At 45.4% G+C, this 57,671-nt stretch carries 48 protein-coding genes and 1 tRNA gene; 24 read left to right on the top strand and 25 right to left on the bottom strand.

Annotation, left to right across the window (positions count from 1 at the left end; translation table 11 throughout):
* Positions 1 to 52: 52 nt before the first annotated feature.
* The gene (locus tag VL525_RS07005; RefSeq protein ID WP_325384787.1) at positions 53 to 385 is read left to right on the top strand and encodes a hypothetical protein; all 333 of its coding nucleotides are present in this window, start codon (positions 53 to 55) and stop codon (positions 383 to 385) included.
* A gap of 66 nt (positions 386 to 451) precedes the next feature.
* Complete coding sequence (locus VL525_RS07000; protein ID WP_325384785.1) at positions 452 to 2,263, top strand: hypothetical protein; 1,812 nt, start codon at positions 452 to 454, stop codon at positions 2,261 to 2,263.
* A gap of 103 nt (positions 2,264 to 2,366) precedes the next feature.
* On the opposite strand, the gene hemN is transcribed toward VL525_RS07000, so the two are convergent.
* From hemN to VL525_RS06980, 4 genes are all read right to left on the bottom strand, one after another.
* Positions 2,367 to 3,737, bottom strand: a complete 1,371-nt coding sequence (gene hemN, locus VL525_RS06995) for an oxygen-independent coproporphyrinogen III oxidase (protein WP_325384783.1) — start codon at positions 3,735 to 3,737, stop codon at positions 2,367 to 2,369.
* Positions 3,734 to 4,783: a 2-hydroxyacid dehydrogenase gene (locus VL525_RS06990; protein WP_325384781.1), complete on the bottom strand. Its 1,050-nt coding sequence runs from the start codon at positions 4,781 to 4,783 to the stop codon at positions 3,734 to 3,736. The genes hemN and VL525_RS06990 overlap by 4 nt, the downstream gene beginning before the upstream one ends.
* A gap of 83 nt (positions 4,784 to 4,866) precedes the next feature.
* Entirely contained in the window at positions 4,867 to 5,916 is a 1,050-nt protein-coding gene (locus VL525_RS06985; protein ID WP_325384779.1) for a response regulator, read from the bottom strand.
* Positions 5,917 to 5,918: 2 nt separating this feature from the next.
* On the bottom strand, positions 5,919 to 7,103 hold the full coding sequence (locus VL525_RS06980; RefSeq protein WP_325384777.1) for a PAS domain-containing sensor histidine kinase: 1,185 nt from the start codon (positions 7,101 to 7,103) through the stop codon (positions 5,919 to 5,921).
* Positions 7,104 to 7,281: 178 nt separating this feature from the next.
* Between VL525_RS06980 and VL525_RS06975 the strand changes: the two genes are divergently transcribed.
* The 6 genes from VL525_RS06975 to VL525_RS06950 all read left to right on the top strand — a co-directional run bounded on the left by VL525_RS06975 (position 7,282) and on the right by VL525_RS06950 (position 10,860).
* On the top strand, positions 7,282 to 8,001 hold the full coding sequence (locus VL525_RS06975) for a TIGR00730 family Rossman fold protein (RefSeq protein WP_325384775.1): 720 nt from the start codon (positions 7,282 to 7,284) through the stop codon (positions 7,999 to 8,001).
* Between the two features lie 112 nt (positions 8,002 to 8,113).
* Positions 8,114 to 8,551: an Hsp20/alpha crystallin family protein gene (locus VL525_RS06970; RefSeq protein ID WP_325384773.1), complete on the top strand. Its 438-nt coding sequence runs from the start codon at positions 8,114 to 8,116 to the stop codon at positions 8,549 to 8,551.
* A 150-nt stretch (positions 8,552 to 8,701) separates the two neighbouring features.
* Positions 8,702 to 9,697 (top strand): zinc-dependent alcohol dehydrogenase family protein, encoded by a 996-nt coding sequence (locus tag VL525_RS06965; RefSeq protein WP_325384771.1) that lies wholly within the window; start codon positions 8,702 to 8,704, stop codon positions 9,695 to 9,697.
* 81 nt (positions 9,698 to 9,778) lie between these two features.
* The gene (locus VL525_RS06960) at positions 9,779 to 9,940 is read left to right on the top strand and encodes a hypothetical protein (protein ID WP_325384769.1); all 162 of its coding nucleotides are present in this window, start codon (positions 9,779 to 9,781) and stop codon (positions 9,938 to 9,940) included.
* Between the two features lie 10 nt (positions 9,941 to 9,950).
* Positions 9,951 to 10,355, top strand: coding sequence for a hypothetical protein (locus tag VL525_RS06955; protein WP_325384767.1), 405 nt, complete (start codon positions 9,951 to 9,953; stop codon positions 10,353 to 10,355).
* A complete protein-coding gene (locus VL525_RS06950; RefSeq protein ID WP_325384765.1) occupies positions 10,348 to 10,860 on the top strand; it encodes a hypothetical protein in 513 nt (170 codons plus the stop codon). Before VL525_RS06955 ends, VL525_RS06950 begins: the two co-directional genes overlap by 8 nt.
* Before the next feature lie 9 nt (positions 10,861 to 10,869).
* Here VL525_RS06950 and VL525_RS06945 read toward each other — a convergent pair whose 3' ends face one another.
* From VL525_RS06945 to VL525_RS06930, 4 genes are all read right to left on the bottom strand, one after another.
* Entirely contained in the window at positions 10,870 to 11,736 is an 867-nt protein-coding gene (locus VL525_RS06945; protein ID WP_325384763.1) for a universal stress protein, read from the bottom strand.
* Positions 11,737 to 11,775: 39 nt separating this feature from the next.
* Positions 11,776 to 12,636 (bottom strand): universal stress protein, encoded by an 861-nt coding sequence (locus VL525_RS06940; protein WP_325384761.1) that lies wholly within the window; start codon positions 12,634 to 12,636, stop codon positions 11,776 to 11,778.
* Between the two features lie 131 nt (positions 12,637 to 12,767).
* Positions 12,768 to 14,177 (bottom strand): MBL fold metallo-hydrolase, encoded by a 1,410-nt coding sequence (locus tag VL525_RS06935; protein WP_325384759.1) that lies wholly within the window; start codon positions 14,175 to 14,177, stop codon positions 12,768 to 12,770.
* Between the two features lie 27 nt (positions 14,178 to 14,204).
* The gene (locus VL525_RS06930) at positions 14,205 to 14,585 is read right to left on the bottom strand and encodes a hypothetical protein (protein WP_325384757.1); all 381 of its coding nucleotides are present in this window, start codon (positions 14,583 to 14,585) and stop codon (positions 14,205 to 14,207) included.
* Positions 14,586 to 14,730: 145 nt separating this feature from the next.
* Between VL525_RS06930 and ppsA the strand changes: the two genes are divergently transcribed.
* Positions 14,731 to 17,160 carry a phosphoenolpyruvate synthase gene (ppsA, locus tag VL525_RS06925; RefSeq protein WP_325384755.1) on the top strand — a complete coding sequence of 810 codons (2,430 nt, stop codon included), beginning with the start codon at positions 14,731 to 14,733 and terminating at the stop codon, positions 17,158 to 17,160.
* A gap of 11 nt (positions 17,161 to 17,171) precedes the next feature.
* The gene (locus VL525_RS06920) at positions 17,172 to 17,696 is read left to right on the top strand and encodes a flavodoxin domain-containing protein (RefSeq protein WP_325384753.1); all 525 of its coding nucleotides are present in this window, start codon (positions 17,172 to 17,174) and stop codon (positions 17,694 to 17,696) included.
* Here VL525_RS06920 and VL525_RS06915 read toward each other — a convergent pair.
* The 8 genes from VL525_RS06915 to VL525_RS06880 form a co-directional block, all read right to left on the bottom strand.
* Positions 17,666 to 18,139 (bottom strand): DUF983 domain-containing protein, encoded by a 474-nt coding sequence (locus VL525_RS06915; RefSeq protein WP_325384751.1) that lies wholly within the window; start codon positions 18,137 to 18,139, stop codon positions 17,666 to 17,668. The genes VL525_RS06920 and VL525_RS06915 overlap by 31 nt on opposite strands.
* 2 nt (positions 18,140 to 18,141) lie before the next feature.
* Positions 18,142 to 18,324, bottom strand: a complete 183-nt coding sequence (locus VL525_RS06910; RefSeq protein ID WP_325384749.1) for a DUF2892 domain-containing protein — start codon at positions 18,322 to 18,324, stop codon at positions 18,142 to 18,144.
* A 20-nt stretch (positions 18,325 to 18,344) separates the two neighbouring features.
* Positions 18,345 to 18,644: a hypothetical protein gene (locus tag VL525_RS06905; protein WP_325384747.1), complete on the bottom strand. Its 300-nt coding sequence runs from the start codon at positions 18,642 to 18,644 to the stop codon at positions 18,345 to 18,347.
* 11 nt (positions 18,645 to 18,655) lie between these two features.
* The gene (locus VL525_RS06900; RefSeq protein WP_325384745.1) at positions 18,656 to 21,868 is read right to left on the bottom strand and encodes an efflux RND transporter permease subunit; all 3,213 of its coding nucleotides are present in this window, start codon (positions 21,866 to 21,868) and stop codon (positions 18,656 to 18,658) included.
* A gap of 4 nt (positions 21,869 to 21,872) precedes the next feature.
* Positions 21,873 to 22,979, bottom strand: coding sequence for an efflux RND transporter periplasmic adaptor subunit (locus tag VL525_RS06895; RefSeq protein WP_325384743.1), 1,107 nt, complete (start codon positions 22,977 to 22,979; stop codon positions 21,873 to 21,875).
* An 11-nt stretch (positions 22,980 to 22,990) separates the two neighbouring features.
* Positions 22,991 to 24,337: a TolC family protein gene (locus VL525_RS06890; RefSeq protein ID WP_325384741.1), complete on the bottom strand. Its 1,347-nt coding sequence runs from the start codon at positions 24,335 to 24,337 to the stop codon at positions 22,991 to 22,993.
* Between the two features lie 339 nt (positions 24,338 to 24,676).
* On the bottom strand, positions 24,677 to 25,072 hold the full coding sequence (locus VL525_RS06885; RefSeq protein ID WP_325384739.1) for a (R)-mandelonitrile lyase: 396 nt from the start codon (positions 25,070 to 25,072) through the stop codon (positions 24,677 to 24,679).
* A 44-nt stretch (positions 25,073 to 25,116) separates the two neighbouring features.
* Positions 25,117 to 26,100, bottom strand: coding sequence for an aldo/keto reductase (locus VL525_RS06880; protein ID WP_325384737.1), 984 nt, complete (start codon positions 26,098 to 26,100; stop codon positions 25,117 to 25,119).
* Between the two features lie 58 nt (positions 26,101 to 26,158).
* Here VL525_RS06880 and VL525_RS06875 point away from each other — a divergent pair, with 58 nt between their 5' ends.
* From VL525_RS06875 to VL525_RS06850, 6 genes are all read left to right on the top strand, one after another.
* A complete protein-coding gene (locus VL525_RS06875; RefSeq protein WP_325384735.1) occupies positions 26,159 to 27,151 on the top strand; it encodes a helix-turn-helix transcriptional regulator in 993 nt (330 codons plus the stop codon).
* Between the two features lie 91 nt (positions 27,152 to 27,242).
* On the top strand, positions 27,243 to 27,713 hold the full coding sequence (locus VL525_RS06870; RefSeq protein ID WP_325384733.1) for a (2Fe-2S)-binding protein: 471 nt from the start codon (positions 27,243 to 27,245) through the stop codon (positions 27,711 to 27,713).
* The gene (locus tag VL525_RS06865) at positions 27,710 to 28,318 is read left to right on the top strand and encodes a hypothetical protein (protein ID WP_325384731.1); all 609 of its coding nucleotides are present in this window, start codon (positions 27,710 to 27,712) and stop codon (positions 28,316 to 28,318) included. The genes VL525_RS06870 and VL525_RS06865 overlap by 4 nt, the downstream gene beginning before the upstream one ends.
* Before the next feature lie 14 nt (positions 28,319 to 28,332).
* Positions 28,333 to 30,486: a xanthine dehydrogenase family protein molybdopterin-binding subunit gene (locus tag VL525_RS06860; RefSeq protein WP_325384729.1), complete on the top strand. Its 2,154-nt coding sequence runs from the start codon at positions 28,333 to 28,335 to the stop codon at positions 30,484 to 30,486.
* 22 nt (positions 30,487 to 30,508) lie between these two features.
* Entirely contained in the window at positions 30,509 to 32,665 is a 2,157-nt protein-coding gene (locus VL525_RS06855) for a xanthine dehydrogenase family protein molybdopterin-binding subunit (RefSeq protein ID WP_325384728.1), read from the top strand.
* A 112-nt stretch (positions 32,666 to 32,777) separates the two neighbouring features.
* Positions 32,778 to 33,665 (top strand): dienelactone hydrolase family protein, encoded by an 888-nt coding sequence (locus VL525_RS06850; protein WP_325384726.1) that lies wholly within the window; start codon positions 32,778 to 32,780, stop codon positions 33,663 to 33,665.
* A gap of 308 nt (positions 33,666 to 33,973) precedes the next feature.
* Here VL525_RS06850 and VL525_RS06845 read toward each other — a convergent pair whose 3' ends face one another.
* Positions 33,974 to 37,558: an ABC transporter permease gene (locus tag VL525_RS06845; RefSeq protein WP_325384724.1), complete on the bottom strand. Its 3,585-nt coding sequence runs from the start codon at positions 37,556 to 37,558 to the stop codon at positions 33,974 to 33,976.
* A gap of 683 nt (positions 37,559 to 38,241) precedes the next feature.
* Between VL525_RS06845 and VL525_RS06840 the strand changes: the two genes are divergently transcribed.
* From VL525_RS06840 to VL525_RS06830, 3 genes are all read left to right on the top strand, one after another.
* Positions 38,242 to 39,828, top strand: coding sequence for a vitamin K epoxide reductase family protein (locus tag VL525_RS06840; protein ID WP_325384722.1), 1,587 nt, complete (start codon positions 38,242 to 38,244; stop codon positions 39,826 to 39,828).
* A gap of 479 nt (positions 39,829 to 40,307) precedes the next feature.
* Positions 40,308 to 42,482 carry a peptidase domain-containing ABC transporter gene (locus VL525_RS06835; protein ID WP_325384720.1) on the top strand — a complete coding sequence of 725 codons (2,175 nt, stop codon included), beginning with the start codon at positions 40,308 to 40,310 and terminating at the stop codon, positions 42,480 to 42,482.
* 1 nt (position 42,483) lies between these two features.
* Positions 42,484 to 43,785, top strand: a complete 1,302-nt coding sequence (locus VL525_RS06830; RefSeq protein WP_325384718.1) for an HlyD family secretion protein — start codon at positions 42,484 to 42,486, stop codon at positions 43,783 to 43,785.
* Positions 43,786 to 44,640: 855 nt separating this feature from the next.
* Here VL525_RS06830 and VL525_RS06825 read toward each other — a convergent pair.
* From VL525_RS06825 to VL525_RS06810, 4 genes are all read right to left on the bottom strand, one after another.
* Entirely contained in the window at positions 44,641 to 46,359 is a 1,719-nt protein-coding gene (locus VL525_RS06825; RefSeq protein WP_325384716.1) for a carboxylesterase/lipase family protein, read from the bottom strand.
* On the bottom strand, positions 46,325 to 46,903 hold the full coding sequence (locus VL525_RS06820; protein WP_325384714.1) for a YceI family protein: 579 nt from the start codon (positions 46,901 to 46,903) through the stop codon (positions 46,325 to 46,327). The genes VL525_RS06825 and VL525_RS06820 overlap by 35 nt, the downstream gene beginning before the upstream one ends.
* Positions 46,904 to 47,073: 170 nt before the next feature.
* The gene (locus VL525_RS06815) at positions 47,074 to 47,721 is read right to left on the bottom strand and encodes a Crp/Fnr family transcriptional regulator (protein ID WP_325384712.1); all 648 of its coding nucleotides are present in this window, start codon (positions 47,719 to 47,721) and stop codon (positions 47,074 to 47,076) included.
* A gap of 122 nt (positions 47,722 to 47,843) precedes the next feature.
* Positions 47,844 to 47,916: transfer RNA gene (locus tag VL525_RS06810), tRNA-Met, on the bottom strand.
* A 102-nt stretch (positions 47,917 to 48,018) separates the two neighbouring features.
* On the opposite strand from VL525_RS06810, the gene era reads away from it, so the two are divergent.
* Positions 48,019 to 48,897: a GTPase Era gene (gene era, locus VL525_RS06805; RefSeq protein ID WP_325384710.1), complete on the top strand. Its 879-nt coding sequence runs from the start codon at positions 48,019 to 48,021 to the stop codon at positions 48,895 to 48,897.
* Positions 48,898 to 49,012: 115 nt separating this feature from the next.
* Positions 49,013 to 50,314, top strand: a complete 1,302-nt coding sequence (der, locus tag VL525_RS06800) for a ribosome biogenesis GTPase Der (RefSeq protein WP_325384708.1) — start codon at positions 49,013 to 49,015, stop codon at positions 50,312 to 50,314.
* A 132-nt stretch (positions 50,315 to 50,446) separates the two neighbouring features.
* Here the strand turns inward: der and VL525_RS06795 are convergent, their stop codons facing one another.
* Positions 50,447 to 52,030, bottom strand: a complete 1,584-nt coding sequence (locus tag VL525_RS06795) for a S41 family peptidase (RefSeq protein WP_325384706.1) — start codon at positions 52,028 to 52,030, stop codon at positions 50,447 to 50,449.
* Between the two features lie 111 nt (positions 52,031 to 52,141).
* On the opposite strand from VL525_RS06795, the gene murQ reads away from it, so the two are divergent.
* The 3 genes from murQ to VL525_RS06780 all read left to right on the top strand — a co-directional run bounded on the left by murQ (position 52,142) and on the right by VL525_RS06780 (position 54,446).
* Positions 52,142 to 52,954, top strand: coding sequence for an N-acetylmuramic acid 6-phosphate etherase (murQ, locus tag VL525_RS06790; protein WP_325384704.1), 813 nt, complete (start codon positions 52,142 to 52,144; stop codon positions 52,952 to 52,954).
* A gap of 63 nt (positions 52,955 to 53,017) precedes the next feature.
* Positions 53,018 to 53,584, top strand: a complete 567-nt coding sequence (locus VL525_RS06785; RefSeq protein ID WP_325384702.1) for a hypothetical protein — start codon at positions 53,018 to 53,020, stop codon at positions 53,582 to 53,584.
* A 133-nt stretch (positions 53,585 to 53,717) separates the two neighbouring features.
* The gene (locus VL525_RS06780) at positions 53,718 to 54,446 is read left to right on the top strand and encodes a Bax inhibitor-1/YccA family protein (RefSeq protein WP_325384700.1); all 729 of its coding nucleotides are present in this window, start codon (positions 53,718 to 53,720) and stop codon (positions 54,444 to 54,446) included.
* Positions 54,447 to 55,089: 643 nt separating this feature from the next.
* Here the strand turns inward: VL525_RS06780 and VL525_RS06775 are convergent.
* The 3 genes from VL525_RS06775 to VL525_RS06765 form a co-directional block, all read right to left on the bottom strand.
* Positions 55,090 to 55,923 carry a hypothetical protein gene (locus tag VL525_RS06775; protein ID WP_325384698.1) on the bottom strand — a complete coding sequence of 278 codons (834 nt, stop codon included), beginning with the start codon at positions 55,921 to 55,923 and terminating at the stop codon, positions 55,090 to 55,092.
* A gap of 101 nt (positions 55,924 to 56,024) precedes the next feature.
* Positions 56,025 to 57,008, bottom strand: coding sequence for a pyruvate dehydrogenase complex E1 component subunit beta (locus VL525_RS06770; RefSeq protein WP_325384696.1), 984 nt, complete (start codon positions 57,006 to 57,008; stop codon positions 56,025 to 56,027).
* Between the two features lie 2 nt (positions 57,009 to 57,010).
* Positions 57,011 to 57,671: thiamine pyrophosphate-dependent enzyme (locus VL525_RS06765; RefSeq protein ID WP_325384694.1), on the bottom strand; the 661-nt coding region annotated here is incomplete at its 5' end.

Genomic DNA, 57,671 nt, shown 5'->3' with positions numbered 1-57,671 from the left:
TTTGCGATCTTTGAATTAAAGATTAACAGTTATGGCTACGTTAAAAACAAGCATGCCCGCAAATTGGGCTCATTCACAGTCAACCGATACGAACACCTCTTTATGGCAGAAATTTACGGCCTTTGCGGACAGTCAGCAGGAAAGAAAGACCATGTGGTTCTTCTTAGCGTTGGTGGTGCAGGGTATCTTCTTTTTACCGTTACCGGTGGCCCTGGTGTATTATTATGATGCCCCGGCGCTGCCTGTGCTGTTAGTTACCATGACTTGTTTTTTTTCAACCATAATCGCCTATATGGGCGGTGCCGGAATTCGCGCAGTTTTGTTGATGTCTGCGATAAGCATTTTAATCCAGGTTATTATGTCTGTTGTTGTGATCATATTATAATTACCCCTGGTTAAAATCGGAAAGCCCCGTGCAGGGGCTTTTTTTTATGTACAAAACAATTAAATAATGATGATCCATTCTTTTCATATACCTGTTTTAGGGCTCGCTTTTTCCATAGATACACCATTGAAAGTTGCCCGGTATGGCATCTCATCTGTAGTTTCTGTTGTAGATGACGAACTGCTGGAACGTATGCGCAAATATCACAGCGGGCTAAACAATCTACCGTACGCACCTATCCATAAAACATCTGCAGATTGCCGCGCGCGCAGGATAACGGCTTATTTAAACTTATTGAATTTCGTTGTGAACGAACAGTTTACCAGGTTAAAACAGGAACCTTTTGTGGAAGGGAGCGACATTGAACGTTATTTTGACCTGCTGCCCGAGCACTCGCCGCTTAGGCAGGGCTATGACCTGATGAAAGACTATGGTGATGAAAAGAATAAAGTTTTTCAGGAGGTACTGCGAGCGAAAATGCAAAAAGGATCCATCGATGTAAATATCATGGCCAAAGTGGACAAGCTGAATTACGATGCCCTGGGCGATTATAGCGGCGACGAGAATACCGACGCGTTAGCTGCATTAAGAGGATTTGCGGAAAGCGATCTCGAATCGTCCGTTGTATTGTCTGCCGGCATGAATCCTAAACTATACAGTTACCTGGAAACGTTCAGCGATTTTTATCCGGATGGCCGTGGTAATCTCCGAAAAAAGGTAATACTCAAAGTCAGCAATTATCGTTCGGCATTTATACAGGCAAAGTTCCTGGCAAAAAAAGGCATCTGGGTGTCGGAGTTCCGTATCGAATCAGGTCTTAATTGCGGGGGGCATGCCTTCGCAACCGATGGCCTGCTACTGGGCCCTATTTTAGAAGAATTTAAGTCGGAGAGAATGACTATGCAGCAGGAGCTTTTTGCAATGTACCAGTCTGCACTCCAAACGAAAGGGTTCCCGATTACAGCTGCGCCGGCGCAGCGGGTAACCGCCCAGGGGGGTATCGGAACCGGTGATGAACATGCATTTTTGCTTCAGCATTATCAATTAGACAGCGCTGGATGGGGCAGCCCGTTCCTGCTGGTGCCGGAGGTAACTAATGTCGACGATGATACGCTGAGAAATTTAGCAGGGTCAAAAAAGAGTGACTATTACCTAAGCAATGCTTCGCCCCTGGGTGTGTTATTCAATAATTTCAAAAACAGCAGCATTGAGCAGGAAAAGCAGCACCGCATAGCCAGAAACAGGCCGGGGAGCCCATGTACAAAGAAGTATCTGTGCAGCAACACTGAATTTACAGAGCAGCCGATATGTACAGCCTCAAGGCAATATCAGCACTTGAAAATAAAAGAATTGAACGCCCTGAAATTAAAAGACGAAGAGTATAACCGGCAATATGAGCGCATTACAGAAAAGGTGTGCCTGTGCGAAGGATTGTCGGCATCGGTTTATATAAAAAATGATATGCTGAAAGCTGGGGAACGATCTGCGGTTGCCATTTGCCCGGGGCCGAATCTCGCGTACTTTTCACGTATCTATTCTCTCGACGAAATGGGTGGCCATATTTATGGGAAGATAAATTTGCTCGCTGGATCTGAAAGGGCCGATATCTTCATCAATGAATTGAACTTGTATATTGACTATTTGAAACGCGAAATCTTGTCATGCATGGAAAACATGAATGATAAAAAACACAAGTATCTACAGAACTTTAAAGGTCAGTTGCAGCAAGGCATACAATATTATAAGCAGCTGATCCCGCAAATGACAAATTACGCCGGCGCTTATATCGAAAAAATGTTCAGCGACCTTGCGTTATCCGAGCAGCAGCTTTGCTTGGTTAACATCGATGTGGCTGGTAATCAATTGTCAATAAATTAAGGGGGGAAAATGGCTGCACCCTGCAGTAACAATAATATAACCAAAAGGGCCTGTCAATAATTATTGACAGGCCCTTTTGTCTTGATTTATAACGGTGTTTTTCCTATCCGGCCATGCTGAATAATTGCGTCGACGGCTGATCGGCCCAAAGCCTGGCGTCTAACGCCATACAGATATTTCGCAGAAATCTTTTGCCGGTAGGTGTTACCGTAAGTTTATAAGAACTTAATTCGATCAGGTCGTCGTCCGCAAGCTGCTGCATGCGTTCCAGGCCCTCAAACAACGCATAGCAAGGCTCCTCATGAAAATCCCAAAAGGTTTCGCCTTTGCACATAATGTCGAGAATATGTTTGCGAATGACCATGTCCTCGTCTGTCAGAAAATGACCTTTTACAACCGGTAATTCGCCGTTGCCCACTACGGCAATATATTCTTCAACCTTCTTGACATTTTGGGCATAAGCATCCCAGGTGTCACTGATAGAAGATACACCGAGCCCGACCATCAGCCGGGTATATTGGTGTGTATATCCCATAAAATTGCGGTGCAGGTGTTTTGACCGCTCAGCCTTATAAAGACTGTCAGTTGAAAGGGCAAAATGGTCCATGCCAATGTCATGATAGCCGAGCCCGGTAAGCAAACGGTGGCCAAGGCCGTATAATGCTCTTTTTTCCTCCGGCGAGGGGAGATGCTCTTCGGTAAAGCGCCGTTGTCCGGGTTTTACCCATGGCACATGCGCATAGCTATAAAACGCAATGCGATCCGGCATCAGTAAACTTACTTTTTCAATGGTATCCACCAGGCTTTCCTTTGTTTGCAAGGGCAGGCCGTATATCAGATCATAGTTTACCGAGGTATACCCTATCTGCCTGGCCTGTTCGGTTACATCCTTAACCTGTTCAAAGGTTTGAATGCGGTTGATAATAAATTGCACCCTGGGGTCGAAATCCTGTATCCCAAAGCTAACCCTGCGAAAGCCAAGTTCATATAATGTTTCCAGATGTTCGAAAGTAGTATTGGCCGGATGCCCCTCGAAGCCAAAATCGGCTTGTGGATGAACGATGGAATCCTTTAGTATCCCATTGATCAATAAATTAAGATTCCCGGGACTGAAAAATGTAGGCGTTCCGCCCCCCAGGTGAATTTCGCGCAGCACAGGCTTACCATCGAATATTTTGCGGTACATATCCCATTCTTTCAGTAACGCATTGATATAGGGCTCTTCTACGCCATGGTTTTTGGTTATCCTGGTATTACAGCCGCAATAGGTGCAAAGGCTTTCGCAAAACGGCAGGTGAAGGTACAAGCTTATGCCGTCTTCATTATTCGTGGCATCAAAAGCCCCCTTTACAGCCTCCCCCCATTGCACTTTATTGAAAGGTTCCTTGCTCCAGTAAGGTACTGTGGGATAGCTGGTATACCGCGGAGCGGCTACATTGTATTTCTCGATCAGGCGTTTGGGCAGCGGGTTCATGGCAAAAGATTAATATGGTCTATATTTATTGGCACATCGTCGGTTTTTTGTTTGCATTTCTTGTTACCTGCACAGGCATCACCAACGCATTTTTCCTGCTGCCACAAATCCAGGTTAATGATGGTCTGATTAGCGATCTCCTGCAGGGCCTCCCTGGTCAGAAACCCCTGGTGCGGCGTAATTAGCACATTGGAATGAGCCATTAACTTTTTGAGTAAGGCATCTTTCTGTTTGTCATCTTCATGGTCTGCAAAAAAAAGTCCCTTTTCAAACTCATATACATCCAATCCAAGGTATCCTATTTTCCCATTATCAAGCGCGGTTAGTACATCTGTTGTCTGGACCAGGCCTCCCCTTGAAGTATTGATGATCATTACACCATCCTTCATCAATGCTATTGAGTCCTTGTTGATCAGGTGCCTGGTCTGGTCAGTAAGCGGTACATGGATCGAAATAATATCCGACTCCGAAAACAGTTTATTAAGATCGGTTAATTTAATATTCTCAACATTTTCCGGGGGCAATATATCATGTCCAAGCACCTGGCAGCCAAATCCGTTGAAAATTGCGGCGGCGGCCAGGCCGGTCTTTCCAAGTCCAATAATACCTACTGTTTTTCCGTGAAAATTAAAGCCTATAAGGTTATCCAGCCTGAAGTCGAAATTATGGCTTTGTTCATTAGCTTTGACCAGTCTGCGGTTAAGTGCAAGTGCGAGTGCAACCGCCTGTTCGGCAATGGCCTCGGGTGAGTATGCCGGGACATTAGCCAGTTTTATGCTTCTTTTTTCAGCGGCGTTTTTGTCAATATGATCAGTACCCGAAGACCTTGTTGTAATATATTTGATGCCAAAATCAGCCAGTTTATCTATCACACCCGCTGATACATCGTCATTTGTAAAAACTATGACGGCATCTTTACCTGCAGCAAATGAAGCCGTTTCAGGACCCAAAGGGTTCGATATAAGCGTTATATCGTGTTTCTTTTGATTGGCTCTCGCAAGAAACTCCTTTTCAAATGGCTTTATACTATAGGCAACTACCTTCATTTTCGACAGAATTTATTTGAACAAAATTAGCTCTGCCGGTACAGCTGCACTATGAGAATAGTCAGTAAGAAAAGTGATATTCGTCAGTTTTTCATTTTAGCAAGCTTTTCCAGGTTTAGTATTTGTATGTGGCTGCCCTTTTTCTCTATCAATTTTTCATCTTTAAAATCGCTCAGCGTACGGCTCACTGTTTCGGTAGCCATACCTGCCATTGATGCCAGTTCGTCCCTTGATATTTTGAACTGAGAAGGGTCGGCGAACTGTTTGCTTAGCCTCACCAACACCTGCGCCAGCCTTTTCCTAACTGAATTATACGCCAGTTCAAGCAATTGGTCCTCCTTTTCGCGAATGTTATTCGCCAGTATTTTGATGAATTGCAGTGTAATATCAGGATACCGGTTTACCAGGTTTATTATAGCATCCTTAGGTAAAAGGCAAACGGCTGCGTCATCCACGGCTTCGGCTGTCTCTGTAAATGGCTCTTCCAGTAACAAAGCATGCACGCCAAGGTAGTCATCTGGTTTGTACAAACCCATCATCAGCTCCCTGCCATCCTCGGCCAGTTTAAATGTCCTCACCGTGCCTTCAATTACAAGGTAAATACCCTGCGGCTGGTCCCCTTCGTAATATAAAATCTGCTTTTTCTTTATCTGGCGTATCTTCCTCCCCGCTATCATCGCTTTTAGTTCAGCCATCCCATGCCCGTTTCCCGCCGATAGTTTCTCCAGGCTTTGTAATGATTTGCTGTAAAACTCCTCCTGTTTCCGCTTCTTCTCCAACCTGCTTTCAATCGCATTCAAAAGTTCTATATCATCAAAAGGCTTGGTCAGGTAATCATCGGCGCCCATTTCCATCCCCTTTCTGAAATCTATCCGTTCGGCTTTAGCTGTCAGGAATATGAATGGTATCGAGGCCACCTCGGCATTTTTACTCAGCATATACAAAACGCCGTAACCATCCAGTTCAGGCATCATGATATCGCATAAGATCACGTCTGGCTTGTGCTGGTAGGCGAGGTCGACACCGTCCTTGCCGTTGACGCTCTGTAACACTTTATAACCGGCAAGTTCCAGTATTTCAGCGGTGTTCTCGCGAATGTCTGTGTTGTCTTCGATGATCAGGATCGTTTTCATAATTATTGAGGAAAAGAGATAGTGAATGATGTGCCTTTATTTACTTTACTCTGAAATTTAATTTTTCCGTTCATTAGGTTGGCATATCGTGTCACGATATTCAAACCGAGGCCTGTACCGGGTATATTGCCCGTATTATGCGCCCTGAAGAAAGCTTCGAAAAGGTGTTTTTGATCGTTTTCCGGTATACCTATGCCGTTATCTTTTACGGTTATTACCAGTTGCTTTTCGGTTATTTCGGTATTGAATTCGATAAAAGTATTCTCGCCCGAATACTTGATCGCGTTGCCGATCAGGTTGATGATACAATTTTTCAGTAGGGCCTGGTCCAGTTTTGTAATGCTTTCAGTTCCGGTATGTTCATAAACGATCAACTGGTTCTGCTTGGCTACAAGCTGCATTTCTTCGATAATCTCTTCGGAAAATTTCACTATATCAAATGTAACAAAAACCGGTTCTACCTTTCCCGCTTCCAGCTTTTCCAATGAAAGAAAATCATTTAATATCGAGGTAAGGTTACGGACTGAATTTTTGATTTTTTCGATATGCTTGGCAATATTGCCATTATCATGTTGTGCAGAATATTTTTCGATAAGCACTGATGAAAGCTGGATAGCACTTAAAGGTGTCCTGAACTCGTGTGACGCCATGGAAACGAAGCGGCTTTTTAACTGGCTAAGCTCCTTCTCCTTTTCCAGCGATAAGCTTACCTCTTCTTTCGCTGCCTGGAGCGCCAGCACTGTCTCCTTCAGCGACTCGGTACGTTCATCAACAAGTTCTTCCAATTTGGCCGCATATTCCCTGAGCCTTTCCTCCGCATCCTTTTCGCGGGTAAGGTCGTGAATAAATCCATTATATATTTTCCGGCCCAGGAATTGCACTTCGCTTACACCCAGCCGAAACGGGAAAACTGAACCGTCTTTTTTAAGCCCTTTTACTTCACGTCCGATGCCTATAATATGCGGATCATGAGTACGCTGGTACCTGGCTAAATACCCGTCATGCCTTTCCCGGTCGGGAGAAGGCATGAGTACAGAAATGTTCTTGCCGATAACCTCTCCGGGCGTGTACTGAAAAAGGTTACATGCAGCCGGATTTATTGATTCAATATGACCACGCTCGTCAATGGTAATGATCCCGTCAATAGCATTTTCAATAATAGCTTTTAGCAACGCGGTACTTTCCATAAAATGATATTTATCACAAATATCTAAAATGCATTAGGTTATCAAGAATGCTTTATGTTATTTTAAAAAATGACAAGTGTCATTTTTTTCGATTAGTTCAGTCATAAAGTTACGTGATACGGGTCATTGAGGATAACCCGCATAACACTGAAGTTTGTAATAGATTTAATATTGCTTTATGGACAAATCGGAGATCGTATTTCTTGATGGGCCGCATTCCCGGTTAAAAGAGCTTAAATTCACCCTGGAAACTATGGTTGAATTTATACGCGGGTTTCGGGCCCTGCATTTTATAGGGCCCTGCATTACCATATTTGGTTCGGCGCGTTTCAAAGAAGGACATCCATACTATGAACTCACGAGGGAGGCAGCAGCAGCTTTTGCCAAACTGGGCTTTACGATAATGACAGGCGGCGGCCCGGGCCTTATGGAAGCTGCAAACAGGGGCGCCAAGGAAGTTGGGGGCCGCTCGGTTGCGTGTAATATTCAATTACCGGTGGAACAAAAACCGAATCCGTACCTGGATAAATGGGTCGACGTTAAACATTTTTTCCTTCGCAAAATACTGCTGGTAAAATATTCGTTCGCATTTGTGGTAATGCCTGGCGGATTTGGAACGATGGACGAGTATTTTGAAGCGCTTACGTTAATTCAAACGCGTAAGATCAAAAATTTCCCCATCATTATTTTTGGCAAAGAATATCACAAAGAATTGCTGGCACACATCGACCAGATGAAAACCAATGCAACTATTGGCGAACACGATGACCATTTGTTCCTGGTTACTGATGACATCGAAGAGGCTAAAGCATTGATCATCGAGAAAAGCATTAACCAATATAACCTCAAGCCCAAACAAAAAGTAAGGCCGATGAAATGGCTGTTTGAACGCGAATAATGTAATGCCAATCCATATTATGATAACAATCATCCTAATCGTTGATGACCGTCATGGTAAAAAAATTCAGATGTTCCGACCTTTATAACATAAACTTTAAATATTAGTCGTTATGTCAACTTTAGTAAAAACCAAACCAAACGGATTTTCATCATTGAGGTCGATGATGGAAGATTTCTGGAACACCGACAAGTTCTTCGACAAAACATTATTTAACGGGGAAACACTCCCGGCGGTAAACATTAAAGACGCGAAAGGCCATTACGAGGTGGAAGTAGCCGCCCCGGGCTTTAACAAAAATGATTTTAAGATAACAACCGAGAACGGGCTGTTAACCATCAGCGCCGAGACAAGCACAGAGCGTAATGAAGAAAAGGACAATTACACCCGTCGTGAATTTTCGTGTTCTTCTTTTACCCGTACATTCACCTTACCGGATAACGTAGAGGAAGACGCTATTAACGCCAGGTACCGCGATGGGCTGCTTACTATCGATCTGAAGAAATCAGGCAAAGCGGCTGTCTCAAAAAAAGAGGTAAAGATAAATTGATCTTTCAGCCTGCCATTTTCAAATCAATCAATTAAGTGAAGAAGCGCCCGATGACGGGCGCTTCTTATTTACGCCCTACCCCCGGGCGAATTGTTATGGTTAGATAAAATACAGGTATATTCATTACTTAATTCAATAAACACATTTACAATGAAAGCTATGGTGTTGGAAAAGCCCGGGCAGGCTTTGACATTGAAAGAATTGCCGGTTCCTGTGCCTGCCGCTGGTCAGGTGCTTATCAGGGTGCTGGCATGTGGCATTTGCCGTACCGATCTTCATGTAATGGACGGGGAGCTGACAGAACCGAAATTACCTCTGATTCCCGGTCATGAGATCATAGGGACAGTAGCTGCGGTTGGTGCGGGAGTGGATGCTATTAGTGTTAACGATCTGGTGGGCGTCCCATGGCTGGGTTATACCTGCGGAAAATGCAGGTATTGCAAAAAAGGAAAGGAAAACTTGTGTGAGAATGCAAAATTTACCGGGTACACCATAGACGGTGGTTATGCTGAATATACGGTGGCTTACGAACAATATTGTTTCAAGCTATCCGATCAGTATCACAATGCAGCTTCCGCCCCGTTGCTTTGTGCCGGGTTGATAGGTTTCCGGTCGTATCACATGATAGATGCTGGTGCGAAAAATATAGGCATGTACGGCTTTGGCGCTGCCGCTCATATCTTGATACAGATAGCAAAAGCACAGGACAAAAAGGTGTTTGCATTTACAAGGGACGGCGATGTAAAATCGCAATCGTTCGCACGAGACCTGGGCGCTTTTTGGGTTGGCGGCAGCAGTGATACCCCACCCGGGAAGCTCGACGCGGCCATTATTTTTGCATCTGCAGGCGAGCTGATACCCAAAGCTTTGCAAGATGTGGACAGGGGCGGAACCGTTATTTGCGGTGGTATCCACATGAGCGAAATACCCGCTTTTTCGTACGATCTGCTTTGGGAAGAACGGGTAGTACGGTCGGTGGCCAACCTGACCCGGCAAGACGGACTCGACTTTTTTGATCTACTAAAATCTATTACCGTGAATACCCAAACAGAACTGTATCCTCTGTCACAGGCAAATGAAGCTATTGCCCGGCTTAGAAAAGGCCTGGTAAAAGGCGCCGCAGTATTGGTGATGGATGCCAAATAGACGCCACGATCATTTTTTGGCTTGACAGCCGTCATTCCGCGTCTTCTTTTTTTGTACTTAATTGCCAGGGAAAAAAGCATCATGAAGTTTAACAAAGAATGGCATTTAAGTCACCCGATGCCAAGGAACGCCACATTTGAACAACGTGCAGCCTGGCATCTCGAACATCGGAAAAACTGTTCGTGCAGACCTATTCCTGCAAAACTTGCCAAAGAGATGAAAAAGTCGGGTATCAGCATTTAACTTCCCGGCGATGAAACAATTCTTACGAATCGTGACAACCGCACTATTATTATTCAGTGCAGGCGGTGCCATTTATGGTGGGCTAAAACTGGTCATGTTTCCGGACGGAAGCACACTGCATCTGCCACCCGCCCTGCTTCAACATTCGATGTTCCCTGATTATTTTATCCCGGGATTATTTTTGCTGATATTTGTTGGCTTCCTGGGCCTTTGGACACTTATCACCGTGCTGTGTGGCTCAAAACTATATTGCCTGTTTGTTATGCTGCAGGGGGCTGTACTTTTTAGCTGGATCATTATACAGATGCTGATAATTCAAACAACAAGTTTTTTTCATTACCTTTTGGGTTCTATCGGGTTAGTGCTGGTCTTGAATGGATATATTCTTAACCAACTTGAAGCATCACATGAATGATCTTGAACAATTATTATCGGGAGGCGACCTGAGGTCGATCGGCGAAAATAATAAAGTTGTTTTAGCCATACATAACCAGGATGAGTTTGATGAATTATTCAGGATGATATGCAGCCCAAATAGGGTAATAGCCATGCGTGCAATTGATGCTGTCGAGAAGGTCACTATTTCGAGACCTGCATACTTGTCAAAATACTCAACCGATATCCTGGAACTATTAGAAAAGGCAGAGCATAAAGAAATAAAATGGCATTTAGCTCTGCTTATTCCCCGCCTCAGGTTAGAACAAAACGAGTTGAGACAGGCGTGGCACATGCTGGTAAATTGGGTCGAATGTGCATCAAACTCACGGATAGTGCGCGTAAACGCCTTGCAAGGCCTTTACCAGATCACGTTGGCGCAACCTCATTATAAAAAGGACCTTATGCACATCATTACCCGACTCGAGACCGAGAACATTCCTTCAATTAGCGCCAGGATCAGAAAGATAAAAGACCATGTTTAAAACCGTTCATCAATCTTGTTCGTTTTTTGAAGGAAATACCAGCAATGGCACTTTTTGCCTGGATATTGCTTTCTTGGTTGTACTCTGCCGGAAAAGAATTGAAAACAGCGAATTTTTATAATGTGTAAAGGATAGCAGGTCCGTTCCCGATTCTTCGCAATATTTGTTCAGGCGGCCGGTTACATCTTTTCCATAAAGCTCTTTGATCGTAATGCTGGTATACCTCAATCGCTGAATATGTTTCATGAATTCTGTTTTCCGCAGATCTTTTGTAATATCATCTTCACCCAGTAAATTGATGTGAACGATCTCGAGATGATAATTGAAAATGTGTGCGAGTTTGATAAGGTAATGGATAGCCTTGACGTCCGCTTCAACAAAATTAGTCGCAAAAACCACTTTTCTCAGGTGTGCAATATCAGTTTCGGTCGGAACGATGAGTACCGGCCTTTTTGAACCATCAATTACCGCGTAAGTATCGCTACCGGTTAAAAGATGGTCGATGCCGCTGCCTGTCCGTGCACCCATAACAACCATTTCGATTTCCTTTTCCCTGATGAGGTTTTTAACCTGCATGGCAAGTCCGCCAAGTCCCTCCTCGATATGTATGGACGGTTTCCATTCCGTTCCCTCTTGCGGCAAGAAAGGCTTAAGCGAGTCGGCAAGTTGTTGAAGCTGGCGCTTATTTTCCTCGTCCATATAGCTGATATTATCAATCACGGTGACGCCACCCGCATAGGCCGGCGCCACCGGTTGGGCCACATTGGCATTAAAAAGCAAAAGATTGGCATGTATTTTTTTTCCAAGCATCACACCCGAAAGGGCTGCATGTGCTGCGTTCTCTGAAAAGTCGGTCAGTATCAATATAGTTTTCATGGCTATTCTATTTTAATATTTGAACTAAATGCAGTCATTTTATTTCATCTTCGATGGAAAAACGAGTAGTGGAATTTTCTGATCCGTCAGGGCTTTTTTTACTGTACTATGCCTGAACAGGCGCACCAGGAACGAATTTTGAACATGTACCATTGCCAGCATGGTGCCCGGTATTTCTGTTACAAAACGGTTTAACCTGTTTATTACGTCTTTACCATTGATCTTGTGATATTGCAGGCCGGTATACTTTATTTTAGCAAGGCCGACAGCAAATTCAGCTTCCTCGTCGTCGGCGCCGTTTTTTTCGGGGTCAGATACATGGATAATTTCCAGTTTATAATGGAACAAATTCCCTAATTTGCTTAAAAAGCGAATAGCTTCCAGGTCGGCTTTTTCAAAGTTGGTGGCAAAAACTATTTTATGGATATCGTTTAATTTAGTTCCTGATGGGGTAACCAAAACCGGGCGTGTTGAATACTCTATCACTGCATTTGTGTCGGCGCCAAACATCAGGTCGCTTTCTGTGCCCGCCCGTGCGCCCATTACAACCATTTCAACGTCTTTTTGACGAATAATATCGGCTACATCGAGCCCCAGGTCGCTATCGTCAGATTCGGTATTGATAGCTGGCTTGTGGTCCTCCGGGCTTAGCTGATAGCTTAAAGACTCTAAGCCTTCGGTTAGGGTTTGAAGGCCAATTTTACTGCGTTGCTGCCTTTCGGAAAATCCGTCCGCAGCCCACCCGCCACCGGCATACGACGTAATGGTTTTATAGTCGATGTAAGTGTTAAATAGCAACAGGTCTGTATGCAGCTTTCCGGCAAGCTGCAGGCCTGCTTCTGCAGCCGATGCAGCGTTTTCGGAAAAATCGGTAAGGACAAGAATATTTTTCATCATCATAAGTTTTGCTGAACAAATATTCTGTTTAAGAGTAATATCCTGAATGATGGGCGTCACTTAAGTATTTGATATAAAGCACCATTTGCTTTTACCCTTATTGACCGGTTGGACTATCCGAAGACGTACTGTTTTTAGTCTTTCAAATTGAAAAGAAGCAGTTTTTGATCTTCTTTGGGGATCACAGGTTCAACGTTTAATTCATCCTTGATCTTTACCCTTAAGGCGTCCATCGCCGACGGCTCGCCATGAACGAGGTAAACATGTTTTGGTCTCGGGGTAAACCCCTTCAGCCAGGTAAGCAGTTCGTGCTGATCAGCATGGGCAGATAAACCGCCGATCTCCTTTACATTTGCCCTTACCGGATAATATTGGCCATGTATCTTTAACTCATACGCTCCGTTTAACAATGCCCTGCCGCGCGTACCGCCAGCCTGGAAACCCATGATCAAAATGGTATTTTTTGAATTAGTAAGGTAATGTTTTAAATACTCCAGCACCCGGCCACCCGATAGCATCCCGCTGGCTGCAAGTATTATCTTACTTCCTTTGTGCCGAATGATCTGTCCGGTGCCATCGTAGTCCTGGTTGATCGTAATACCAGTGAACATTTGAGTGCATTCTTTTTGGCCGACAGTAAGCCACTCCGGGTATTTCAATAGACTTTTATCTGCCGAGGCAGCCATCGGACTATCAAGATAAACCGGTATAATTGGCGGTATGGCTTTTTTTGTTTTCAGCCTGTACAAAAGATGAATCACCTCCTGTGCACGACCGACTGCAAAACACGGTATAAGTATATTCCCACCTTTTGTAATCGTATTATTAATTACCATTGCCAGTTCATCGGCTACATCCCCTTTTTCGTGCAGGCGGTCGCCATAAGTCGATTCCATGATCACAAAATCGGCGGAGGCAGGATGGTCCGGCGGGTGAAGCAATTCGGAATGGTACCGGCCAATATCCCCGGAAAAAACGATGGTTTTTCCGTAGCAGCTAACTTCAACCGAGCAGGCGCCCTGTATGTGGCCGGCTGAATAAAATTTGAACCAGATATTATCATTCAGTTTACAAACTTCGTCCATCCCTATCGTGACAAAATGCGGCAAAGCCACTTCTACATCCCTGGTATCGTATAGTGGTTTTGCAGGGTTATGCCTGGTATAGCGGTGTTTGTTTGCTTTCCAGGCGTCTTCCTCCTGCAGCTTTGCACTATCTCTTAATATCAACTCGGTCAGATCGCGCGTGGGCTTGCTCATAAAGATCTTGCCCTTATATCCATTTTTAATAAGCAATGGAATGTAACCGCAATGATCGAGGTGGGCATGGGTAAGTATCATCGCGTCAATTGATGCCAGGTCGACCGGTAAGGGTTCCCAGTTTTTCTCGCGCAAATACTTTATTCCCTGGAACAGCCCGCAATCTATCAATAAGTTAAATCCAGGCGTTCTGAGCAGATGCTTTGAACCCGTTACGGTTTCGGCTGCGCCAAGCGATTGCAAATACACGGCCCGGCCGGCCTTTTGACTTGATTCCGTATGCATTAGAAACTCGGTTTATAATACAGGAAATTACATCCATTTAGCCGCAAAGCGGTTAAAGTCGTGACGCAACTCGTTAAATAATCTTTCTTCGGTAATATATCTTTCGTACAACTCTTCATTCGTTGCGAAGGTGCTTTCATCGGCAAACCCCGCCATTTCAACAAGCTGCACCTCCATTTCTTTAAAGTTTTGATGAAAAGCGTGCCGCAACTCGTCTATCTGTTCGTTGTGGATAATGAACTGGTTTTGAAAATGTTCTATCTGTCCCGCAACCTCATGGCTGGTATTATCCGAAGCGATCTCTTCAAGACGTTTTCTTAGAATGGTTAACTCCTGCCAGTAAAAGTCGAGGCCCCTTATTGCATCATTATGCAAATTGTCGATGTGTTTAATATTTAGCTTTTCCATAATACAAGGTTATCATGTATCGCCCTTATTTGTAATGACCCAACACATACTTAATAGTGATATCAGTCATATCTGTTGCTGACTATGGTCATGCACTTTGGTATATGCCTCACGTAGCTTTGGGAGACTAATCGGCAAGACTGCTATGGAAAAATTCATAAAAAAATTTAGCGACACCGGCATTAATGATATTGCCGAAGTAGGCGGGAAGAATGCGTCGTTGGGCGAAATGTTTAGTCACCTAACGGCAAAGGGTCTTTTGATACCCAACGGCTTTGCCGTCACAGCTTCGGCATATCGCTATTTTATTAACTGTAACGATCTGGAAGACAAACTCGGTGAACTGATGAAGGCCTTAAACCGAACGGATTTTTCAAATTTAAGCGAAACCGGCAGCCGGGCCAGGAAACTCATCATGGATGCGCATATCCCTGCTGACCTTGGTTTCGCCATAACAGACGCCTATGATTATCTTTTTGATAATAACGACCAGCAGGTAGCGGTCCGCAGCAGCGCGACAGCAGAAGATCTGCCCGATGCCAGTTTTGCAGGGCAGCATGAGTCGTATTTAAATGTGCAGGGCCATACCCATCTGCTCTATTCGGTAAAAAGATGTTATGCTTCGTTGTATACCGACAGGGCGATAAAATACAGGGAAGATAAAGGCTTTGACCACAGCAAGGTGTTTTTATCGGTAGGCGTTCAACAAATGGTGCGGGCAGATATTGGCTGCTCGGGCGTCGGGTTTACGCTCGAGCCCGAATCGGGCTTCAGGGATGTGGTCCACCTGGCGGGTGTTTGGGGCCTTGGTGAAAATATTGTGCAGGGCACGGTAACGCCCGATGAGTTCCTGGTGTTTAAACCGTCGCTTAAAAATAAAAAACGGGCCATCCTCCAAAAAAACCTTGGCAGCAAAAGCAAGATGATGGTTTATGCTGATGAAAGTGATGAAGGGAATTCCACCACAAACAAGGATACGCCGCAAGATATGCAGGAAAAGTTTGTGCTGAATGACAAGGAAGTTGAAAAGCTTGCAAACTGGGCGCTGATAATCGAAGATCACTATCAAAAGCCCATGGATTTTGAATGGGCCAAAGATGGCTGCGACCACCAGATATACATTATACAGGCAAGACCTGAAACTGTCCACAGCAGGCAAAGATCACTTGAAGTAACGTCGTACAAAATAAAGCAAAAAGGCGAGGTGATAACCAGCGGTGAAGCTATCGGCAGCAAGATCGCCTCGGGCTACGCACGCTTGCTGGCATCGCCGGAGGAAGCCGGCAAACTTAAGGAGGGAGATATTTTAGTGACCGGCATGACCAGCCCGGACTGGGACCCGATATTGAAAAAGGTGGCCGGCATTGTCACTAACAAAGGCGGGCGCACCAGTCATGCCGCCATTATAGCCCGCGAACTGGGCGCTGTGGCGATAGTTGGCACCGAAGACGCCACACAAACTATACAGGACGGGGAACTGATAACGCTGAGTTGTGCAGAAGGTAAAGATGGGGTTGTATACCGCGGCAAATGTTTGTGGGAAGAAACTACAACTGATGTGAGTGCGATAGAATTACCTGCAATAGTTAAACCACAATTGATCATTGGCGAACCTGACAAGGCGTTCCAGCTATCATTTTACCCAAACTGCGGCGTCGGCCTGATGCGGATGGAATTTATCATCAGCAACTACGTAAAGGTGCATCCATTGGCGCTGATCAATTTTGATAAAGTGACCGGCGAAGCAGAGCGCGATGAAATTGCTAAACTGACTGCGCGTTATCCCAAAAAGGAAGAATATTTTGTCGATAAGTTATCGCAGGGCGTTGCAACCATAGCAGCAGCATTTTTCCCGAAAGAAGTTATCGTGCGGATGAGTGATTTTAAATCGAACGAGTATGCGGGATTGATAGGAGGGAAATATTTCGAACCCAGGGAGGAAAATCCGATGATCGGATTTCGGGGTGCATCAAGGTATTATAATCCCCGGTATCGCGACGGGTTCAGGCTGGAATGTGAAGCGATGAAAATTGTGAGAGACGAAATGGGGCTGACCAATGTTAAACTGATGATCCCGTTTTGCAGAACAGTAGAAGAAGGTAAAAAGGTTATCGCCCAAATGAAGGAATTTGGCTTAACGCAAGGCGAAAACGGGCTCGAGATATTCGTAATGGCCGAGATACCGAGCAATGTGATACTGGCGGAAGAATTTGCCAAAATATTTGATGGCTTCTCTATCGGCTCAAACGATCTTACCCAATTAACGCTTGGTATCGACCGCGATTCGGCGCTGATAGCCGACCTTTTTGACGAACAGAATTCAGCGAGCAGGCAGCTGATAGTTTCCATGATCGAAAAAGCCAAAAGGTTGAACCGCAAGGTTGGGCTATGCGGCCAGGCACCCAGCGATTCGAAAGCTTTCGCCCAAATATTGGTGGAAGCGGGTATTGATAGCATAGCCTTTAATCCGGATGCTTTGATAGCGGGCATAAATAATATTAACGGGATATTGAATAAACGGCAGGTAACTGTCTCAAAAAATGAAACCGCCAGGCTAAAAACCCTGGTGCTTTAATTTAAGCTCAAATGAAAGGTGTAATAATATATAAAGGAAAATACGGCGCCACCGCACAATATGCAGCATGGCTTGCCGAGGCGCTTTATTTACCCGTGATTGATACTGACCACCAGTCGGTAAGTGATCTATCCGGTTATGATTATATTATAATCGGAAGTCCGGTATACGTCGGCAAATTACTGATACGCGACTGGCTGCATAAAAACGCTGCAATACTTCAGGGTAAAAAGATATTTCTATTTATAGTTAGCTCAGTACCTGACGATGATAAGCCAAGACAAGAAACTGTGATAAAAGCCAATATCCCGGAAGAACTGGCCAGGGCGAGTTTAATATATTTTGCCCGGGGCAGAGTGATAGTTAACAAATTATCATGGACTGACAAGCTGATGATAAAAATGGGTGCTATGATGGAAAAGGACCCCGAGAAGAAGGCCCTGATGCGAAGAGGGTTTGACGGCATGAAACGGGAAAATATCAATCCCCTCATCAAAAACGTGCTTCAATATTCCAATTCAGAAGCTTTGCTTTGATCGTGTTGACTGCCAGGTTTATCGTTTTCGCGGCTCAATTCAGGATGATAGCGTAAGCCAGGCGTTAGCCAATGCAGCAATAGTACCCGCGAATACCTGAAATTGAGCGGTGCCAGCATCGTCACAACAGTCAGCATAACGCATAGGTACAGCCACGGATTTTCGCTCCCGGTAAGTATGGAAGTACCAACTGCCAGCGTTACTAGTTCGGCAACTATAAACGCATAACCCACATACATGGCTGCATAAAAATAACCGGGCTCCCTTTCATAAACCATGCCACAATGCGGACATTCTTTCAGTATTTTCTGTCCCTTAAAACTATAGGCCGGATTCGTAAATATCTTTCCAACCCTACAGCGCGGGCATCGCGCATGTACTATGGCAGGCCACATTTTCAGACGATCTGTTTTCGCATCTTCCATTTCCATCCTAATTGACATTGTTAACCAATTTTAAACGCATCCAGTATTTTTTCCAACGGGCAAAATTTGGTAAACGATGATTGCAGCAAGTTAGCACCCACAAAAACCCCCAGCCATATCCAGTGGACGTTTACAAAATAAGCCAGTGCGATGCTGGTCAGTACAAAGGTGCCGGCCACAGCACGGATAATTCTTTCTTTCATGTTTTTTGTTTTTTTGCTTTTTACTCTTCAACAGGTACTATAAACGACCTGACCGGGAAGCCCGTTTTATTTTGTTCATTATACTTTGCTATTAGTCCCTTTGCAGCTTTGGCGTTAGCCTCACTTGTAAAACAGAATATCATAATGGAATCGAATTTTTCATCGCCGCTGGCAAACCAATCCTGCAACAGATCAGGGGCGCTATCTTCCTTTATGCCTGTAATATCTGTGACGCTGTAAACCGTCATACTGGCTTCTTTAAAAAGTTTGAAAACGTCTTTCCTGTACTCTTTCAAACATGTTGCTATAAATAGTTTCATATATCAATCGTTTATTTATTAACCGGGTATTTTTTGCGCATCATTTTATAATATAGTAAAGGCACAACCAGCAGGGTAAGGAATGTAGAAGTGATCGTCCCACCCATTAATGAGATGGCAAGCCCCTGAAATATAGGATCGAACAGGATAATAACCGCGCCCAGTGCAACTGCACCGGCAGTCAGCAGTATAGGCGTAGTACGCACCGCACCTGCTTCAATGATCGCTTGCTTTAGCGGAATGCCTTCTCTCAGCCTTATATTAATAAAGTCTATCAGCAGCACCGAGTTACGGACCATAACGCCAGCCAGAGCGATAAAACCGATCATCGACGTAGCCGTGAAATACGCGTTAAGCATCCAATGCCCGAGAATAATACCGACCAGTGATAATGGGATAGCGGCAAGCATCACCAGCGGCACGGTAAAGTTTTGGAACCAGCCAACGATCAGTATATAGATCATGATGATCACCACCGCGAAGGCAATACCCAGGTCGCGGAACACTTCATAAGTGATCTGCCATTCACCATCCCATTTAAGTGAATAGTTATCCTCCATTTCGGGTTGGTGCGTATACTCCTCTGTGAGTGTATAACCCGTCGGAACATGTACATTTTTAAGGCTGTCGGATACGTGGGAAATGGCATAAGAGGGGCTCTCCAGTTTACCGGCCATATCAGCCAATACATAAACCACTTCTTTTTGATTTTTACGATAAATACTTTTCGGCCTGGTCTGCCTAGTCACCGAAACCAGGTCGCGGATAGGTACGGCGTTACCTTGCAGACCCACTACTTTCAGATCCAGTACATCATCCAGGCTCGACTTATCGGCATCGCTTAGCTGAAGCTTTATAGCCGTTTGATTATAGGACGATGGCTGATAAATGTTGCCTGCAACCATGCCCGATAAAGCTGCATTAACAGTGGCGGCAACCTGTACCGGAGCAACACCATATCGCATGGCTTTTTCCTTATCCACCTCGATATGATATTCCGGCTGGTCGTCTTCAACCATCCAATCGATATCTACCACATCAGCGGTTTTGCTCAGCAGGCTTTTTACCTGTTTCGCTATCTTTATCTGTTCTTTATAATTTGGCCCGTAAATTTCCGCCACCAGGGTAGATAATACCGGCGGCCCGGGCGGCACTTCCACCATTTTAACATTAGCGTTATATTTTTGAGCGATAGCCTGTATCGGGCCGCGCATCAGTTTGGCAATGGCATGGCTTTGTATGCTCCTGTCTTTTTTATCAACCAGGTTTACCTGTATATCAGCAACGTTATCGCCTCTTCGCAAGTCGTAATGCCTTACCAGTCCGTTAAAACTGATAGGGGCCGACGTGCCAATATATTCCTCATAATTTCTTACCAGTGGTTGTCTCGAGATGTAATCTGCAATGTCCTTCGTAACGGCTTGTGTCTTCTCAAGGGTGGTCCCCTCGGGCATGTCTATCACTACCTGGAACTCGTTCTTGTTATCAAAGGGCAGCATTTTTACTGCTACGGCTTTAGTGTAGAACATAGAGAGCGAAGCGAACAATATTGCGACGATGCTCATGATAAATGTCCAGCGTTTCCACCGGGTTTCTAACAGGGGGTATATAAAAGAATTGTATATTTTATAAATCCTGGTCTGTTCCAACAGCACCGGTTTGCTCTCTTCGCGGTCACTGCCTTTCTTTTCTTTTTCTCTTAGAAATATAAATCCCAGGTAAGGCGTAAGCGTCAATGCAACGATGAGCGATAAAAGCATGGCGATAGACGCCCCAATAGGCATAGGACTCATATACGGGCCCATCAAACCGGATACGAATGCCATGGGCAATACCGCGGCGATAACCGTAAATGTCGCCAGGATGGTTGGATTGCCTACTTCGTTAATGGCATATAGAGCCGCCTGCAAGGGTGGTAACTTCTTCATCTTAAAATGCCGGTGCATATTTTCGGCAATGATAATCGAGTCGTCCACCACGATACCCGTTATAAATACAAGGGCAAACAGCGTGATCCGGTTGAGTGTATAATGCAGGAAATAATAACTGAACAGCGTGAGTGCGAAGGTGACTGGGACGGATAAGAAAACCACCAGGCCACCCCGCCAGCCCATGGCCAGCATGACGAATACGGTTACTACCACAATAGCAATAAACAAGTGGAATAATAGTTCGGATACCTTGTCAGAGGCGGTCTCACCGTAATTCCGGGTAACCGTTAGTTGTACGTCGTTGGGCAACAGGTCCTTTTTGAGCAATTCTACTTTTTTAAGTATCTGTTCTGACAACTTCATTGCATCAGCACCCTTTTTCTTTGCGATAGACAGGGTAACGGCCGGGTAGCTTGAACTGAAAGTTCTGGCTTTCGTTGTGTCGGCACGGCCATAGCCGAACAACACATACTGGCTGGATGTTTCGGGCCCCTCTTCTACCCTGGCAACCTGTTTCAGGTAAACAGGTTGCTGCTGGTTAGCACCCACTACCAGGTTTGCCACGTCATCAGCATCGGACAGGAAATTCCCCGTCTCGACGGAAAACGCCGTATCCTTTTGTAGCAGTTCGCCGCTTTGCATTTGCGCATTGCTGCCGTGTATCTGTTTGTTTATCGACAGAAAATCGACATGATTTTCAGCCATTTTATTTTTGTCGAGCAAAACCTTTACCTCGCGGCTGCGGCCGCCGATGATTTTGATATCTGACACATCGGTTATTTTTTTGATCTCGTTGGTCAGTTCCTGGCCGATCTGCCTTAACTGGTAATCATTATATTTTTCGCTCCAAAGGGTCAGGCTTAAAACAGGTACATCGTCAATAGCCCGTGTCTTTATTAACGGAAGAGTAACGCCTTGCGGCATTTTATCCATGTTCTTCATTAACTCGCTGTATAGCTTTACCAGCGAGCGTTCAACATCTTCGCCAACATAAAACTGGACAATTAGCATGGCTTGCCCCTTCATTGAGGTGGAATAGACATATTCCACTCCCTTTACGTTCGAGATCATTTTCTCGAGCGGTGCAGCCACTTTAGTTTCCACATCTTTGGGTTCGGCACCGGGGTAGCCAATAAAAATATCGGCCATGGGCACCTGTATCTGCGGCTCCTCCTCGCGGGGGATCAAGAATGTGCTGTAGCCTCCTATCAATAAGAAGGCGATCATGAGCAGTATCGTAAGCTTCGATTGTAGAAAAGCCCCTGCTATTTTTCCTGAAAATCCTTTTTCCATGCCCTTATTTGATTTTTACAGGTTCGCCATTAAATAATTTGCTTTCGGCGCTTTCAATAAATTTTTCATCCTTCGCCAGTCCGCTAAGCACTTCGACCTTATTGCCATACACTTTACCCAATCGCACCCAGCGAAGCAGCGCCGTATTGTTTTCACTAATGGTATAAAGCCCTGTCAGGTCATCCTTTTTTTCAATACAGCCGAGTGGTACCATTACTTCATCACCAGTTGTTTTATCTTTTGCTGAACTTTTTACCGGGATAGAAACATCGGCATACATGCCACCATACAAACCGGCTTTTTCACTATCAGGGATACTCACCCTGATGAGGTACTGCCCCCCTGAAAATTGCGACGATTGGCTCACCTCGGTTATTTTACCGCTGATAGTCTTACCAATAGCCTTAACAAATACGGTGGCCGTTTTCCCCTGTTTTATCTGCCCGATTGAGCTTTCGGGAACTGACGCCCGCACCTGGTAACTGCCGGCGCGTTCAATGGTCAATATCGGCATGCCGGGGCTGGCCATATTGCCTGCATCCGCTGCTTTTTGCGTAACAATACCGTCAAAAGGCGCGGTTAAATTGGTATAATTGAGTGCTGCATTGGCCTCATTGCGCATTTGTTTTGCCGTTTCCAGTCCCGATTTTGCGGCAGTGTATTGCAGCGTAACATTTTCAAGCTCCTTTGCCGATGCGCTTTGCTGCTTGTATAAAGTGCTGAAACGTTCATAATCTTTTTTCGCATTACTATATGCGGCTTCAGCCTGCGCTATCATCGCATCAGCCTGTGCCCTTTTTGCAAGGATATCGTCATTGCTTATGGTTGCAAGCAGCTGACCCTTGTTTACATGGTCGCCAACTTTCACATTCAGTTTGGTGATGTATCCCATCACCCTTGTGCTGATACCGGCCGACTGCGAGGCTTCAATTTGCCCGCTTACATTAATGTTATCCTGCTCGCCCGACGATGGCGTCGAAACGGTTACAACTATCGCCGGGCCGTTATTCAATGTGGCACTCTCGTTTTTGTTTGAAGAACAGGAACCAAGTACCAGGGCACCTGCCCCGGCAATTAGTGTTATGATGGATATATTAGTAGCTGATCGCATATCTTAAAATTTTACTTGTTTGTTGATGAGGTTAATAACTGTATGTAAGCCCTGTTGACATTCAGGGTGAATATGGCTTGGGCCAAAGCAAATTTTTGTTGTGACAATTGGGTTTCGGCAGTTAATACATCAGTAGTATTGATAAGTCCCTGCTGGTAACGGTTCTGCAGTATGCGTAACGACTCCGCCGCCTGGTCGACAGCCGCTTTTTCCTGCCCTATTTCAAACCGTACATCTGCCTGGTCGCGGTATGCCTTGCTGATGTCCATGTGACTTTGATCTCTTTGCTGTGCAAGCTCTGCGGAAAGCTTGTCTCGTTCAAGTTTCTGAGCCGCGATCTTATTTTTTGTTGAATTACCTTTGAAGATATCCCACGATAATTGTACACCCACCAGGTACGAGTTTGCACCAAAACCTGTTAAATGCGCATCATTATATTGGTAGTTGCCAAATGCATTCAATTTGGGCAGGTAACTTGACTGGTTCGACCTGATCATCATATCAGAGGCTTCAATAGCTTTCTCCATTGCCATAAAATCGGCCCGTGAAGCAGGGACCTTTTGCGTGGTATCGGCAGACTGTAATCCACCGGCTGTAAGACCATCCGTTTTATATACGACGCCTGTTTTTGCCCCCATTAATAAACTGAGATAGTCGGATGCATTACGGATATTGCTTTGAGCTTTAGCGAGATTGCTTTCAATGCTTGTCAAATGCACGTTCACATTCAACAGATCCGACTTTTGGATAAGGCCCTGCAGGTAATGATCGTCCGTAAACTTATAGACTGATTTTGCGGTATTTAACGCTTCGTTCAAAACCCTTGCAGCCTCATACGCCAATTGCAATTGCATAAAGGCTTTCTTTATCTCGAAAGTCAGATATTCTTTTGTGCGTTTGGTTTTGTATTGATAAACCTCGGTTTGTTTTTCGGCGCCCTTGCGCATGTACAGCATATCCATATTCAACAGGGGCTGCTGCACCTCCAGCTTTGTTATAACATCCGGAGTACCTGAAGGATGGTTTAGTAACCGGGGGTCAAAATCGTTTTGTGTGATCACCCGCTGATCAAGCTTAAAGCCGAACGCGTTCAGCGGATCATTAGTAGTCATAGCGGTATAGGAAACACCTACAGTTGGCAAAAAAAAGGCTTGGGTTTGCTTATAATTCTCTATCGCGATGCTTTCATCCAGCTTAGCTATTTCGATGGCCTTGTTATTGTTCAGGGTAGCTGTTATTGCCTCATCCAGGCTTAAATTCCTTGTGCTATCCTGTGCACCGGCTTTTAATACCGGTAACGAAAAAAATAAAATTGCCGTAATTGAGGATAAAATAAAATACTTCTTATTGCTGCTCATTGCATTTAATTTGCAGCAAAAGTACCCCGGGTAAAAAAACTGTTTGGTAACATTTGTTACCCAGCAAATATTAAGAAGATAAAAGCCCCGGGAATAACCCACAGGCATATTGCCTGTAACGATAAAATGAACAGGAATTGACAAAAAAATTAAATGTGGTAATCAATGAGTCTTTGGGGATAATTACCGACGGTAACTCCGCTTTCCATCAGTTCCGGCGTTTTAAACCATATCCTGCACCGGTGCCATGTATTATTTGAAATACACTATCTTAATGTTCAACTGATAAGCTACGCTATACGTCAAAGTGAACTTTGAAATCCGGTATTGGCAGCATCGCTATTGATTGTATTGTTCGTCGGTCACATGTTCCATCCAGGTCACCGGCAAACCGTTCAGTCTTTCCTGTACCGCAATGTGGCTCATTCCGGTGGTTGCTGTCGCGCCATGCCAATGTTTTTCGTTCGGTTCAAAATAAACCACGTCGCCCGGCTTGATCTCTTCTTTTTTACCGCCCTCCGCCTGTATCCAGCCGCAGCCCGAGGTTACGATCAGCGTTTGCCCAAAGGGGTGTGTATGCCACGCCGTACGTGCGCCCGGCTCAAAGGTTACATGCGCCATGGCCACACGGGAAGGCTCAGGCGGGTTATTGAGCGGATCGACACGTACGTGCCCGGTAAAGTATTCTGCAGGACCTTTGCCCGAAGGCTGTGAACCGCTGCGTTTGATCTCCATAATAATTCGTGTTTGTTATCAACATAAAAATACACAACAGGTTGCTACTTACCCACCATTTGCTGCATTTGCTGCGGGTAGCGGGCACCCTGCACTTCAATATTGCCAAGTACGGCTTCGATCCCGGCCAGCTCCTGTTTGTTCAATTCAACATCGGCTGCAGCCATATTCTCTTCCAGGCGGCTGATCTTCGTAGTTCCCGGTATCGGAACGATCCACGGTTTTTGCGCCAGCAGCCATGCTATGGCAACCTGTGCATTGGTAACACCTTTCTGAGTGGCGATACTGCCGAGCGCATCCACCAAGCTCTGGTTGGCCTTGCGGTTCTCTTCCGAAAAACGCGGAACCATAGTGCGAAAATCGTTTTTATCGAACGTAGTGTTCTCGTTGATCGCCCCGGTAAGGAATCCCTTGCCAAGCGGGCTGAACGGAACGAAGCCGATACCAAGCTCTTCCAAAAGCGGGAGTATCTCAGCCTCCGGCTGGCGCCACCACAGCGAGTATTCGCTTTGCAGTGCTGTAACCGGCTGAACGGCGTGCGCCTTACGGATACTTTCAACACCAGCCTCCGACATGCCGAAATATTTAACCTTACCTTCGCCGATCAGTTGCTTTACCGTGCCCGCTACATCTTCGATGGGCACATTGGGGTCTACGCGGTGCTGGTACAGCAGGTCGATACGATCGGTACGCAGGCGTTTGAGCGCCGCTTCTGTATGTGCGCGTATGTTTTCGGGCCGGCTGTCCAAACCTTCCGCAGGCTTACCATTTTTAAAACCAAATTTCGTAGCGATCACCACCTCATTGCGGAATGGTTCGAGCGCCTCGCCTACCACTTCCTCGTTCACATAAGGGCCGTATGCTTCTGCGCTGTCAAAAAAAGTGACGCCTAACTCAAATGCGCGGCGGATCAATTTAATAGCATCCTGTTTTTCTGTTGCCGGCCCTAAGCCAAAGCTTAGTCCCATGCAGCCTAAACCTAGCGATGAAACCTCCGGGCCGTTTTTTCCTAATTTGCGTTTTTTCATAGTATATTATTGGTGTTTTAAATCACAAGGGCAAAATTGGGGCTTATTTTTGGGCCGTATGTTATACCGATTACGGTATCGCCTACCAATATTACTGATACAGTACAAACTGTTTACAAAAGGCGTAGTTTTGAATACGATAAGCGAAAAAGCCATGGATAATTTAATGCGATTCGATAACATCAGCCAATACAATGATTTCAATAATCACCAAACACTGCATCCCCTGGTAACGGTGGTCGATTTTTCGAAGGCCAAACCCCGGCAGCACTACCGCATGTATTTCGGGTTTTATATCGTGTTTCTGAAGGATGTAAAGTGCGGCGACCTGGTATATGGTCGGCATTTGTACGATTACCAGGAAGGAACCCTTGTATTCATGGCGCCGGGCCAGGTGGCTGGTATTGAAACCGATGGCAGCTATTTTCAGCCCAAAGGCTTTGGGCTCGCCTTTCATCCCGATCTGATACGCGGGACAGCACTCGGCAAACATATCAGCGATTATACCTTTTTTTTATACGAATCGCACGAGGCGCTTCATTTGGCCGAACGTGAACGAGGGATCATTTTAGATTGTTTTTCCAAGATAGAATATGAACTTGAACACCCCATTGATAAGCATAGCAAAACTCTTATCGCTAATAATATCGAATTGTTCCTGAACTATTGCATGCGTTTTTACGACCGTCAGTTCATTACCCGCGACCATGTGCACAAAGGCATGCTTGAAAGATTCGAAAGCCTGTTGAACGATTATTTTGTATCGGATAAACCGCAAACGCTGGGCTTGCCGTCGGTGGGGTGGTGCGCAGAACAGGTGCACTTGTCACCCAATTACTTCGGCGACCTGGTAAAAAAGGAAACCGGCCGGTCAGCCCAGGAATACATCCAGGCTAAATTGATCGATGTGGCCAAAGAAAAAATATTTGACACAAACAAAACGGTAAGCCAAATTGCTTACGAATTAGGCTTTAAGTATCCGCAGCACTTTGCCAGGGTATTTAAGCAGCGTGTAGGGCGTTCGCCTTTAGAATATCGCACCACGAACTAAGAACCGTTGCTTTCCTGTGTAACAATCGGAAAGCAATTGATAGTTTTCTTTATATATCGGTATATTAGTATAACCAAATATAACAGCGCTTATGATCACCATTACAGTTAACGGGAAACAGCATAATGTAGATGCGAGCCCCGATATGCCCCTGCTATGGGCCCTCAGGGACATACTTGGCCTTACGGGGACAAAATACGGCTGCGGCGTGGCACAATGCGGCGCCTGTACCGTTCACCTGAACGGAGAGGCGGTGCGGTCCTGTGTTACTAAACTAAACCGCGCGGCTGGTCAGCAGATCGTTACCATCGAGGGCCTTTCTGCGGCCAACAACCACCCGCTGCAGGTGGCCTGGAACGAACTGAATGTACCGCAGTGCGGTTATTGCCAATCGGGCCAATTGATGTCGGCAGCTGTTTTGCTGCGCGAAAACTCCAACCCTACCGACCAGGACATCGACGATGCCATGTCGGGCAATATTTGCCGCTGCGGGACCTATCAACGCGTTAGGGCCGCAATCCATAAAGCGGCAGAAATGCAGCGGGAAGGGGCCAAAATATGAAAAAGTTGATCGTTTTAACGATGGTGGTACTTATAGCCGCCGTGGTAATGATATCATTTACGACAAAAACAACAAAAACCGAAAGCAACCCTGTTTTGGCAAAAGATAGTGTGGGTTCGGTGAAGGCATTTATGTCGGTGTATAAGGTATTAAAAAGTGCACGGTGTATGAATTGCCACCCATCGGGCGATGAACCCCTGCAGGGCGATGACAGCCACATACATACCATGAACGTTAAACGGGGAGTTGACGGCAAAGGCGTATATTCTGTACGTTGCAGTAATTGCCACCAGGCCGAAAATACACCGGGCCTGCACGCACCTCCTGGCAATCCGAAATGGGCACTGCCCCCCGCCAATATGCGGATGGTGTTCCAGGGGCGTACGCCGCGACAACTGGCGCTGCAACTGCTTGACCCTAAACAAAACGGCAACAGGACAAAAGCACAGTTGATAGATCATATGGCAAACGACGACCTTGTGGGCTGGGCCTGGCACCCGGGTGACGGGCGTACTTTGCCGCCTATGAACAGGAAAGCGTTTGCGGCCCAGGTGCGGTTGTGGATAGCCAAGGGAGCTTATGCGCCGGGTGCAAAAATTAAATAGAAAGGGGTTGAATTATGGAGCTGGTATCAAGACGTAATTTTATTAAAACTGCCGGTACTGCAGGCATTTCATTATGGCTCGGCCTTTCTGCAAAAGGCGCCATCATTAAAACAAGTGATATTGCAACGGCCAAAAACTTCTCCCCGTTTATTCTGGTCGAATCTAACGGCAATATAACCATCTTTAATATCAAGCCCGAAATGGGACAGGGTACATTCCAGTCCGTTCCGGCCGTAATAGCGGAAGAGTTCGAAGTTTCGCTGGACCAGGTAACCATAAAAAACACCAGCGGCGAACCCGAATTTGGCCGTGGGCAGCGTGCAGGGGGTAGTTCCTCCATCCGCACCGGTTTTAACGACTACAGGAAAACAGGTGCCACTGCAAGGGCGGTATTTGTAGCGGCGGCGGCTAACCGCTGGCACGCAAGCCCCGATAATTGTTATGCCCGGAATGGAAAGGTGATCAACAGCGCAAACAATCAGTCGTTTACTTACGGAGAATTGGTTGAAGATGCCGCCAGGCTCGACCTGCCCAAAGAGCCAAAACTGAAAGACCCCAAAGACTTCACGATAGTAGGAAAAATGTCGCACCGGCCCGACATTCCCTTAAAAACCTGCGGACAAGCTCAATTTGGCATTGATGTGCAGGTGCCGGGGATGGTTTATGCTTCAGTAGAACGGTGCCCTGTCATAGGCGGCACTTTAAAAAGTTTTGACGCTTCAGAAGCACTTAAAATGCCGGGCGTACTCAAGGTTGTTGAAGCCGGGCGCGTGGTCGGCAATTATCGGTACACCGGGGTAGCCATTATCGCTGATTCCTATTGGGCCGCTTTACAAGCCCGCAAAAAGCTGAAGATAGACTGGGATTACAAAGGTTTTGATAATTTTAACTCTGAAGATTACGATGAACATTTGCGTAAGCTGGCCGATGAAGAAGGCCTGGCGGACAAAAATATCGGGAATGCTGATAAGGTGAATGTTTCGCGGGAAAATACTGTTGAGGCATTTTATGAAACGCCTGTTGTAGCACACAGTCCCATGGAGCCGATGAACGCTGTGGCACACGTTCGCGGTGACAGCCTGGAGATATGGACGTCGACCCAGGTGCCCAGTTCGGTAGTTGGCAGCAGCCCCAACGAGTTACCAAAGCTTACCGGTTTTTCGCCTGAAAATGTAAAAATGCATAATATGTTCGTCGGCGGCGGATTTGGCCGCAGATTGTACCTTGATTACCTGATCGAAGCCGTTAACATTGCCAGGCAATATGATAAGCCTGTAAAAGTGATCTGGTCGCGGGAAGATACCACTCAATTCGGCCCGTTCCGTCCAATGACGTTTTCCAAACTTAGCGGTGGCTTTGCTGACGACGGCAAACTTGTTGTTTTCAGGCATAAAGTGATCAGTCCTTCCATATCCGAGTCGGCCCGCCCCAATTTTGACAAAACCAAAGTCGATGGCACAATGGTGGAAGGTATTGGCGAACAGGATTACCAGGTACCCAATATTAAAACATCCTATGTCCGGGCCGATTACCATGTGCCCGTGGCAGCATGGCGTTCGGTAACCAGTTCTACCTTAGCTTTTGCCCATGAGTGTTTTATGGACGAACTGGCGCACAAGGCGGGTAAGGATCCGCTCGATTTCAGGATGGGCCTGCTGGCGCCGGATTCGGACACTGCAAAGATCTTTAAAAAACTCCGCGAGGTGGCAAACTGGGACCAACCGCTGCCGAAGGGCCGTGGGCGTGGTTTGGCACAATGGAAATTTTTTGCCGGGCAATGCGCACAGGCGGTAGAGGTTACGCGTTTGCCCGACGGAACGATCAAAGTAGATAAAGTTTACGCCGTTATCGACCTGGGTGTAGCGGTAAACCCCGATAACGTCAGGAATCAAACGGAAGGTGCGGTGGTTATGGCGCTAACTGCCGCAACAAAACCGGCGATAACGCTAAAGAATGGCAAAGTGATGCAGCATAACTTTTACGACAACACGATGATCCGCATTAACGAGGTGCCCGGGGTGGAAGTGCATATCCTTACAGGTGAGGGGAAAATAAAGGGAGTGGGCGAACCCGGATTGCCGCCATTTGCGCCGGCGCTGGCCAATGCCATTTTTGCGGCGACGGGGATGCGAATTCGGAAAATGCCTTTCGACTTAAAAATAAGTTAAACTGCTTTAAAAAATTCCTATTATGGAAACTAATACGGTATCAAGAAGAAATTTTCTCCGGGTGTCCAGTCTCGCAGGAACAGCGCTTTGTTTAGGATTTTATCTTCCTGCAAACGCAAAAAAGGATGAGGTGATATCGGCGCATGCGGCAGAACAACCGGGGTTTGAATTTAATGCGTGGATACGTATTGGCACAGATGGCAAGGTCACGCTAACAGATCATCGGGCCGAAATGGGACAGGGTTCGTATCAATCGGTTCCGCAAATCATCGCCGAGGAGCTGGAAGTTAACCTGAACGATGTTGATGTAATATTTGCCATCGGCGATCCAACCAAATATGGCAGCCAGATAACAGGTGGCAGTTCCACCATCAGGGGGTCGTATAAAAAGTTATTGAAATTAAGCGCTACCGCGCGCGAAATGCTTATCGCTGCTGCAGCAAACAAATGGAATGTCGCGGCAGGCGAATGTTATGCAGAGTCGGGGCAGGTTATACATAGATCATCCGGCAAAAAATTCAATTACGGTGAATTGGTGACCGACGCATCAAAGCTTTCACCACCGAAGGATGTTAAGCTCAAAAGCACTTCAGAATACAAGCTGATCCGCAAACCGCTCAACAGGATAGATACTCCGATGAAAACCAACGGCGGGGCTATCTTCGGTTTGGATAAAAAGCTGCCCGGAATGCTATATGCTTCCGTTGAACGGAATCCAAGGCTTCGGGGTAAAATAAAGAGTTTTGACGCTTCAGCAACATTAAAAGTTCCCGGGGTTAAGCAGGCATTTAAAATTCAAATGCTGGTTTTTAATACCACCCGCGACGGCGTGGCAGTAATTGCCGATTCGACCTGGGCAGCGATTCAGGGCAGAAAGGCCCTTCGTGTTGAATGGGATGACAACGATTTTGACCATGTAAACAGCGGCGACATTTACAAAGCCCACGAGGAATTGCTTAAAAAAGAAGAAGGACTTTCATTCAAGAAACAGGGAGACCCCGATGATATTTTAGCGAAAGCTGGCAAAAAAATAGATGTTATTTATCAAACGCCATACCAGTCGCACGCAGCGATGGAACCGCTAAACTGCGTAGCTTATTACCAACCCGATAAAATTGAAATATGGGGACCGATACAGGCGCCGGATTGGGTGCTGGGCGATATTACCAGCAAATTCAAAATGCCTAAAGAGAAAGTGGTTGTAAATATGACGTTTTTGGGCGGCGGGTTCGGGCGAAAAGCTTTTTTGGATTATCCTTACGAGGCCGTTTTGATATCAAAGGAAATTGGCGCACCTGTGCAAGTTGTATGGACACGGGAAGATGATGTAAGGCAGGGGCCCTATCGTGCAGGTATATCCTACCGCGGAGAGGGTGCACTCGAAAATGGCGAAATAAGCGCCCTGAAATTTAAAATGGCAGGGCAAAATATCGATCATTGGAACAGCCCGGGCCGGGGCAAGGCAAATGGAAGCACGGCAGAAGGTTTTCTGAAACCATACTACGATAGTATTAAAAATATAAGTTTTGCCGATGTTCCGTACGAAATGCCCTTACCCAACATGTGGTGGCGCTCGGTTTATGCATCCACTAATGGGTTTGCATACGAGAGTTTTTTGAACGAAATGGCGGCTTTAGCGGAGCAGGATCAACTGGATTTTCGCAGGAAATACCTGAAAGATGAAAGATGCCAGCGTTTGATCGACAAGATGGAAGAAGTATCGGGCTGGAGATCGAGGAAAAAGAAAGAAGGATATGGCGTTGCGATAACGGAATGTTTCGATAGTACTGTAGGACAGGTCGTGAAGGTTTCCAGGGGTACGGACGGTAAGATAAAGATAGACCAGGTTTGGGCTGTAATGGATTGCGGTTGGTATGTTAATCCTGATATCATCAAAGCACAGGTGGAGGGTTCAGTTGTAATGGCGCTTGGTGCGGCCACCACGCACGAGATCACTTTTAAGGATGGTTTGGTGGAACAGCATAATTTTTACGATTACCGGATGCCGCGTATGAGTGACGTGCCGCCGGTTGAAGTTCATATTATGGAGAACGATGCCAGCGCAGGCGGTGTGGGCGAACCCGGATTGCCTCCTTTTGCTCCGGCATTAACCGACGCCATTTTCGACCTCACCGGCAAGCGTATCCGAAAACTGCCTTTTAGCCTGGATATGATTTAAAGGACATACCATGTCAACTGGCAAAAGTTTTTCCAAAACCTATGAGTGGCGCGACTGTTACTTCTTTGGCGGGCAACTGCCGTGAATCGTTATATTAAGTAAACCTTTTGTTATGAGCCAGATCAGGAAAGAAGACGTTAGCCAGGAAGTATTTGAGCTATACGACGACTACGCGCACAACCGGCTCGACCGGCGTGATTTTGTGCAAAAGCTATCGCTTTATGCGGTTGGCGGCTTAACCGTGCCTGCACTTATGAGTTTCCTGATGCCCGATTACAAAGGGAATATCCAGGTCAGGGAAGACGATCCGCGTGTAAAATCGGAATATATCAAATATGATTCGCCAAAAGGCGGGGGGACGATTAAGGCATTACTGTCAAAGCCGGTAGACGCTAAAGGGAAGTTCGGCGGAATCGTAGTGGTCCACGAGAACCGGGGTTTGAACCCTTATATTGAAGATGTAGGCCGAAGGGCCGCTTTGGCTGGGTTTATTTCGCTCGCGCCTGATGCACTTACACCGCTTGGCGGTTACCCCGGCGATGACGACAAAGGACGGGAGATGCAAAGCAAAAGAGACAAGGGAGAGATGGAAGAGGATTTTATTGCAGCTTATTATTACCTTAAAAACCATATAGACTGCAATGGCAAAGTAGGTGTGGTAGGCTTTTGTTTTGGCGGTGGTATAGCCAATATGATGGCTGTAAGGATACCTGACCTGGCTGCTGCGGTATCTTTTTATGGCAGTCAGCCTGCTGCCGCAGATGTGCCTAAAATTCACGCTCCCCTGATGCTGCACTACGCGTCGCTCGATGCCCGCATTACCGGCGGCTGGCCCGCATATGAAGCTGCCTTAAAGGCCAACGGCAAAAAATATCAGGCCTTTATTTATGAGAATGTCAACCATGGCTTTCATAACGACACCACACCCCGGTACGACAAAGCCGCCGCTGAATTGGCCTGGAATCGCACAATTGATTTCTTTAAGGAGCATTTGAAGTAACGATCATATCTCACCGGCCACTTTTTAGACTGTTCCGGTTTTAAAGTGACGTCATAATAGTTTGATAATTACCTGCATTTATGCCTTTGGGCGAATCGCAACTAACCTCTTTTGAGTCGGTAGCGCCGTCTGAAGAAAACCATGCAGAGGGTTATGAACGAAAAAAGCCTTTAGACTTACGGCTAAAGGCTCCTGACTTAAAAGGTAGCCAACAGGACTAAGCCCGAACCGTTTTATTTAAAATTTACGAAGCCGCAATATTTTCAAATGTATTTACCGGAATTTCATTCTTCCCGGGCTGATAATTGTCATTCATTTCTTAATCCCTTTATAGGGTTTGCGATTGCTGACTGAATTGTTTGGAAGCTGATAGTAACCATAGCTATCAGCAAAGCTCCCCCGCCAGCCAATCCAAATATCCATAAACTAAAATCGGTATGATACGCAAAATTCTGAAGCCACTTGTGCATAAAGAACCAGGAAATGGGTGATGATATCAGCAACGAAATAGCGATCAGAATGATCACGTCTTTATTCAGCAGTGCCAGGATATTGCCTACGCTTGCGCCCAAAACCTTCCTGATACCAATCTCTTTGGCCCTTCTTTCGGTGCTAAACATCGCTAATCCGAACAGTCCCATGCACGAAATAAATATGGTTATCAGTGTTGCTGTTCGCATGAGCCACTGTGTTTGAGTATCGCTTTCATAGAGTTTAGTGATTGAATCGCCCAGGAAAGAATAATCAAAAGCTTCGTTAGGGAAAATTTTCTTCCATTCCCTTGCTATGCGGGCTGCCATTACTGTCATATCACCCTTTTGATATTCGGCCGGCGTTAATTTTAATGCGATGCCGAATTGAGTTTTCGGGTCATTGGTTATAACCACGGGCATCATCTGCTGATGGAACGAATTTTCGAAAAAATCAGCCACAACTCCGGCAATAGGGTATGCTTTTTTTTGACCGGCAAACTCCACAAGCCGCCCGACTGATTGCTGGGGTTTATTGAATCCAAGGGCCTTCGCGGCGGTTTCATTAATCAGGAATTCTTTTGTACTATCACTATGCAGCAGGTTGCGCCCGGCAACTACTTTCATATGATAAAATGGCACAAAGTCTTCGTTGCCCGAATGGACAGAAACCTGGAAGGGTTTCTCGCCGCTTCCTTTTAATTGTATGCCATTACCCATATGTGCGAATCCCATTGGAGCAGCAGCTTCCGTTATAACCTGCTCAACTCCGCTCAACTGCTTAATGTTTTGGGCAAGTACCTTCATTTTTTCGGGGGGAGCGTTCCACAAGCTTCTCAGGATAATAATATTATTCGTTTTGAAACCAAGATATCGCGTTTGCATATAATTGATCTGCTTCGCAATCACAATAGTGCCGGTGATGAAAATAAGCGAAATAACAAACTGGAAAACTATAAGGCTTTTGCGCAGGCGTCCTTTGTTATTTGTTCGCGCACTGATTTCCCCTTTTAAGCTTGAAACCGGCTGAAAGGACGATAGTAGTTTTGCTGGATACAGTCCGGCCAGCAAGGTAGTGAATACTGCGATTCCGATCAAAAATGCCAAAGTAGACCATGCTGTAAGATCAAATTTCACGTCGGTCGGAATGAAAGAGGCAAGTAAATTTAATACCGGCCGCACCGCGGCGACAGCTATAGTTACGGCCATTAAGGCCAGCATAAAAGTTTCTGTCAAAAGCTGCAATATAATAGCGCTTTTTCCGCTGCCCAAAACTTTGCGTATACCTATTTCCCTGGTTCTTTGTATGGATTGCGCTGTTGACAGATTTATAAAATTGATCGCTGCTATAATCAAAATAAATAAGGCGACGGCGGATAGGATGTACATCACCGTCAAATCTGCTTTATTGCCCTCGCCCCCGTATTCCCGATGAAAATGAATGCTTGTAAAAGGTTGCAGCTGCGCAAACAATTTGGTTTTCGGATCCGGATCGAGGTGTTTTTTTATAAACTCCGGGAACTGCTTATTTACCTGTGTTGGATCAACTCCCGGAGATAACTTTACCAATTCCTGGCTGCCATGGTTAAGAAAGCCCCAATTATCCAATGGGATTTGGTTTCTTAAGAAGCTGCTGGTTATGGTGCTGAATGAAATGAATTCCGAGAAATTAAAATCGGAGTTCTTATTCCAGTCTTGCAGGATACCGGTTACAGTCACCGTCAATGAATCATCATAGGTAATAGTTTTGCCTATCATGGCCTCAGGCCGCAGGTCTCCAAAATACGTCTTTGCACGGCTTTGCGTAAGCACCACTGTCATGGGCTTGCTTAACGACGTATTTTTATTGCCGCTTAACCAGGTATAAGGTAATATGTCAAAATAGTCGGACCCGGCTATGATTCCATTTGTATTATCGAATGTTTTGATAGTCTTACTCCCCTGCTTTATTATCGTTTTGGGATTATAATGCTGGAAAGCTGCTACTTTTTCGATCCCCGACATTTCATCCCGCATTGCCGTCGGCATTGGAGCGGGTACACAGTTCCAGTGGTTATGATCCGGCTCCGTGCTTCCTGCAATACCAATATCTACGCAGTATATCCGCTCTTTATCCGGGTGAAAAGTGTCAAAGCTGAATTCGAAGCCGGCGACCAGGTAAATAACCAGGCATCCACAAATGCCCAGGGCAAGGCCCATAACGTTGATAAAACTGTACAGCTTATGGCGCACAATATTGCGCCATGCCATCTTAAAATAATTGCGAAACATAATAAGACCGTTTAATTTTCCGTGATACCACTCAAGGCTCTCACGATTCAAAACTACTGGCCTGTTTCCCGCAAAACGTTCCATTTTAGAAAATGGTCGCTCTTTTTTCAGATCGCTTTTATACTCCGCCGGACTTTTCCCGGTCATTTGCTTGAAAGTTCGGTTAAATGTTGTTTTGGAATTGAAACCCGATTCAAACGCTATACCCAGCAGGGTGATATGATCATAAGCCGGGTCCTGCATTTTGCCTACCACATCCCGGATGCGGTATTCGTTAATGAGATCTGCAAAATTTTTTTTGAGCGCGATATTGATGATCCGGGATAACTCATAAGCGGGCATATCCAGCTGCCTGGCCAATGAGCTTACGCTGAGTTCCGGGTCTTGGAATAGCAATCCGGTCTCGATCATTTTCTTAAGCCAGTTGCCTTTTTGCTTGAGTGCAGTTGAAATCGGAGACGTCGGAAACAATGACCCTCCCACAATAGTATCGGATGCGGGCCTTAATAACACCACAACGCCCATCCGGATAATCATAAACGCCATAATCAGCGATAGTAGGTAATAAGCGTGGCGATGCAGCGTAAAGTGAAAGCCAAAATAGTCAATCGCTGTAAGCGGTATCCATAATAACAAAGCCACGCCCAAACCAGCTAATAAGCGATGCAGCCAGCGCCATGCATAACGGTAACGATCGCCCTCATTAAATTTCTGGTGCGTGTAAAAGCGTTCGATCAGCCTGTGACAGAGGTATAAATAAGCGCCAACCGATACAAATGTTAGTGGTTTTACTACAAAAGGAATTTTTGACGTCCAAATAACCAGTTCCAAAAGAACAGGGCAGAAATGCAACATATCTTTCCACCGGACCTGCCACTCCTGCCTCGTCGCCTTCCTTACATAAAAATAAATAAGAGGCCCAAAGGCCAATGAAAATTGCGGTAAGGTATTTAGCCCGGTGTCAATACCTAATAACTGTTCTATCGATAAAACCATTATGCCTAATGCTAAGGCAAGAAATCGGTTAGCAGCCCGATCAGTATCTTTTTTAAACCATAACTGAAGGGCAAAAGTCAAACCAATAATTATCACGCCGAAGAAGACGATATCATAAACAGTGATATGAAATGCATATGGTTCCAATAACTTCACAACGTCAATTGTTGTTCCAAAATAGTAGTTTGAAATTTACCATTTTAAATAACAAGTCTGTCAATTGTTGTAATAAAAGCCAACAAATCCATTTTTGCTTTCTAAGGTGCTAACGAGCTGGAGCAGGTCCAGATAGCTACCGGGACGAACCTACGTCAGCTATCCAGCAGATATAAGCCAGAGGAGCTACCAATAAAAAGCCTTTAGTCTTACGACTAAAGGCCCCTGACTTAAAAGGTTGCCCCAACAGGACTAAGCCTGAACCGTTCGGTAGAGGGCATGAAAATTTTATTTACAATTATCTAGCGGATTCGAGTCCGGTCTGGGACATAGTTTTCTATGGCTTCCTTTTTTGATTGCCTCCAGACTGGACATAATCCAAACCGCATGGTCGAGCAACTTAAGTTTTTGAGCAGTCTAAAAACGGCTTAGTGCAGAGTTCGAATCCGATAGGGATCATTATACGGTAGCCTTTTAGAGTAGCTAAAGGGCTACTATATTTTCAGAGATACCTGGACCAATCTGCCTGAAACTACAGAAAAGGTTCATTTGAAGCTCAAAAAGGTTTCGTACTAACGTGAAAACACCCATAAAAATACCGTGAAAACACCGATTGATTTCTCAAAAGTTAAATTTTAGCTTACGTGAGTAAATCATTACATCCTAACCTTTTTTAATAATCTATGCAATTCTTTGATAATCAAAACAATGTGGACTCTGTTGTTATTGGACTGCTTAAGGAGCTATCCGTCAGTGTAAGACCTCAGGATATTATTGCGGAGCTTGAAAAGCACCCGGAGTATCCGAGTATGCTTGCGATAAGTGATGTATTGAACTGGTTTGGCATAGACAATGCCGCGTATCGCATAGATACAAGTGAGTTAGCCGAAGTACCGGTGCCTTTTATTGCTCATACCCTTAAAAATGAATTCGCTGTAGTAAGTAAAATATCTGCTGGGGAGCTAACTGTATCGGACCACAAACAAAAAAATTATAAAATCCCCTTTAAAACCGCCACCCAATTTTTCGACGGCGTGGTCCTCGCGGTGCAGCCATCGCTGTCAGGCTATGAATCCACAAAAAGAAATACCAGCGATGCAGTTTTTAAATATAAGGGCACCGTTATATTGCTGCTTGCCGGAATTGTGCTTGCCGGTATATTACTTAACAATAATTATTTTTCCAATCTAAACTGGCAGGTAGCCGTGCTGACTTTAACTAAAGCCTTTGGGCTGGTTACCTCGGTGTTGTTGCTTATACAGAGTATAGATAAGAACAACCCTTTTGTACAGGCCTTATGTACCGGCACCGGTAAAAGCGATTGCAACGCTATTCTTTCGTCAAAGGCTGCCCGGGTATCCGCGTGGCTAAGCTGGAGCGAAGTTGGGTTTTTCTATTTTGCGGGCACGCTGCTTGTATTGCTGTTTAGTAATGGCTCGGCAGCCGTATTGCAAGTGCTTGCTTTTTTAAACCTGCTAAGTTTGCCTTATACCTTTTATTCTATTTTTTACCAGGCACGGATAGCAAAGCAATGGTGTGTATTTTGTTTAACTGTTCAGGCTTTACTTTGGGCCGAATTTATTCCTTTGGTTACCTTCCTGAAGGCGCCTGTTTTATTACCGGGCAATAACCAATGGCTATTGCTTTTGGCATGTATGGCCTTGCCTGTAGTTGTCTGGATGTTTTTGAAACCGCTGCTGATGAAGAGCCAGCAGCTGAAAACCTTAAAACCCCAACTACAAAAGTTTAAATACAACAAGGAACTGTTTGATACCTCTCTTCAAAACCAACCTAAATACACCTTACCCTCCGAAGACTGGAGCATCGTATTGGGCAATACCGAGGCTGATACGATTATTACTATGGTGAGCAACCCTTATTGCCCGCCCTGTAGCAAAACCCACCAGGAACTGGATAGCTGGCTTGCCAAATTAGACAATATACAGTTGCGCATTGTTTTTACTGCCGACAATACGGATAACGATAACAAAACACCTGTGGTAAGACATTTGATGGCCCTGAATGAAACCGGCGACAAAGAATTGATGAAACAAGCTCTGCACGACTGGTACGAACAGAAGCAAAAGGATTACAAGGCATGGGCCGATGTTTATCCCGTGCAATTGGACGAAAGCAAATACCATAAACTCAATAAACAGAAAGGATGGTGCGAAATGGCGGAGGTAAAAGCTACCCCCACCCTGCTAATTAATGGCTACGTTTTGCCGGCAGATTACCAGGTAGAAGATATTAAATACATGCTGGCGTAATAGCGTCAAAGATACTTTTCGCGAAAGTAAGGAGCATGTCCTTTAGAATACATGTCGCTTAAGTTGCCGGGGCGTTTAGTGGCAATTATTGAATAACTTATAATTATAGCTTTATGAAACAATTTAAGAGACTCGGAAGAGAAGAAATGAGAATGGTAAAAGCAGGACAGTCAGGCGGTTGTGGCGTGGGGAAAAGTTGCATTTTTTTCCTAGAGGACGGTAGCTTTAATTATGAATCCGGTATATGTACTGTTACAAATCTGGGCTTTTGTAATTGCGTCGCGCAAAATGGCGACTGGGGGTCGTCCGAAGATTGCTCATTTGTTTAAAAATTAAACCACGGACATTACTTTGTTCGCGGTTCATTTATTTTAACACCGCTTATCTTCTTCATACAATCGAATAGTGTTTGCTATTCGATTGTTTTTGCGGTGCCAGCGCAGTGGGTTTATGGCCTGAAATGAAATAATTGTAATCAAATGAGCACCTTCCCTTATTATAAACAATTAGACGGTATGGACTGTGGTCCATCCTGTCTGCGGATGGTGGCCAAACATTATGGCCGCAATTTTAACCTGCGTACGCTAAGTGAGCTTTGCGGCTTTAACCGCGAGGGTATATCCCTGCTGGGCCTTAGCGATGCATCTGAAAAGATCGGGTTCCGTTCGCTCGGCGTAAAATTGACTGCCGACCAATTAAAACAGGCCGAGCTGCCCTGCATCCTGCATTGGCGCCAAAACCATTTTGTAGTACTATATAAGATCAAGGGCGACAAATATTACCTGGCCGACCCGGCTAGTGGTTTGCAAACGCTGGAAGGGCCTGATTTTAAGCGAGCCTTTTTAAGCGATGAAGATATGGGAGTCGCCCTGTTATTAAGCCCTACTCCCCAGTTTTATGAGCAGGATGATGAGAAGGGAAGTGAGGTGCGATGGGCGTTCCTGCTGCGGTATCTGATCACCTACCGCAAGTTGGTGTTGCAGCTCTTGTTTGGCCTTGGTATCGGCAGCGTGCTGCAACTGATCACGCCGTTTTTAACCCAGTCGGTGGTCGATATCGGTATCAATACCCGTAACCTCAATTTCATTTACATTATCCTCATCGCTCAAAGTATGCTCATAATCGGGCGGGTAAGTGTGGAATTTATCCGTTCGTGGATATTGCTGCACATCAGCACGCGGGTAAATATTTCTATTCTGACGGATTTCCTGATCAAACTCATGAAACTGCCCATGAGTTTTTTTGATACCAAAATGACCGGCGATATTATGCAGCGTATGAACGATCAGAAAAAGATCGAAAGCTTTCTAACAGGTTCAACCCTCAGTACTGTTTTTTCTTTGTTCAACCTGTTGGTGTTTTCGGTTGTATTAGCCTATTATAATGTCGCTATTTTCTTTGTATTCGTGGTGAGCAGTACATTATATACCACCTGGATACTAATATTCTTAAAACGCCGCAGGGTGCTTAACTATAAAAGTTTCGAAGTATCGGCCAGGAATCAAAGCAGTATCGTCCAGTTGGTTAGCGGCATGCAGGAGATCAAACTGAACAACTGCGAACAGCAAAAGCGCTGGGAATGGGAACATATACAAGCACGGCTGTTTAAATTCAACGTAAAAAATCTGGCGCTGACCCAATACCAGCAAGGCGGATCTACGTTTATTAACGAAGGGACAAATCTGCTTATCACCTTTTTGAGCGCCAAAGCAGTTATTGACGGTAACCTTACGCTGGGAGCAATGATGGCTGTACAATATATCATCGGGCAACTGAATAGTCCGATACAGCAATTTTTAGGGTTTATACAGGGCTACCAGGACGCTAAGATCAGCCTGGAGCGTTTAAACGAGATACACCAGATGGACGATGAAGAACCTGCCGGTAAAGAATGGAACCATACGCTGCCAGAAAATAAAAGTATAAGCCTTAATGCCCTTACTTTCCGCTACCCTGGTGCTGGCAACGAACCTGTTTTGGAGAATATTGACCTTAACATTCCACAAGGTAAAACTACCGCTATTGTTGGCATGAGCGGGAGCGGCAAAACGACAATTTTAAAGTTATTACTTAGGTTTTATCTTCCTGAAAAAGGGGAGATAAAAGTGGGCGAGCAGTCGCTGAATAATATCGGGTTTAAAGCCTGGCGGGGCCAGTGCGGCGTAGTGATGCAGGATGGCTTTATTTTTTCGGATTCTATAGAAAGAAACATCGCCGTGGGCGACGACTACCCCGACAAAGTAAAGCTTCGCCATGCAATTAAAGTAGCCAATATACAGGACTTTATAGATGGGTTGCCATTGGGCCTCAATACCAGGATAGGCGCCGAAGGTAATGGCATAAGCCAGGGACAGCGCCAACGCGTATTAATAGCCAGGGCCGTTTACAAGAACCCGGAATACATCTTTTTTGACGAGGCAACAAACGCGCTTGACGCCAATAACGAGCGGGTAATAATGGATAACCTGCAGGAATTTTTTAACGGGCGAACGGTAATCGTTGTGGCGCACCGCTTAAGTACGGTTAGCAATGCGGACAATATAATTGTGCTCGACAAGGGGCGTATTATTGAGCAGGGGACACATCATGAGTTGACGGCGCTCAAAGGTGATTATTATAAATTAGTTAAAAATCAATTAGAGTTAGGAACATAATATGCCAGTTTCATCAATAGAAAATGGTCAGGAGGTTCGCCACACCGACGACATGCAGGATATCATTACATCCGTGCCTTCATGGTTACTTCGCTGGGGTATAACGTTATTTTTTGCCCTGCTGGTTTTATTAGTGGGGCTTTCAGCTTTTATCCGTTACCCCGACATTGTAAAGGCATCGTTAATTATCAGTTCGCCAAATTCACCTAAACCCATTGTGGCAAAGATACAGGGGAAACTGGTCAAATTACTGGTAAAGGAAAATGAGTATGTTGCTGCCGGGCAGCCGTTGGGCTATATCGAAAGTACGGCCGATCATCGTACCATATTAAACCTGCTCACAAGCCTTGACAATGTTCAAAAACAAATTTCAGAGGATGAACCTGTCAGCAAAATACTTTTTAGTCAAGCTGATAATACCAGGTTTGGCGAACTACAGGCGGCCTACCAGGTCTTTTTCCAGGAGTATTTGCTATACAAATCGTCGATAAATGACGGTTTTGATGTAAAAAAGAAAGCTTATCTCCAAAAAGACCTTATAGATATTGGCAAGCAGGAGCAGCAGTTGAACGCGCAGAAAGGCGTACAGCAAAAAGATCTTGCGCTTGCAACAGATGAATATGCCATGCACAAAAAGCTGGCAAGTGAAAAAGTAGAAACACCGGCAGAGTTCAGACAACAGGAAAGTAAATACCTGGCGAAAAAGGCGCCGCTGATACAAACTGAATCAGCTTTGATCGGCTTAAATAATGATTATTTAGCCAAGCAAAAGGAAATACTGGAGTTGGATAATGAAATTGAACAGGAAAAGTTCAAGTTTATACAGGCGCTTAACAGCCTGATAAGCCAGGTTGAAGATTGGAAAAGTAAATATGTTTTAACAGCGTCACAAGCCGGAAAGGTAGCATTTGCTAACATAGTTCAGGAAAATCAGGTGGTTAGCACAGGCCAGCAGATATTTTACATTAACCCCGGGAATGAGCAGTTTTTTGGTGAAATGTCGATACCGCAAAATAGCATGGGCAAAGTAAAGGAGGGGCAGCAGGTATTGATAAAGCTGCACAGTTACCCATTTGAAGAATATGGTATGCTAAGGGGACGTATTATCAATATTTCTGATGTGCCCTACAAAGACAGTGTATTTTTATCAAGGGTTCATTTTAGGATCAGCAAAACATCGGATATGAAACGATCAATCCATTTAAAGCAGGGCATGCTGGCCGACGCTGAAATTGTTACTCAGGATGTAACCATTCTGCAAAGGATCAGCAGAAATATTATTAAAGTTATTGGCAATAAATAGCTAATTTGATTTAAAAAAACCGCAACCGGGCGACCATCAGGAAAACGCTGTGGTTTATATGTCCAGCTTCAGCGTTTTCTTTAACACAATTGTCGTTTTCATTAAAACCCTAAAGCCAGCAGGCAGGCTGTGGAGAAACCCGACGAGCTCTTGAGCTGTGGGTCCTGAGTTCGAGCCTCAGCGGGGTTACGCTGGCATAGGATAAAGACCCGGGTGAACAAGGCCAGGTTGGCGAGCATGGACAACGGCAACGTGAATTAGATCGAAAAAACTTTAACCGTACTTACAAGCATCCGGACATCAGCCCGACAGGTTCTCAAACGGATGGTAGGAAAGAGCTGCTAAACCAAATACAAGCAGAAACCGACCGTTTAGCGAAAGCCAGCAAACTGTTGTCAGACGATGCATTGGACAGTAATGACTACAAACCAAACAATTTGATTCTGGAAGCTAAATTGACCAGATTCTACGAGAAATCCTATGATCTAAGGGACTGTATAGATAAAACGGTCAACCTAACGAGGCGGCAAATTGCTTATGGCGAAGGGCGATACAACAGCAAAACGTTCGATTATCGGTTCGATATACCCTGAAAAACTCTGTTTTGACGAAGCAACTTGTCGAACCGCTAAAATCAACGAAGCGACTCAATTGATTTAATTGATAAACAGTCAGTTAGGTATCAAAAAAAATCGGACAAAACTTGATTTTTCAAGTCTGTCCGATTCGGTAGAGGGAACAGGACAAATGTCGAACTTTTTTGAAGATTTGAAGTCAGTCGAAATTTTCCAATAACAGCTAAAAAAAGCGCGATGCCGGCAGACATCTTGCAACTGCTTAATCGAGAGTTACCAGTTACCTTGAATTTAGCGAGTGATAGCCTATCCTCCCGATAGAACGCCACATAGCCAGCTCCTCTTTGTACCTGTCATAAATTACTTCGCAATTTGTATCAATGCGCATAGTTGGCCGGTCATTCAAATTGTAGGCTGGCCATTCAGGAACGTCCTTCGCTGCAGGCTTGCCGGTTCTTGCGAAGGTGGTCCACAGCTCTGCCATATGATGTGATGCAACAAAGCGCTCAGGCTTGTTCCCGCTCAAAAACCCAGGCTTTGCACCCGGCACTTCGTTATTGAATTTGAACGTAATATCCATGGCATGCGGCGTACCGAAAGGATAATCTGTGTCAGGCACTTTCGCCTCAGATTTATAACCAAAGTTGTAAAGATATACAGGCGCACTATGCTGCTCCGCTTTTCTTTCTGCTATGGCGATCGTTCCAAGCCCCATCATATTAATTGATTTAACAGCCATCCAAATGTCACTTGCCGAAGCGTTCGGCCTAGTCCGCCTATAAGTCTCAATTATTTTTTTAGTATCAGCGCCGAACTCCGGTTCAAATTTCACTTGTAATGCTTCAAACGTAAAGTCGCTTTTCAGCGCACTGACGTCATGTGAATACATCGCGAAAAATGCCCATTCATCTTCGTTCCAGCCCGTCATAAGCGGCTTGTCCTTTGATATTTGCGGTGCAAAGGGGTCGAAAGGGTCATGTGGCAGCGCAATACCATCTACTACTGGGGCAAAATTGTTAGGAACGAAACCTACAACGCCATGTTTGCGGATGTAGTCACTGTTAGCCATAAGGCGTGGAATTTTATTTTGAACATCGATCAGATCTTTCACGGGGACATCAAGGATCTTCTTCCAGTCTTTCAGGTCGATGTTGAGTTCCTTGAATACCAGTTTAGTCATTTCTGCTGCCGCTTCTTTTGGCAGCATCCTAAGCCCCGGGCCGCTTTCGATAGAGGCTTTATTAAAATAAGGTGCTGCCGCAGGCATCGCATATAAACAGCTTGTTTTTGCGCCTCCGCCTGATTCTCCAAAGATCATCACGTTCTTAGGGTCACCGCCAAAAGCTGCAATATTCTTTTTTACCCATTTTAAGCCATCCACGATATCCAGGAGGCCATTATTACCAGACCCCGTATATTCTGGGCCTGCAATGTCTTCCAAATACAGAAAAGCCATCAGCCCTAACCGGTGGTTTGTTTCTACAACTACAACATCAAATAATTTTGCAAGGTTTGTACCATCCTGACCGGGTGCGGCGCCGGAGCCATTTGCAAAACCGCCGCCATGGTTATAAACCATTACTGGTCGATTTTTGCCGTCATTGGCAGGTGTCCAGATATTAAGAAACAAGCAATCCTCCCTTGACGAGGGGTTAAAAGTATCGCCTTGAATAGCGGGCGGTCCAAACTCCAACGCATCCCTGACGCCCTGCCATGGCTCCAGTTTTGCAGGCCTTTTAAACCGCCTGTCGCCAGAGAGCCTTCCGGCGTATGGAACGCCCTTGAACAGACAAACCCCATCCTTTCTGATACCCCTAAGCTTGCCTTCAGCGGCTTCAGCTAATACGAATTCATCTTCAGCCTGACCTGAAGAGCTGGCAAATTTGGGGAGAGTAATTGCAGCGGTAATAACTGACAACTGCCCTAAGAATTTTCTTCTGCTTGATTTAAACATATCGGAATAGTCAATCGGCTTTTGCAAACTCACCGTCAGCTTCAATTTCTACCTCGTCGCTTACAAGTACGTTGGGAGTGCCCGAACCAATATTAAAGTCTGAGCGCTTTAATGTCCCCCTCAATTTAAAACCAGCATCGTTTTTCTTGCTATTTGGGTTCTCTTTTGTGCCACGGTACCAAAGGTCCATTGTTACAGGTTTTGTAACGCCATGCATGGTAAGGTTGCCTGTAAGCTTATACTTGTTCGCTCCATCTGCCTTTATCGATGAACTTTTGAAAATGATAGTCGGATATTTTGCAGCATCAAAAAAATTAGCGCTTCTTAGATCATTATCACGCATTTCAACTTCTGTGTTTATTGAAGATACATCGGCTGAAAGTTCAAAAACAGCATCGCTGAAATCGGGCTTGGTTGTAGTTATGGTCACATCAAAATTTTTGAACAAACCGTCTACGTCCGAAAGCAAATGGTGTACCACGGAAAACCTAAGTTTGGAATGCATTTTATCATTTTTCCACCTGGTGGTTTGGGCAAATAATGCGATTTGTAAAAGCAGCATCACCGCAAATAGTAATAATTTCTTCATGTTTTAATAATTAGTTTCTTTAGTTGAACAATACTTCAGCGCTGACAAACCAGCATTTCAATGTTTAATTTGACGACATGAAGTTTCGGTATAAAATTAGAGTGAAACTCATTCCAATATCTTGACATGAATCAAGAAATATTGTTGATTTTGATCAATAGATCAATACTTCAGTCTTTTTTTACAAAGATTTTTTTTCGAACACGGCTTAGCGTTTCAGGTGTTGACCCGAGATATGAAGCGATCATGTGTTGTGGTACCCGCTGTGTTATATCCGGATATATACTTAAAAGTTTGGTGTATCTTTCTTCGATCGACAACATGAACATGTCTGTTAATCTTTTTTGCAGCGACATATAGGCACCGCGGTACTGCATATAATTAAATTTGTAAAACCCTGGAACAGCGGTTTCCAGATATACATGTGCAGCTTTGCTTATCAATATTAATTCAGAATCTTCTACTGCCTCTATATTCAGATTGGAGATATCTTCTGTTATAAAACTGTTTAGGTCGGAAATAAACCAATCCTCCGGTGCAAATTGTATAATGTGTTCATTATTTTTTTTGTCCACCAGATAAGAGCGGAGCATACCTTTATAGACAAAGGCAACCGATTTACAAACTTCTCCTTCCTGCAACAGATATTGATGTTTTCTCAGCCTCTTTACACTAACATGCTGCCTGAAAATTGCTTTGTCAGCTTCTGTCAGGGTTATCGCTTTTGATAGTTTATTAAAAAAATTGTCGAGCATGATTAAGAATACTAAATTAATATTTTTTGCGTGATGGATGGAACCCAGTTCAGCGATAGACATATGGGTTTATAAGCGCAAACGCACTCGAACGGAAAATGCTTCGAAAAGCAACAATATTAATATTGGAGTGTCATGAAACAAAAAGCCTCAAGACTTTCGACTTGAGGCTTTTGACTTCTTTGTAGCGGGAGCAGGACTCGAACCTACGACCTTCGGGTTATGAGCCCGACGAGCTACCAACTGCTCCATCCCGCACTGTGTTTTCCAACTCTCAACATCGAAATCGGCGTTTTAAATTGGACTGCAAAGATATAATTCGTTTCTTTGCAGTCCAAATTAAATTTTATATATTTTTTTATGAGTCATAAGGCGGGTTTCGTAAGTATAATTGGTAAGCCCAACGCGGGTAAGTCGACACTTATGAACGCGTTGGTGGGCGAAAAAATGTCCATCATCACCCCTAAAGCCCAGACAACCAGGCACCGTATCCTCGGTATTGTTAATCATGAGGACTACCAGATCGTGTTTTCGGATACGCCCGGCATCATCAAACCGCACTATGCATTGCAGGAAACTATGATGCACCAGGTAGCTGGTTCGCTGGTGGATGCCGACCTGGTATTGCTGGTAACCGATATCAACGAAAAATATGACGAAAGCGACGCGATAGAAAAGCTGCAGGGTTCATCGGCGCCGCTGTGTGTTATCATCAACAAGATCGACAAATCGGACGAGGAAACCGTAAAGGCTAAGGTGGACTACTGGCAGGAGAAATTAAATCCAAAGGCCATTTTCGCGGTTTCGGCACTGAAGGAACATAATGTACTGGCGGTGATGAACTTTGTAATAGAACACCTGCCCGAACATCCTCCCTATTATGAAAAGGATTTCCTGACCGACCGCAACGACCGTTTTTTTGCTTCGGAAATTATCCGCGAGAAAATATTTAAGATATACGAAAAGGAAATTCCTTATAGCACCGAAGTGATCATCACTGCGTTTAAAGAAGGTGACGAATTATACCGCATCAGTTCGGAGATCATCGTCGAACGCGATTCGCAGAAGAATATCCTGATAGGCAAAGGTGGCGAAACGCTGAAACGAGTCGGTACTTATGCCCGCAAGGATATGGAAGAGCTTTTTCAGCGCAAGGTGTTCCTGGAAATGTTTGTAAAAGTGATACCCGACTGGCGCCAGAAAAAGAATTACCTGAAGCAATTTGGGTACGAGGGATAGGTAGTCCAAAGTAGTAAGTCTTGAGTCATAAGTCAATTCGTGCTACCATTAATAAATTTAGTTTTAAGCTGTAATTTTGACTACAGACTTAGGACTACAGACTTAAGACTTTAATATGAGCAACATAGTAGCCATAGTGGGCCGGCCCAACGTAGGCAAATCGACTTTATTTAACCGGCTGACCGAGACTCGCAAAGCCATCGTGGATGATTTTAGCGGTGTAACACGAGACAGGCACTACGGCGTTGCTGAGTGGACGCACCACTCCTTTACCATAGTGGATACCGGCGGGTACGTGGCCAATTCAGAAGATGTTTTTGAGGCTGCCATACGCGAACAGGTTGTGATCGCCATTGAAGAAGCTACCGTTATCCTTTTTATGGTGGACGTAACCACCGGCATTACCGATCTGGATGACGAAATAGCGGCATTGCTGCGCAGAAGCAAAAAGCCGGTGCAGGTAGTGGTTAATAAGGTAGATAATACCATGCAGCAATCCGATGCCACGGTATTCTACAGCCTTGGCCTGGGCGAGATCTATAACATATCGTCAATGACAGGCTCGGGCACAGGGGAGTTATTGGACGAAATGGTAAAACATTTTGACGAGGAGCCTACCGAAGAAAATACATTGCCAAAATTTGCTATCGTAGGCAGGCCCAACGTGGGCAAGTCATCTATCATTAATGCCTTTATAGGCAAGGATCGCAATATTGTTACGCCGATAGCCGGTACCACGCGAGACTCCATTCATATCCACTATAACCAGTACGGACACGATTTCATGTTGATCGACACCGCTGGGCTTCGCAAAAAAACCAAGGTTAAAGAGAATATTGAATTCTATTCGGTAATGCGCACTATCAAAGCGCTGGAGGAGGCCGATGTAGTGATCTTGATGATCGATGCAGTTGAAGGTATTGAATCGCAGGATATTAATATTTTTCACCTGGCAGAAAAGAATAAGAAAGGCATTATGGTGGTGGTGAATAAATGGGACCTTATTGAGAAAAATAACAAAACCACCAAAGTATTTGAAGAACAGATCCGTGAAAAGATAAGGCCGTTTACTGATGTGCCTATCGTATTTACCTCAGTTACCGAAAAACAGCGGGTGTTAAAAGTGATAGAGGTAGCGGAAAAGGTTTATGCTAACCGTGCCAAAAAAATCCCCACTTCCAGGCTGAATGATACGATGCTGCCCATTATTGAAAGTTTCCCTCCGCCGTCTATCAAGGGTAAATACGTTAAGATAAAATATGTAACACAGATCAAGGGTACATCGCCCATGTTTGCGTTCTTCTGTAACCTGCCGCAGTATATCAAAGAACCCTATCAGCGTTTTATCGAAAATAAGCTGCGCGAGAATTTTGATTTTACAGGCGTGCCGGTGCAAATATTTTTCAGGCAGAAATAAACGGATGTGCGGATTTCAGATGAGTAAATGTGCAGATTGATCTGTCAGACCAAAAAACACCGAATACCCGGTTGCAATATTCAGGGACGACGATCGCCAGAGAATTGTTTATTTTAGCGGTGTAGTCTTGTATTAATTAATTTCGGCAACAGCCCGCCTCAGGGTGCTATCATCACTGTTGAGAACCTGGAAGTAGGCGGTGTCTCCCCATTTATAGCGCGCAGCGTAAGCTTTAAGCAGTAATTTGATATTGTCCTTCGATACTTTTACTTCTTTTGAATCCATTTCCTTCAGCGTTTTGGATGCATAACCAATAAAATCGTCGAATTGGTCGTTGTTCACATTGTAGTTTTTCAAAAAGCTGCTATCGGCCTTAAACCCGTTTAAAACCGGTTGCATCTTATCAATTACGTAAGCATTAAACAGTTGTGCCTCGCCAAGTTCCTGTATCAGCCGGGTATTGCCGCTTGTGTCAGCCGGCACGAATACATCCGGCATAATACCGCCGCCGCTAAAAACCTTGCGGCCCTTTGCTGTGTGATAGGCCGTCGCCCTTTTAAATGCGCTGTCGGTAAGGTAGTTCTCTTCGGAAAAGAGTTCACCTTTTTGTATGCGGTCTGCAACTTCGTTGCGGTAATTTTCAATACCTTCCTTGTATGATTTTTGTATAGACCTGCCTGATGGTGTATAATACCGGGCCACTGTTAAATTAACAGCCGATCCATCGCCAAAACCAAACTGCTGTTGCACCAGGCCTTTACCAAATGAACGGCGGCCGATGATAATCGCACGGTCAAGGTCCTGCAGGGCGCCTGCCAATATTTCGCTCGCCGAAGCTGAATATTCGTCGATCAAAACTGCCAGTTTGCCATTATGGAACAAGCCTGAATCGGTAGCGAGGTAATCTGTCCGCGGCTCGTGAACGCCTCGTGTGAAAACAATAAGTTTGCCTTTATCCAAAAATTCGCTGGCCAGTTCGGTAGCCGAATTGAGATAACCTCCTCCATTGCCGCGCAGGTCGAGCACCAGTTTTTGCATACCAGCCGTTTGCAGTTTTTTAATGGCCGACCGAAAATCATTGTCCGTGGTAGCGGCAAATTTGCTGATCTTGATGTAACCGACCGAAGGCGCTGCCATATACGCGGCATCCAGGCTGCTTAGGTCCACATAACCGCGTTTGATGTTATAAGTTTTAAGGGAGTTGTCCGCAGGGCCTATAACAGATAAAGCGATCAGGGAATCTTTTTGGCCCCTGAAAGCCTTGCTTACCATTTCCTGGTTCAGGTGCGTGCCTGAGAATTTTTTGCCGTTCACATTTATCACCTTATCACCGGTAACAATACCTGCTTTCATAGCGGGGCCGTTGTCATAAACCTGGGTGATGATCAGCGTGTCGCGTAGCAGTTGGTATTCAATACCAATACCGTTAAAACCGCCATCGAGTTTTTCGTTGATCGATTCGGCCTGGCGGGGTGGCAGGTAAAGGGAATGCGGGTCGAGGTTTTGGAGCAGGTTATTCACAGTCACTCCCTCCAGGCTGTCTGTATTCACAGAATCGACGTAATTGTGCCGCACCAGCTGTATCACTCTCGACACCTTATTACCTCCGGGTAGCGAAAGCCCTTTGCGTACATTGTCGCCCAATACCAGGCCAATAGCTATGCCCGCAAGTACCAGGATCAATGACCTGAAAATAATGGATGCCGCTCTCTTCATATTCCTCGCACAAATTTAAGCATTGTATTGATGCTTAATAATATTATATATCGCTAAAGTATTGCTTTTGACGTTTTTTGCCGACTTTTGTTGCAAAGTATTGACATAAAAATGGAAAAAACCACCGAACGCGATTCCAAATACAATAACCTGGAGCAAATGCCGGTGTATGAAATACTGCAAAGTATTAACAGAGAGGATCATACGGTGCCGGCTGCTGTTGCAAAAGCTTTACCCCAGATAGAAAAACTGGTAACCGTTACGGCTGAAAAAATGAAGGCTGGAGGCAGGCTTTTCTACATCGGCGCAGGTACGAGCGGGCGGCTTGGGATTGTAGATGCTTCCGAATGCCCGCCAACTTTCGGTGTAGATTTTGATCGCGTGGTAGGCATCATTGCCGGTGGCGACGGCGCCATCCGCAAAGCAGTTGAATTCGCCGAGGACGATGCTGAACAGGCCTGGAAGGACCTGTCTGCCTATAACATCGGCGACAAGGATGTTTTAGTAGGGATAGCTGCATCGGGTACCACACCTTACGTTATTGGCGGCCTGCAGATGGCAAATAAAAATAATGTGGCCACGGGCTGCATTGTGTGTAATACCGGCAGCCCGGTGGCGGCGGCAGCTAAATTCCCGGTAGAGGTTGTGACCGGTCCCGAATTTGTGACGGGGTCGACACGTATGAAGGCTGGCACGGCGCAAAAGCTGGTGCTGAATATGCTATCGACGGCGGTTATGATACAATTGGGCCGTGTAAAAGGCAATAAGATGGTGGATATGCAATTATCCAACCATAAACTGGTAGACCGCGGGACACACATGGTAATGAATTACACCGGCTTACCTGAGCAGGACGCCGCCGACCTGTTGCTGAAATATGGCAGCGTACGAAAAGCGGTGGAAGTTTATATGAACGCCAGGTAAACGTGGGGCTTGCATTTAATTAACATTATTTTTTTAATATCGCGCTAAATAAAGGAGGGGGTTATGCACGAGATAGAGCCATATTATAAGTGGAGGGATGATTATGTAGCATCCGAGGATGAGTATTCTCCTTTCTATGCGACGGAATATAACGAGTTTGAATTTGATAAGCAGGTGTATAATTATTTGCTGCACCCGCAATGGGACTCGTTTGGCTCGAACACCCTGTACCTGAAAGTGCTTTATGCGGATTATGAGCGCGGGTATATAATTATCGAGTTTATAGGCGAATGGAACGATGCCATCAATAATGACATTATGCTGATGAAGCGCGAACTGCTGGAACTGATGATAGACAGCGGTATCAATAAGTTTGTGCTGATAGGCGAAAATGTGCTGAATTTCCATTCATCCGACGATTGTTATTACGAAGAGTGGTTCCAGGATGTGGAGGACGGGTGGATAGCCGGTGTGAATTTCAGGGAGCACGTGATCGATGAATTTAAGCGGAACAACATCGATTATTACATCAATTTCGGCGGCGAACTGGATGATATGATCTGGCGCAATCTGAAGCCGCTGCAATTTTTTAAGAAAGTAGAAGAGCAATTGGTGAAAAGGCTTAGTTAATGTGCAGATATGCAGATCAGTGAATGTGCAAATGTCCTGTTTAACTAATCACTTTACAATTTGTATAGCTGCATATTCGCACATCTGCACATTATTTTCGTAAATTCGTATTATTAAAAATCAATTTTAAAAAATGGAACATCAAAACCCGGATTACACTTATCAGAATGTGATCCAGATAGAAGACGCGGATCAATCGCGCAAATTTATAGCAAATGTATTTATGTGGATGTTTGTGGCCCTGGGTATATCATCAGCCAGTGCATACATTTTTGCAACACCGCAATTTTTTAGCTTGCTTGTAGACCAGTCTACGCATCAATTGAGCGGCTTGTTTTATGTGATCATGTTTGCGCCTTTGGCGTTCGTACTGATCATGAATTTTGGGATGAATAGAATTTCGTATGGCGTATTAGCTGTGCTGTATGTTGTTTATGCTGCTGTTACCGGCGTTAGCTTGTCCGTTATATTGCTCGCCTACACGGCATCTTCTGTGATAGGTGTCTTTTTAACCTCTTCAGCGGTTTTTGGCATTATGGCGATCGCCGGTTATACTACTAAAACCGATCTCACCAAGTTCGGCTCATTGATGATGATGGGACTTATTGGTGTGGTCATTGCCAGCGTTATCAATATATTTTTGCGAAGCGACTCGTTGGGATATCTTATCAGCTATATCGGCGTTGCGGTGTTTGTCGGCCTGACTGCCTACGACGTTCAGAAACTAAAAAACATTGGCGCTGGGTTACAATACGGCGAAGCGTCTGCTAAAAAAATGGCGCTTATGGGCGGCTTGACACTGTACCTCGATTTCATCAACCTGTTCCTGTTCTTACTGCGTATTTTTGGAAGAAGAAGATAAATACTAATTGTATAAATAATTTTCGAAAAAGAGCCTTATCAAACAAGGCTCTTTTTTTGTTTTACAGGTCAGAGGACCGAAAATCCTCCTTGATTATTCAAACCCCCAACCCGGTAAATCACAAAACACTAAGTGTTCACACCAACGCCGCTTGCCCTACTCATTATATTGTAAATAATTAATAATCAATTACTTAAATAGGCGCAAACTCCGAAAAGTGCCCCATTTTTGCGATTTTCGTGAACACCATTTCCAAAATACTGCTGATTATCAGCCAGATAAGCAGTTGATAGTATTCCCGGTTTAGTGTCGCTTTTTCAGCAAAAAATCAACAAAAAGCAAAAAAAAGCACGTTTAGGCCATCTTGTGCCCACTTGCGCCAATTTGATTAACGGGAACTATAGCAGCGAAAATCAAAACAGCCACTACATAGCGAAGGCTTTTTCAAATTAGATACACTAAGTAAATCTATACCAAATACCGGCTCTTTAAAAACTTCTCTCCTCTGGAGAGGCGTTGGTCGAGGCTAAAACGAAAAGCCCTCAACACCGGAGAACCTTTGAAATATAATCCAAAGGCCCCTTTTGTGTAGGGTAGGGACGTAGGATGGGACGTATTTCGTTTACAGTTAGGCATTTTTGTTTTACCAGCCAGATACCAGGATGGCGCTTGATTCTTTATCCTTACAGTGTTGATATTTGCTGTAAGCCTTTAACGACCTCCTCCGTATAGCTGCTGTTGGTTCGTTTTCAATATAACCCGCAATAGCGGCGTGAAGCGTATAGGCTTCGGGGCACATCAATTGGTTTGTCCAGATAATCGGGTTTGCTTTGGCTTTATTGATAAAAAAGTTGAAATATTTTTTGCTGATACATGCCAGTATGATACAATCCCTTGTTCTGCCATCTGCATTTGTAACCAACTCGTTTAATTGGAAGTCCATGAGCCCATCGTGGCCTACATAAGCAATAAGGTTTGAATTGCCATTAATGCCTATTACTTTTCCACCGGCATGAATAGTGTCTTTTAACTGACCTGAACAGCTGTATAAGAAATCCACAGTAGCTTTCCTGATGTATTTTCCATCATAAGCATCCGCCACCAGGTAACAATCTTTGTTGACGTGTTTAAATACCAACCGCTCGAGTTTTATGTTTACCGACCTTCTTTTGCTGATCAGTTTCCAGTCCTTACTGTTTTTGAAATAGGTGCGGACGCCATAATTATTACCCCAATAAAGATTACTGTTTGGGTCTTGGCCGTTGCCGATAGCTTTTGGTACGGGTACTATGCCTTGGTATTTGTTATCGCATAAAGCAACGATGACGTGAATGATCTTATAATGATGATCAAAAGAAGTGATCTTTACCAGGCTATCTCTGGGCCCGGCGGACACGGACGCACGATCAGCTTTATTTGCTTTGCAGGCGGCAAATAAAGTGAGGATACACAATATAGCTATGGGAGATCGGGTCATAAAGTAAAGATATTATATGTAAACGAAAAAGGTCCCCCGACATTGGAGAACCTTTTAAATATTTAAAGCCCCTCTCTACTGGAGAGGGATTTGGGTGAGGCTTACTTCGTCACGTACATCACTTCCTTTACCGCCTTGATCACTCTTTCGGGGTTTGGCAGGTATTCCTGTATCAGCGTAGGTGCGTAAGGCAGCGGAACGTCGCCGCCCATAATGCGCAGGATTGGGGCATCAAGGTAATCAAATGCATCTTTCTGCACTTTGAAGGCCACTTCGGTAGCTATCGAGCCTAACGGCCAGCTTTCTTCAACCAGCACCAGGCGGTTGGTCTTTTTAACCGATGCGATAACAGTATCATAATCAATCGGGCGCACGGTGCGCAGGTCGATCACTTCGGCATGGATACCTTCTTTTTCCAGTTCGGCCGCAGCAGCGTTAACCACTTTCATTATCTTGCCAAAACCTACCAGCGTAACGTCAGAACCTTCTTTGGTAACAACGGCCTTACCCAAAGGAATATAATAAGTTTCTTCAGGCACTTCTCCTTTATCACCATACATCAGTTCCGACTCCATAAAGATAACCGGGTCCGGATCGATAATAGCCGATTTCAGCAAACCCTTGGCGTCAGCCGGGTTTGACGGAACAACCACTTTTAAACCGGGGCAGTTGGCATACCAGTTCTCAAAGCACTGGCTGTGCTGCGAGCTAAGCATACCTGCGTTGCCCGTTGGGCCGCGGAACACGATAGGCACCGAAAACTGGCCGCCGCTCATTGACATGATCTTGGCCGCCCCGTTAATGATCTGGTCGATGGCCACCAGCGAGAAGTTGAAGGTCATGAACTCGATGATCGGGCGCAGGCCGACCATCGCGGCGCCGATCCCCACCCCGGCGAAGCCCATCTCGGCGATCGGCGCGTCGATGACGCGGCGCTCGCTGAAGCGCTGGAGCAGGCCTTGCGTGACCTTGTACGCGCCGTTGTAGTGACCGACTTCCTCACCCATGATGAAGACGCTGGCGTCGCGCTCCATCTCCTCGCGCATCGCCTGGTTCAGTGCTTCGCGATAGCTGATGACCGCCACGGCTACTCCTTGATCACGTAGGGCAGGTACTCGTCGGCTGCCGGCGATTCCTCGGCGAACTTCACCGCGTCCTCGATCTCGGCCTTGACGTCGTCCTCGAGCGCCGACAGCTCGTCCTCGCCCATGCCGAGCTCGACGAGCCGCGCGCGCGAACGATTGAGCGGATCGCGGCGCTTCCATTCCTCGACCTCTTCCTTCGTGCGGTAGAGGCCGGGGTCGGACATCGAGTGGCCGCGGAACCGGTAGGTCACGACCTCGACGAGCGTCGGCTCGCCGGTGGTGCGCGCGCGCTCGATCGCCTCGGCGACCCGGCGCTTGACCTTGATGACATCGTCGCCGTCGAACCGGTCGCGCGCCATGCCGTGCGCGAGTGCGCGCAGCGAGACATCCTCGACCGCGAGCGACCGATACGTCGGCGTGCCCATCGAGTACTGGTTGTTCTCGCAGATCAGCACGACCGGCAGCTTCCACAGCGCGGCGAGCGCGAGGCCCTCGGCAAACCCACCGATCGTCGACGCGCCTTCGCCGAAGAAGCACAGCGCGACGCGGCCGTCGCCGCGATACTTCGCCGCGAAGGCGGCACCTGCCGCGATCGGCACGTGGCCACCGACGATGCCGTATCCACCGAGGAAGTTCTTTTCCTTGTCGAAGATGTGCATCGAG

Origin of the sequence: Mucilaginibacter sp., assembly GCF_035492695.1 — a bacterium.
Classification (GTDB): Bacteria; Bacteroidota; Bacteroidia; order Sphingobacteriales; family Sphingobacteriaceae; genus Mucilaginibacter.
This window is presented reverse-complemented; position numbering and strand designations above follow the sequence as displayed.

What these genes read in the sequence shown, in the direction of transcription:
- VL525_RS06945 (WP_325384763.1), bottom strand. Translation starts at nt 11,736, where the DNA reads ATGAAAACTATATTGATACTGACCGACTTTTCAGAGAACGCAGCACAT.
- era (WP_325384710.1), top strand. Translation starts at nt 48,019, where the DNA reads ATGAGTCATAAGGCGGGTTTCGTAAGTATAATTGGTAAGCCCAACGCG.
- VL525_RS06940 (WP_325384761.1), bottom strand. Translation starts at nt 12,636, where the DNA reads ATGATGATGAAAAATATTCTTGTCCTTACCGATTTTTCCGAAAACGCT.
- VL525_RS06950 (WP_325384765.1), top strand. Translation starts at nt 10,348, where the DNA reads ATGAATGATCTTGAACAATTATTATCGGGAGGCGACCTGAGGTCGATC.
- VL525_RS06850 (WP_325384726.1), top strand. Translation starts at nt 32,778, where the DNA reads ATGAGCCAGATCAGGAAAGAAGACGTTAGCCAGGAAGTATTTGAGCTA.
- VL525_RS06975 (WP_325384775.1), top strand. Translation starts at nt 7,282, where the DNA reads ATGGACAAATCGGAGATCGTATTTCTTGATGGGCCGCATTCCCGGTTA.
- VL525_RS06840 (WP_325384722.1), top strand. Translation starts at nt 38,242, where the DNA reads ATGCAATTCTTTGATAATCAAAACAATGTGGACTCTGTTGTTATTGGA.
- VL525_RS06815 (WP_325384712.1), bottom strand. Translation starts at nt 47,721, where the DNA reads ATGTCTATCGCTGAACTGGGTTCCATCCATCACGCAAAAAATATTAAT.
- VL525_RS06870 (WP_325384733.1), top strand. Translation starts at nt 27,243, where the DNA reads ATGATCACCATTACAGTTAACGGGAAACAGCATAATGTAGATGCGAGC.
- VL525_RS07005 (WP_325384787.1), top strand. Translation starts at nt 53, where the DNA reads ATGCCCGCAAATTGGGCTCATTCACAGTCAACCGATACGAACACCTCT.
- VL525_RS06775 (WP_325384698.1), bottom strand. Translation starts at nt 55,923, where the DNA reads ATGACCCGATCTCCCATAGCTATATTGTGTATCCTCACTTTATTTGCC.
- VL525_RS06900 (WP_325384745.1), bottom strand. Translation starts at nt 21,868, where the DNA reads ATGGAAAAAGGATTTTCAGGAAAAATAGCAGGGGCTTTTCTACAATCG.
- VL525_RS06885 (WP_325384739.1), bottom strand. Translation starts at nt 25,072, where the DNA reads ATGGAGATCAAACGCAGCGGTTCACAGCCTTCGGGCAAAGGTCCTGCA.
- VL525_RS06955 (WP_325384767.1), top strand. Translation starts at nt 9,951, where the DNA reads ATGAAACAATTCTTACGAATCGTGACAACCGCACTATTATTATTCAGT.
- hemN (WP_325384783.1), bottom strand. Translation starts at nt 3,737, where the DNA reads ATGAACCCGCTGCCCAAACGCCTGATCGAGAAATACAATGTAGCCGCT.
- VL525_RS06855 (WP_325384728.1), top strand. Translation starts at nt 30,509, where the DNA reads ATGGAAACTAATACGGTATCAAGAAGAAATTTTCTCCGGGTGTCCAGT.
- VL525_RS06915 (WP_325384751.1), bottom strand. Translation starts at nt 18,139, where the DNA reads ATGTCAATTAGGATGGAAATGGAAGATGCGAAAACAGATCGTCTGAAA.
- VL525_RS06865 (WP_325384731.1), top strand. Translation starts at nt 27,710, where the DNA reads ATGAAAAAGTTGATCGTTTTAACGATGGTGGTACTTATAGCCGCCGTG.
- VL525_RS06970 (WP_325384773.1), top strand. Translation starts at nt 8,114, where the DNA reads ATGTCAACTTTAGTAAAAACCAAACCAAACGGATTTTCATCATTGAGG.
- VL525_RS06890 (WP_325384741.1), bottom strand. Translation starts at nt 24,337, where the DNA reads ATGAGCAGCAATAAGAAGTATTTTATTTTATCCTCAATTACGGCAATT.
- der (WP_325384708.1), top strand. Translation starts at nt 49,013, where the DNA reads ATGAGCAACATAGTAGCCATAGTGGGCCGGCCCAACGTAGGCAAATCG.
- VL525_RS06875 (WP_325384735.1), top strand. Translation starts at nt 26,159, where the DNA reads ATGTTATACCGATTACGGTATCGCCTACCAATATTACTGATACAGTAC.
- VL525_RS06780 (WP_325384700.1), top strand. Translation starts at nt 53,718, where the DNA reads ATGGAACATCAAAACCCGGATTACACTTATCAGAATGTGATCCAGATA.
- VL525_RS06835 (WP_325384720.1), top strand. Translation starts at nt 40,308, where the DNA reads ATGAGCACCTTCCCTTATTATAAACAATTAGACGGTATGGACTGTGGT.
- VL525_RS06795 (WP_325384706.1), bottom strand. Translation starts at nt 52,030, where the DNA reads ATGAAGAGAGCGGCATCCATTATTTTCAGGTCATTGATCCTGGTACTT.
- VL525_RS06965 (WP_325384771.1), top strand. Translation starts at nt 8,702, where the DNA reads ATGAAAGCTATGGTGTTGGAAAAGCCCGGGCAGGCTTTGACATTGAAA.
- murQ (WP_325384704.1), top strand. Translation starts at nt 52,142, where the DNA reads ATGGAAAAAACCACCGAACGCGATTCCAAATACAATAACCTGGAGCAA.
- VL525_RS06920 (WP_325384753.1), top strand. Translation starts at nt 17,172, where the DNA reads ATGAAAGGTGTAATAATATATAAAGGAAAATACGGCGCCACCGCACAA.
- VL525_RS06830 (WP_325384718.1), top strand. Translation starts at nt 42,484, where the DNA reads ATGCCAGTTTCATCAATAGAAAATGGTCAGGAGGTTCGCCACACCGAC.
- VL525_RS06895 (WP_325384743.1), bottom strand. Translation starts at nt 22,979, where the DNA reads ATGCGATCAGCTACTAATATATCCATCATAACACTAATTGCCGGGGCA.
- VL525_RS06860 (WP_325384729.1), top strand. Translation starts at nt 28,333, where the DNA reads ATGGAGCTGGTATCAAGACGTAATTTTATTAAAACTGCCGGTACTGCA.
- VL525_RS07000 (WP_325384785.1), top strand. Translation starts at nt 452, where the DNA reads ATGATGATCCATTCTTTTCATATACCTGTTTTAGGGCTCGCTTTTTCC.
- VL525_RS06985 (WP_325384779.1), bottom strand. Translation starts at nt 5,916, where the DNA reads ATGAAAACGATCCTGATCATCGAAGACAACACAGACATTCGCGAGAAC.
- VL525_RS06905 (WP_325384747.1), bottom strand. Translation starts at nt 18,644, where the DNA reads ATGAAACTATTTATAGCAACATGTTTGAAAGAGTACAGGAAAGACGTT.
- VL525_RS06960 (WP_325384769.1), top strand. Translation starts at nt 9,779, where the DNA reads ATGAAGTTTAACAAAGAATGGCATTTAAGTCACCCGATGCCAAGGAAC.
- VL525_RS06785 (WP_325384702.1), top strand. Translation starts at nt 53,018, where the DNA reads ATGCACGAGATAGAGCCATATTATAAGTGGAGGGATGATTATGTAGCA.
- VL525_RS06990 (WP_325384781.1), bottom strand. Translation starts at nt 4,783, where the DNA reads ATGAAGGTAGTTGCCTATAGTATAAAGCCATTTGAAAAGGAGTTTCTT.
- ppsA (WP_325384755.1), top strand. Translation starts at nt 14,731, where the DNA reads ATGGAAAAATTCATAAAAAAATTTAGCGACACCGGCATTAATGATATT.
- VL525_RS06930 (WP_325384757.1), bottom strand. Translation starts at nt 14,585, where the DNA reads ATGGAAAAGCTAAATATTAAACACATCGACAATTTGCATAATGATGCA.
- VL525_RS06980 (WP_325384777.1), bottom strand. Translation starts at nt 7,103, where the DNA reads ATGGAAAGTACCGCGTTGCTAAAAGCTATTATTGAAAATGCTATTGAC.
- VL525_RS06935 (WP_325384759.1), bottom strand. Translation starts at nt 14,177, where the DNA reads ATGCATACGGAATCAAGTCAAAAGGCCGGCCGGGCCGTGTATTTGCAA.
- VL525_RS06820 (WP_325384714.1), bottom strand. Translation starts at nt 46,903, where the DNA reads ATGAAGAAATTATTACTATTTGCGGTGATGCTGCTTTTACAAATCGCA.
- VL525_RS06880 (WP_325384737.1), bottom strand. Translation starts at nt 26,100, where the DNA reads ATGAAAAAACGCAAATTAGGAAAAAACGGCCCGGAGGTTTCATCGCTA.
- VL525_RS06910 (WP_325384749.1), bottom strand. Translation starts at nt 18,324, where the DNA reads ATGAAAGAAAGAATTATCCGTGCTGTGGCCGGCACCTTTGTACTGACC.